47 protein-coding genes (1 of these 47 only partly in view) are annotated in these 57,671 nt (G+C 67.5%); 29 read left to right on the top strand and 18 right to left on the bottom strand.

What is annotated here, in order from left to right; genetic code table 11:
* A protein-coding gene (locus tag VGK20_03865) for a DUF3604 domain-containing protein (protein HEY2773172.1) crosses the window boundary here: on the top strand, nucleotides 1-1,211 show its 3' portion. It extends 1,003 nt beyond the left edge of the window; only the last 1,211 of its 2,214 coding nucleotides appear in the window; its start codon lies beyond the left edge, outside the window; it ends in the stop codon at nucleotides 1,209-1,211.
* On the opposite strand, the gene VGK20_03860 is transcribed toward VGK20_03865, so the two are convergent.
* Nucleotides 1,157-2,326 (bottom strand): fatty acid desaturase, encoded by a 1,170-nt coding sequence (locus VGK20_03860; protein HEY2773171.1) that lies wholly within the window; start codon nucleotides 2,324-2,326, stop codon nucleotides 1,157-1,159. The two genes, VGK20_03865 and VGK20_03860, sit on opposite strands and share 55 nt — an antisense overlap.
* A gap of 196 nt (nucleotides 2,327-2,522) precedes the next feature.
* On the opposite strand from VGK20_03860, the gene VGK20_03855 reads away from it, so the two are divergent.
* From VGK20_03855 to VGK20_03840, 4 genes are all read left to right on the top strand, one after another.
* Nucleotides 2,523-3,677: an inositol-3-phosphate synthase gene (locus VGK20_03855; protein HEY2773170.1), complete on the top strand. Its 1,155-nt coding sequence runs from the start codon at nucleotides 2,523-2,525 to the stop codon at nucleotides 3,675-3,677.
* Between the two features lie 208 nt (nucleotides 3,678-3,885).
* Nucleotides 3,886-4,407, top strand: coding sequence for a hypothetical protein (locus VGK20_03850; protein ID HEY2773169.1), 522 nt, complete (start codon nucleotides 3,886-3,888; stop codon nucleotides 4,405-4,407).
* Nucleotides 4,408-4,434: 27 nt separating this feature from the next.
* Complete coding sequence (locus tag VGK20_03845) at nucleotides 4,435-5,478, top strand: TlpA disulfide reductase family protein (protein ID HEY2773168.1); 1,044 nt, start codon at nucleotides 4,435-4,437, stop codon at nucleotides 5,476-5,478.
* 200 nt (nucleotides 5,479-5,678) lie between these two features.
* Nucleotides 5,679-6,044, top strand: a complete 366-nt coding sequence (locus VGK20_03840) for a hypothetical protein (GenBank protein HEY2773167.1) — start codon at nucleotides 5,679-5,681, stop codon at nucleotides 6,042-6,044.
* A 63-nt stretch (nucleotides 6,045-6,107) separates the two neighbouring features.
* On the opposite strand, the gene VGK20_03835 is transcribed toward VGK20_03840, so the two are convergent.
* On the bottom strand, nucleotides 6,108-6,647 hold the full coding sequence (locus VGK20_03835) for a hypothetical protein (protein HEY2773166.1): 540 nt from the start codon (nucleotides 6,645-6,647) through the stop codon (nucleotides 6,108-6,110).
* Between the two features lie 173 nt (nucleotides 6,648-6,820).
* On the opposite strand from VGK20_03835, the gene VGK20_03830 reads away from it, so the two are divergent.
* Nucleotides 6,821-7,507, top strand: a complete 687-nt coding sequence (locus VGK20_03830; GenBank protein HEY2773165.1) for a response regulator transcription factor — start codon at nucleotides 6,821-6,823, stop codon at nucleotides 7,505-7,507.
* Nucleotides 7,504-9,276 carry an ATP-binding protein gene (locus VGK20_03825; GenBank protein HEY2773164.1) on the top strand — a complete coding sequence of 591 codons (1,773 nt, stop codon included), beginning with the start codon at nucleotides 7,504-7,506 and terminating at the stop codon, nucleotides 9,274-9,276. Before VGK20_03830 ends, VGK20_03825 begins: the two co-directional genes overlap by 4 nt.
* 73 nt (nucleotides 9,277-9,349) lie before the next feature.
* Here VGK20_03825 and VGK20_03820 read toward each other — a convergent pair whose 3' ends face one another.
* From VGK20_03820 to VGK20_03810, 3 genes are read right to left on the bottom strand one after another with little or no spacing between them, the layout of a single operon-like run.
* On the bottom strand, nucleotides 9,350-10,681 hold the full coding sequence (locus VGK20_03820) for a TolC family protein (protein HEY2773163.1): 1,332 nt from the start codon (nucleotides 10,679-10,681) through the stop codon (nucleotides 9,350-9,352).
* Between the two features lie 2 nt (nucleotides 10,682-10,683).
* On the bottom strand, nucleotides 10,684-11,778 hold the full coding sequence (locus VGK20_03815; GenBank protein ID HEY2773162.1) for an efflux RND transporter periplasmic adaptor subunit: 1,095 nt from the start codon (nucleotides 11,776-11,778) through the stop codon (nucleotides 10,684-10,686).
* Nucleotides 11,775-14,942, bottom strand: coding sequence for an efflux RND transporter permease subunit (locus tag VGK20_03810; GenBank protein ID HEY2773161.1), 3,168 nt, complete (start codon nucleotides 14,940-14,942; stop codon nucleotides 11,775-11,777). Before VGK20_03810 ends, VGK20_03815 begins: the two co-directional genes overlap by 4 nt.
* Nucleotides 14,943-15,225: 283 nt before the next feature.
* Here VGK20_03810 and VGK20_03805 point away from each other — a divergent pair, with 283 nt between their 5' ends.
* The 6 genes from VGK20_03805 to phoU all read left to right on the top strand — a co-directional run bounded on the left by VGK20_03805 (nucleotide 15,226) and on the right by phoU (nucleotide 23,940).
* Nucleotides 15,226-16,494, top strand: coding sequence for a porin (locus VGK20_03805; GenBank protein ID HEY2773160.1), 1,269 nt, complete (start codon nucleotides 15,226-15,228; stop codon nucleotides 16,492-16,494).
* Between the two features lie 44 nt (nucleotides 16,495-16,538).
* On the top strand, nucleotides 16,539-17,513 hold the full coding sequence (locus VGK20_03800) for a phosphate ABC transporter substrate-binding protein (protein ID HEY2773159.1): 975 nt from the start codon (nucleotides 16,539-16,541) through the stop codon (nucleotides 17,511-17,513).
* A gap of 92 nt (nucleotides 17,514-17,605) precedes the next feature.
* Nucleotides 17,606-20,230, top strand: a complete 2,625-nt coding sequence (locus tag VGK20_03795) for an ABC transporter permease subunit (protein ID HEY2773158.1) — start codon at nucleotides 17,606-17,608, stop codon at nucleotides 20,228-20,230.
* A complete protein-coding gene (gene pstA / locus VGK20_03790; protein HEY2773157.1) occupies nucleotides 20,227-21,984 on the top strand; it encodes a phosphate ABC transporter permease PstA in 1,758 nt (585 codons plus the stop codon). Before VGK20_03795 ends, pstA begins: the two co-directional genes overlap by 4 nt.
* A 419-nt stretch (nucleotides 21,985-22,403) precedes the next feature.
* Nucleotides 22,404-23,219, top strand: coding sequence for a phosphate ABC transporter ATP-binding protein PstB (pstB, locus tag VGK20_03785; GenBank protein ID HEY2773156.1), 816 nt, complete (start codon nucleotides 22,404-22,406; stop codon nucleotides 23,217-23,219).
* 46 nt (nucleotides 23,220-23,265) lie between these two features.
* Nucleotides 23,266-23,940, top strand: a complete 675-nt coding sequence (gene phoU / locus VGK20_03780; GenBank protein ID HEY2773155.1) for a phosphate signaling complex protein PhoU — start codon at nucleotides 23,266-23,268, stop codon at nucleotides 23,938-23,940.
* A 49-nt stretch (nucleotides 23,941-23,989) separates the two neighbouring features.
* Here the strand turns inward: phoU and VGK20_03775 are convergent, their stop codons facing one another.
* Nucleotides 23,990-24,817, bottom strand: coding sequence for a DUF1295 domain-containing protein (locus tag VGK20_03775; GenBank protein ID HEY2773154.1), 828 nt, complete (start codon nucleotides 24,815-24,817; stop codon nucleotides 23,990-23,992).
* Nucleotides 24,818-25,187: 370 nt separating this feature from the next.
* Here VGK20_03775 and VGK20_03770 point away from each other — a divergent pair, with 370 nt between their 5' ends.
* The gene (locus tag VGK20_03770; GenBank protein ID HEY2773153.1) at nucleotides 25,188-25,796 is read left to right on the top strand and encodes a DUF523 domain-containing protein; all 609 of its coding nucleotides are present in this window, start codon (nucleotides 25,188-25,190) and stop codon (nucleotides 25,794-25,796) included.
* Here VGK20_03770 and VGK20_03765 read toward each other — a convergent pair.
* The gene (locus VGK20_03765; protein ID HEY2773152.1) at nucleotides 25,790-26,812 is read right to left on the bottom strand and encodes a TIGR01777 family oxidoreductase; all 1,023 of its coding nucleotides are present in this window, start codon (nucleotides 26,810-26,812) and stop codon (nucleotides 25,790-25,792) included. The two genes, VGK20_03770 and VGK20_03765, sit on opposite strands and share 7 nt — an antisense overlap.
* 216 nt (nucleotides 26,813-27,028) lie before the next feature.
* Here VGK20_03765 and VGK20_03760 point away from each other — a divergent pair, with 216 nt between their 5' ends.
* The 4 genes from VGK20_03760 to VGK20_03745 all read left to right on the top strand — a co-directional run bounded on the left by VGK20_03760 (nucleotide 27,029) and on the right by VGK20_03745 (nucleotide 30,716).
* Entirely contained in the window at nucleotides 27,029-27,955 is a 927-nt protein-coding gene (locus VGK20_03760; GenBank protein ID HEY2773151.1) for an acyltransferase, read from the top strand.
* Between the two features lie 100 nt (nucleotides 27,956-28,055).
* A complete protein-coding gene (locus tag VGK20_03755; GenBank protein ID HEY2773150.1) occupies nucleotides 28,056-28,496 on the top strand; it encodes a nuclear transport factor 2 family protein in 441 nt (146 codons plus the stop codon).
* Nucleotides 28,497-28,641: 145 nt separating this feature from the next.
* Nucleotides 28,642-28,998 carry a hypothetical protein gene (locus VGK20_03750; GenBank protein HEY2773149.1) on the top strand — a complete coding sequence of 119 codons (357 nt, stop codon included), beginning with the start codon at nucleotides 28,642-28,644 and terminating at the stop codon, nucleotides 28,996-28,998.
* Between the two features lie 74 nt (nucleotides 28,999-29,072).
* Nucleotides 29,073-30,716, top strand: coding sequence for a DUF1329 domain-containing protein (locus VGK20_03745; GenBank protein HEY2773148.1), 1,644 nt, complete (start codon nucleotides 29,073-29,075; stop codon nucleotides 30,714-30,716).
* Between the two features lie 51 nt (nucleotides 30,717-30,767).
* Here VGK20_03745 and VGK20_03740 read toward each other — a convergent pair whose 3' ends face one another.
* Together VGK20_03740 and VGK20_03735 are read right to left on the bottom strand one after the other, a co-directional pair.
* Complete coding sequence (locus tag VGK20_03740) at nucleotides 30,768-31,139, bottom strand: cyclic nucleotide-binding domain-containing protein (protein HEY2773147.1); 372 nt, start codon at nucleotides 31,137-31,139, stop codon at nucleotides 30,768-30,770.
* A gap of 111 nt (nucleotides 31,140-31,250) precedes the next feature.
* Nucleotides 31,251-31,847, bottom strand: coding sequence for a sulfite exporter TauE/SafE family protein (locus VGK20_03735; protein HEY2773146.1), 597 nt, complete (start codon nucleotides 31,845-31,847; stop codon nucleotides 31,251-31,253).
* Between VGK20_03735 and VGK20_03730 the strand changes: the two genes are divergently transcribed.
* Nucleotides 31,846-33,099, top strand: a complete 1,254-nt coding sequence (locus tag VGK20_03730) for a VOC family protein (protein ID HEY2773145.1) — start codon at nucleotides 31,846-31,848, stop codon at nucleotides 33,097-33,099. The genes VGK20_03735 and VGK20_03730 overlap by 2 nt on opposite strands.
* Here the strand turns inward: VGK20_03730 and VGK20_03725 are convergent.
* Complete coding sequence (locus tag VGK20_03725; GenBank protein ID HEY2773144.1) at nucleotides 33,086-34,027, bottom strand: Dyp-type peroxidase; 942 nt, start codon at nucleotides 34,025-34,027, stop codon at nucleotides 33,086-33,088. The genes VGK20_03730 and VGK20_03725 overlap by 14 nt on opposite strands.
* A gap of 18 nt (nucleotides 34,028-34,045) precedes the next feature.
* The gene (locus VGK20_03720) at nucleotides 34,046-35,728 is read right to left on the bottom strand and encodes a thiamine pyrophosphate-binding protein (protein ID HEY2773143.1); all 1,683 of its coding nucleotides are present in this window, start codon (nucleotides 35,726-35,728) and stop codon (nucleotides 34,046-34,048) included.
* A 143-nt stretch (nucleotides 35,729-35,871) separates the two neighbouring features.
* Between VGK20_03720 and VGK20_03715 the strand changes: the two genes are divergently transcribed.
* Together VGK20_03715 and fumC are read left to right on the top strand one after the other, a co-directional pair.
* Nucleotides 35,872-37,815, top strand: coding sequence for an aconitate hydratase (locus tag VGK20_03715; protein ID HEY2773142.1), 1,944 nt, complete (start codon nucleotides 35,872-35,874; stop codon nucleotides 37,813-37,815).
* On the top strand, nucleotides 37,812-39,230 hold the full coding sequence (fumC, locus tag VGK20_03710; GenBank protein HEY2773141.1) for a class II fumarate hydratase: 1,419 nt from the start codon (nucleotides 37,812-37,814) through the stop codon (nucleotides 39,228-39,230). Before VGK20_03715 ends, fumC begins: the two co-directional genes overlap by 4 nt.
* 124 nt (nucleotides 39,231-39,354) lie before the next feature.
* On the opposite strand, the gene VGK20_03705 is transcribed toward fumC, so the two are convergent.
* From VGK20_03705 to VGK20_03695, 3 genes are all read right to left on the bottom strand, one after another.
* The gene (locus VGK20_03705; GenBank protein ID HEY2773140.1) at nucleotides 39,355-41,856 is read right to left on the bottom strand and encodes a sodium-translocating pyrophosphatase; all 2,502 of its coding nucleotides are present in this window, start codon (nucleotides 41,854-41,856) and stop codon (nucleotides 39,355-39,357) included.
* A 166-nt stretch (nucleotides 41,857-42,022) separates the two neighbouring features.
* Nucleotides 42,023-42,718 (bottom strand): glutathione S-transferase N-terminal domain-containing protein, encoded by a 696-nt coding sequence (locus VGK20_03700; protein ID HEY2773139.1) that lies wholly within the window; start codon nucleotides 42,716-42,718, stop codon nucleotides 42,023-42,025.
* A 59-nt stretch (nucleotides 42,719-42,777) separates the two neighbouring features.
* Nucleotides 42,778-43,443 (bottom strand): metalloregulator ArsR/SmtB family transcription factor, encoded by a 666-nt coding sequence (locus tag VGK20_03695; GenBank protein HEY2773138.1) that lies wholly within the window; start codon nucleotides 43,441-43,443, stop codon nucleotides 42,778-42,780.
* A 107-nt stretch (nucleotides 43,444-43,550) separates the two neighbouring features.
* Between VGK20_03695 and VGK20_03690 the strand changes: the two genes are divergently transcribed.
* The 5 genes from VGK20_03690 to VGK20_03670 all read left to right on the top strand — a co-directional run bounded on the left by VGK20_03690 (nucleotide 43,551) and on the right by VGK20_03670 (nucleotide 50,705).
* Nucleotides 43,551-44,957 carry an MFS transporter gene (locus VGK20_03690; GenBank protein ID HEY2773137.1) on the top strand — a complete coding sequence of 469 codons (1,407 nt, stop codon included), beginning with the start codon at nucleotides 43,551-43,553 and terminating at the stop codon, nucleotides 44,955-44,957.
* Nucleotides 44,958-45,044: 87 nt separating this feature from the next.
* Entirely contained in the window at nucleotides 45,045-45,515 is a 471-nt protein-coding gene (locus VGK20_03685) for a peroxiredoxin (GenBank protein ID HEY2773136.1), read from the top strand.
* An 83-nt stretch (nucleotides 45,516-45,598) separates the two neighbouring features.
* Nucleotides 45,599-46,324 (top strand): molybdate ABC transporter permease subunit, encoded by a 726-nt coding sequence (gene modB, locus VGK20_03680; protein HEY2773135.1) that lies wholly within the window; start codon nucleotides 45,599-45,601, stop codon nucleotides 46,322-46,324.
* Complete coding sequence (locus VGK20_03675) at nucleotides 46,321-47,067, top strand: ATP-binding cassette domain-containing protein (protein ID HEY2773134.1); 747 nt, start codon at nucleotides 46,321-46,323, stop codon at nucleotides 47,065-47,067. The genes modB and VGK20_03675 overlap by 4 nt, the downstream gene beginning before the upstream one ends.
* Nucleotides 47,068-47,099: 32 nt before the next feature.
* Nucleotides 47,100-50,705: an FAD-dependent oxidoreductase gene (locus VGK20_03670; protein HEY2773133.1), complete on the top strand. Its 3,606-nt coding sequence runs from the start codon at nucleotides 47,100-47,102 to the stop codon at nucleotides 50,703-50,705.
* Between the two features lie 12 nt (nucleotides 50,706-50,717).
* Here VGK20_03670 and VGK20_03665 read toward each other — a convergent pair whose 3' ends face one another.
* Nucleotides 50,718-51,134 (bottom strand): PH domain-containing protein, encoded by a 417-nt coding sequence (locus VGK20_03665; GenBank protein HEY2773132.1) that lies wholly within the window; start codon nucleotides 51,132-51,134, stop codon nucleotides 50,718-50,720.
* A 174-nt stretch (nucleotides 51,135-51,308) separates the two neighbouring features.
* On the opposite strand from VGK20_03665, the gene VGK20_03660 reads away from it, so the two are divergent.
* Complete coding sequence (locus tag VGK20_03660) at nucleotides 51,309-52,040, top strand: 2OG-Fe(II) oxygenase (protein ID HEY2773131.1); 732 nt, start codon at nucleotides 51,309-51,311, stop codon at nucleotides 52,038-52,040.
* A 31-nt stretch (nucleotides 52,041-52,071) separates the two neighbouring features.
* Here VGK20_03660 and VGK20_03655 read toward each other — a convergent pair whose 3' ends face one another.
* Nucleotides 52,072-53,286, bottom strand: coding sequence for a glutathione S-transferase (locus VGK20_03655; protein HEY2773130.1), 1,215 nt, complete (start codon nucleotides 53,284-53,286; stop codon nucleotides 52,072-52,074).
* A gap of 170 nt (nucleotides 53,287-53,456) precedes the next feature.
* On the opposite strand from VGK20_03655, the gene VGK20_03650 reads away from it, so the two are divergent.
* Both VGK20_03650 and VGK20_03645 read left to right on the top strand, forming a co-directional pair.
* Nucleotides 53,457-54,905 (top strand): TolC family protein, encoded by a 1,449-nt coding sequence (locus VGK20_03650; GenBank protein HEY2773129.1) that lies wholly within the window; start codon nucleotides 53,457-53,459, stop codon nucleotides 54,903-54,905.
* Nucleotides 54,906-55,051: 146 nt separating this feature from the next.
* On the top strand, nucleotides 55,052-55,903 hold the full coding sequence (locus VGK20_03645; GenBank protein HEY2773128.1) for a hypothetical protein: 852 nt from the start codon (nucleotides 55,052-55,054) through the stop codon (nucleotides 55,901-55,903).
* A 67-nt stretch (nucleotides 55,904-55,970) separates the two neighbouring features.
* Here VGK20_03645 and arfB read toward each other — a convergent pair whose 3' ends face one another.
* Nucleotides 55,971-56,390, bottom strand: coding sequence for an alternative ribosome rescue aminoacyl-tRNA hydrolase ArfB (arfB, locus tag VGK20_03640; GenBank protein HEY2773127.1), 420 nt, complete (start codon nucleotides 56,388-56,390; stop codon nucleotides 55,971-55,973).
* Entirely contained in the window at nucleotides 56,387-57,577 is a 1,191-nt protein-coding gene (locus VGK20_03635; GenBank protein ID HEY2773126.1) for an aminotransferase class I/II-fold pyridoxal phosphate-dependent enzyme, read from the bottom strand. The genes arfB and VGK20_03635 overlap by 4 nt, the downstream gene beginning before the upstream one ends.
* Between the last annotated feature and the right edge of the window lie 94 nt (nucleotides 57,578-57,671).

Genomic DNA, 57,671 nt, shown 5'->3' with positions numbered 1-57,671 from the left:
CCGGGGAAATCATCCGTGCTCGCTGCGAGAATCCCGACTCGGCCGAATGCCGCGGGCGAGTCGAGGACGCGCGCCGCAACTACCTTGCCGCCGGTGCGTCGGGACGCCTGACGATCTCGGGTGCCGATGTCGCGGACTGGGGAGGCTGCGGCCAGTGCCTCGACTGCTTCGATCCTCCGTTCGAGCACCGTCCCGGAGGCTCGGTGCAGTACGCGCTGGCGCTGAGCGATTTCACCGACCCCGACCGCCTGCGCCGTTTCCAGTTCGGCTTCGTGGCATCGAGCGACGACCACACCGCCAGGCCCGGCACCGGCTACAAGGAGTTTCACCGCCAGCAGATGACGGAAGCCTTCGGGCCTCGCAGCGACTTCTGGCACGACTGGGTGCGGCCGCTCGGCGAGCCGCGCCCGAAATCGGAAGCGATCGATCCGAAGGTCAACCGCTTCCAGCGCTTCCAGATCCTCGACTACGAGCGCGGATCCTCGTTCTTTTACACCGGAGGCCTGGTGGCCGTGCACGCCGAGGGTCGCAACCGCCAGTCGATCTGGGATGCGCTCCAGCGCCGCGAAGTCTACGCGACCAGCGGCGAGCGCATCCTGTTGTGGTTCGACCTGGTGCGCGGCGCCAATTCCGTCGCACCGATGGGAGCGAGCGTCGCATGGTCGGGAACGCCGCATTTTCGCGTGCGCGCGGTCGGCAGCTTCGAGCAGAAGCCGGGCTGCCCCGACTATGCGGCGACCGGGCTCGGCGCCGACAGGATCGAGTCGCTGTGCGGCGGCGAGTGTTACAACCCCGGCGAACGCCGCCACGTCATCCGGCGCCTGGAGATCGTCCGCATCCGCCCGCAGGTGCGTCCCGGCGAGCCGATCGCCGGCCTCATCGAGGATCCGTGGAAGACGATTCCGTGCTCGGGCGAGTCGTCGGGCTGCGTCGGCGAGTTCGCCGACGACGACTTCGGGCCGGGCTCGCGCGACGCGCTGTACTACGTTCGCGCGATCCAGGAGCCGACGCCGGCGATCAATGCCGCTGGACTGCGCTGCAAGGCAGGCGACAAGGGGCCGTGCACGAGCGTCAACCCGTGCTACGGCGACTGGCGCACCCCTTTCGACGACGATTGCCTCGCGCCGAGCGAGGAGAGGGCGTGGTCGTCGCCGATCTACCTGGCCTGGAAGGCCGGTACGGCCGACAGCCGCTCGAGCAGCTCGCGGTAGAGCATCACCTGCTCGACCAGCTCCTCGATGCGGCGCGCGCGAGAGAGGCTGCGGCGGTCACGCGCACGCTTCCATCCGTCCATGCGCTCGCGCACGCGGCGGCGAAGCTCGAGAAGATCGGCCTGGGAAGCGGCGGCGGTCTCGTGCACGCGCGAGGCAAGCTCGGCGATGCGCGACTCGCTGCGGCGGGCCAGGCGCTCGAGCGACGACCTGGTTCCATCGAGGAGATTTGCGCGGGTGCGAGGGCAGCCGTCCCACGCCAGCAGTGCCTCGACGCGCCGGCGCCACATCGTCGCCGGCGCTACGCGCTTGAGGTCGTGGGCCATGCCGAGCTTGGACATCGTCCAGATCGCCCACTTGGTCGGATCCCAGTGGAAGGCGCGCACGCCGTTGCGATAGTCGTTCGGGAACGCGTGATGGTAGTTGTGCCAGCCCTCGCCGAACGTGAACAGCGCGAGAAAGCCGTTGTCGGCCGCCGTTACCTGAGGGTCGTACGGCCGCTGCTTTCCAGTGTGGGCCCACGAGTTGATGAACCACGTGGTGTGGTGCAGCGCGACGATGCGCACGGCGCCGACCAGCAGCAGGCCGCCCCAGCCGCACAGCGCGAACGGAATCACGAAGCTGACGAAGACGGCGATCGGCACGTACCAGCGATCCTGGAACATCACGAGGCGATCGTTCTTGAGGAACGGAGGGATGCGCGACATCTGCGTGCCGCTCTCGCGGCGCAGCAGCCATCCGATGTGCGAGTACCAGAATCCGCGGCGGCGATTGTAAGGATCGGCCTCGGTGTCGATGTGGGAGTGGTGCTGGATGTGGTCCACCGACCATTCCAGCGCCGAGCCCTGCCAGGCCGCCGAACCAATGACGAGCAGCATCGCCTCGGCGAACGGATGGGCCTTGAACGTGCGATGCGACAGCAGGCGGTGGTAGCCGATCGTGATCGACATCCCGCATCCGTAGAAATAGACCACCGCCATGATGATTTCGGACCAGGTCACACCGTAGTTCCACGCGTAGACCGGCCAGGCGAGCGCACCGAGCGAGGTGCCGACGATGAAAAGTACGGTAGGCCAGTTGATGGGGCGGCGGGCGGACGGGGCGGGGGTGCTCATTGGGCGGTGACTGTGCCACAGGCGCGCTGCCATCACTACAGAAAAACCGCGGATTTGGCCTCGGCCCGGTCCCCGGACGGCAGCGTGGTTGAAAAGCGGCGGGGGCAGACCCAGACTCGGTTCGCCGGTATGGCGCCATTTTGGCGGGGCTCGTGCCCGCCCTGATCCTTCCTCCCGTCCAGGAAGCGGAGGTCCGATGGGCTCGATCAAGATCGCGGTAGTCGGAGTCGGCAACTGCGCCAGCTCCCTGTTGCAGGGAATCCACTACTACGACGGGCGGGGCCCCGCCGACCGCGCAGGTTTGATGCACCACGACATCGGCGGCTATCGGGCCGGCGACATCCGGGTCGTTGCCGCCTTCGACATCGATCGCCGCAAGGTGGGATGCGACGTCTCCGAGGCGATTTTTGCCGCGCCCAACTGCACCGTCCGCTTCTGTCCCGAGGTCGCGCCCTGCGGCGTACACGTGCGCATGGGGCGAATTCTCGACGGTCTTCCGGCGCACATGGCCGAATGGCCCGACGCGCGCCGGTTCGTAGCCAGCGATGAGCCCGAGCCGGAACTTTCGGACGTCGTAAAAGAGCTCAAGCGCAGCGGCGCCGAGATCCTCGTCAACTACCTGCCGGTGGGATCGGAAGAGGCGACGCGCTTTTACGCGAGCGCGGCGCTCGAGGCCGGCTGCGCGCTGGTCAACAACATGCCCGTCTTCATCGCGAGCGACCCTGCATGGGCCCAGAAATTCGAAGATGCCGGTCTTCCGCTGATCGGCGACGACATCAAGGCCCAACTCGGGGCGACCATCACGCACCGCGCCCTCGTCGATCTTTTTGCCAGGCGCGGCGTGAGCATCGACCGCACCTACCAGCTCAACACCGGGGGCAATACCGACTTCCTCAACATGCTCGACCGCCGCCGCCTCGAGTCGAAGAAGATCTCGAAAACCGAGGCGGTGCAGTCGGTTGCCGCCGACCGGCTCGCCGACGACTGCATCCACATCGGCCCGAGCGACTACGTGCCGTGGCAGAACGACAACAAGGTGTGCTTCCTGCGCATCGAGGGCCGCCTGTTCGGCGACGTGCCGATGAACATCGAGCTGAGGCTCTCGGTCGAGGATTCGCCGAATTCGGCCGGGGTCGCCATCGATGCGATCCGCTGCTGCCGCCTGGCCCTGGACCGCGGCTGGTCCGGAGTGCTCGAAGGCCCGTCCGCGTTCTTCTGCAAGCATCCTCCCCGCCAGCATCCCGACGACGAAGCGTTCCGGCTGACCGAAGCCTTCATCGCCGGCACCGCGGGCGAGCAGGATGCGGCCGAGCCGTCGCCGTCGCCGCGTCTTCGCGCCGCCAAGCTCTGACTCGCTGCCGGTTTCCCGCGCAGCCGACCGCGCCGGATAGCCGACGCCGCCCACCGCAGCGCGGCATGCCGGCCCCGCTGCCGTCGCACCACCGGGCGCGCTCGCACTGCCGGCGCCCGGGGCTGTGGTCAAAGCGCGGCAAACCCGCTACAAAAACCTGCAAGGCGCACGGCGGCAGAGGGAAGGCCGGCGTGCGCCGGGGGAATCGATGAGGACGCGTCCACCCAGCACCACCCATGAACTGGCGGTGATCGCGCTCGACTTTCGTCGCGCGATCGAGAAGTCCCGCCTGCGTCGCCATGCCAAGATCATGGCGCGCTTTCCCGTGGGCTGCTGCAAGCACAGCTCCCAGCTGCTGGCGCGCTACCTCGTCACCGACCTTCACGTTCCGCTGGTCACGTTCGTCCACGGCGAGCGCGGAGGTGGCCCGAACGGCGATCCGTGGCAGTCCCACGTATGGCTGCGCGTCGGCCAGCACACGGTCGACATCACGGCAGACCAGTACAACGAAGTCGACGTGCCGGTGGTCGTCAGCGTCGGCAGCGGCTGGCACTCGATGTGGCAGAAGCAGCGCCAGCTCACGTACGGCGAGATGATGCATCTGGACTTCTGGGAGCGCCTGAGGTTCCGTCGCATGTACAATGCCGTGCTGAAAGGAATGCAGCGCGACCGCGAGCCGCGGGTTTTCTATCCGCTGCGCAATGGGGGGCCGCCGGGCGAGCCGGCCTGACGCCCCGATGGAAAGGGAGAAACGCGCATGAGCTTCACGCTGATCGATGAAAACCGGCGCTGCGAAGTCGACGCCGTGGTCGAAGGCGGCCACGTGACGCTCGCCGCGCCCGACCTCGAGCGCGCAACGGGCTGGGCGCTCAAGAGCGAAGGACTTTGCCAGGGCGGCATCTGTGTTCCGGTCGCGCCTTCTTCCGGCCTCGTACGCGACGGACGCGTCGACCTCGCGGCGTTCGCATCGCTTCTCGGCAGGCCGCTCGCGATGGACGTCGACGCGCGCGCTGCTGCGCTCGGCGACTCCGCGCACGACCGAAGCACCGCGATGCGCACCGGCATGGCTCCCGATTTCACGCTGCCGGATCTGAGCGGCCGCATGCACAGCCTGGGCGACTGGCGGGGGCGCAAAGCCCTGCTCATCGCCTGGGCGTCCTGGTGAGGGTGCCGCGAAGAGCTGTCGGTCTGGCAGCAACTGCAGGAAGAGCTCGGTAACGAAAAGTTCACGGTGATCACGGTCGCGCTCGACCGTTCGCCCGAAGACGCACGCCCTTACATCGAAAGGGCCGCGCCGACGCACCCGTCGCTCATCGACAGCGAGCACGTCGTCGCGCACCGCTACGGCATCATCAACATTTCGACGGTCATCTGGATCGACGAGGCAGGACGCATCGTGCGTCCTGCGGCGATCGAGTACGGCAGCAACCTGTTCAAGGATTTCCACGGCAAGGATGCGGGGCCTCACCTCGATGCCGTGCGCCGCTGGGTACGCAGCGGAGAGCTGCCGATGCCGCCCGCCGAGGTCGCTGCCGCGCAGGTGGTTCCCACCGAAGACGAGCAGCTCGCTCGCGCCGAGTTCGCGCTCGCGTGGCACCTGTTCCAGCGAGGCGACCTGGAACTCGCCGAAAAGCACTTCGTGCGCGCAGGCGAGTTGTCACCGCTCGACTGGACGATCCGTCGCGGCTCGATGCCGATCCGGGGCCTGGACCCGATGGGACCGGACTTCTTCGAGCTCTACCGCGAGTGGATGCAGGCCGGCAGCCCCGACTATGCGTCGCTGGCCCGCATGCGCTCCTGAGTCTCGCGGCCCGCTCGACTCCGGGTGCTGCCTGTCCTACCCGTAGCATTGTGCTGCCGCGGCGGCGTCGTCGCCGACGCGCAGGCGCGAAGCGCAAGCTGGCGAGCGCGAGAGCGCGAAGCGCAGATTGGCGAGCGCGAGAGCGCGAAGCGCAAGTTGGCGAGCGCGCAAGCGCGAAGCGCAAGAAGGAGAGCAGACCCGTGGCCGATACCATCAAGCTCGATGACCTCAAGGTCGATGCCGACAATCTCTATCGGGAGGAGGTCTTCTCGGATCTGCGCGTCGCTACCGTGCGTCGCCTGACGCCGGTGCGCGCCGACGGCAGCGACGATCCCGGCCGCCCGACGATGTTCTCGGTGGAAACGCAGATCCTGACGCCGCAGGGCCTCGTGCCGGTTCACGCACCGGTCGAGGCGAAGACGCTGGCCGAAGCGATCGAGAAGTTCCCCGCCGCGATCCAGGCCGGCCTCGACCGAATGATCGAGGAAGCGCGTGAGCTGCGCCGTCAGTCTGCCAATCGCATCGTGACTCCGCAGGAAGTCACGGGAGGCAAGATCATCTACTGAGTTTGCTGCGTCGGTCGCACGACCGCTGCAGCCTTGCGAGCGCGTACGGGCGGAGGTCGGCCTTCAGTGCCCGCAGTCCGTGTGGGCTGCGCCGCTCGAATCGATCGTCGCTTCCGCGCTCGCTGCGCGGTCCGCGGGAAACCCCGCCATCACGCCGCCGCCCGGCTGCGCGACCTGCTCCGGTCTTGCAGCGGCCGCGCGCGCGGGTGCGCTGCCGGCAGGCTCTTCGCCGCTGGCAGGCTCGGTAAGCTGGCCGGTAGCCGGATCGACCACCGCGACCTGATGTGCCTGGCCCTTGGCGGCGTCGCTCGCCGCCTTCGCGTCCGCATTCGGCGCGGCTGCCGCGGCGCCCGCCTGCGGCTTGTCGCTGGCAGCGCTCGCACCGGCACACTGGCAGGAGCCCGGATGATCGGGGTCCCCGCCGCAACCGGCAGCCATGTCATGGTGATCGGCGACCGGCTGGGCCGTTGCGGCGGCGGCGTGGGCCGCCCCGCAGCTGCACGCGTTCGCCTCGTCGTCGCAGGCCGATGCCGGCAGGGCTCGCACTGCGAGCGCCGCGGCGAGCAGGGCGACCGGGAGCATGCGATGGTGCCAAGCGTTCATTGCGCGAACCTCCGTCGTCCGAAAACGTGAGAACGATGTTAGAACCGACCGCGCGCGGGTGCGAACTGCGCTCCGCGCGGTGGGGACGGCCTGTTCCATCTAACCGAAAACTCACACAAAAGACTTCTGTGAATCCTTTGCAAGCTTCTTCTTGTGTGAGACAAGAATCGCATATGTCAAGAGAGACGATTGTTGTCGTCGAAGATGAAGACGACATCGCAGAGTTGATCCGTTACAACCTCGAAGCCGAGAAGTTCCAAGTCCAGGTAGCCTCTACCGGAGAGAAAGGCCTCGAAGCGGCCAGGCGCAGCCAGCCGGACCTTCTCCTTCTCGATCTCATGCTGCCGGGCATGAATGGACTCGAAGTCTGTCGCGCCCTCAAGTCCGACCGCACCACTGCCCAGATTCCGATCATCATGGTCACCGCCCGGGGGGAGGAGACCGACGTCGTCGCCGGCCTCGAGCTGGGGGCGGCCGACTACGTGACCAAGCCTTTCGGCATCAAGGTGCTGCTTGCGCGGGTGCACGCGGTGCTGCGGCGCCGCACCACCAGCCTTCCGGCCGAAGAAGAGCCGCTGCGAGTCCACGAGATCGAGATCCACCCCGGTCGCCACGAAGTGCGCGCCGACGGCAACGAGGTCGCGCTCACCAATACGGAGTTCCGCATCCTGCACTTCCTGGCGAGGCGGCCGGGCTGGGTGTTCACGCGCTACCAGATCGTCGACGGGATCCGCGGCGAGAACTACCCGGTCACCGAGCGCGCCGTCGACGTCCAGATCGTCGCGCTGCGGCGCAAGCTCGGCGGCTTCGGCGGCCTGATCGAAACAGTCCGCGGAGTCGGATATCGATTCAGGGAATGATGGGCCGCTCGCCTCTGGCCTGGCAGGTGGCCCTGCCGCTGTGCGCGCTGGTGGCAGCGGGCCTTGCCTTCATCTGCTGGGAGGCCTCGTCGCTGACGATCGCGACGCACGCGGCAGACGTCCGCGCCAGGCTCGCCTCCGGCGCCGCCCTTGTCGAGGACGTCGTCGGTGACCGCCTCGCCGGCGCAAACCGCCAGGCGCTCGATCCCGTCGTCAAGCAGCTCGGCAAGAGCGCGTCGCTGCGCGTAACGCTGATCGCGCCGGACGGGAACATCCTCGGCGAGTCCGACGACGACCCGGCGGTGATGGACAACCACTCGCAGCGTCCCGAAGTCGTCGCCGCCATCGCCGAGGGCACGGGGACGTCGGTGCGCCACAGCGACACGCTTTCCACTGAAATGATGTACTGGGCGCGCGCAGTGCGCCGCGACGGCAAGCTCGTCGGCGTCGTGCGCACCGGCATCGCGCTCGACGCGGTGGATGCCGCCAACTCGAGCCTGCAGCACCGCCTTCTGCTTGTCGCCGCGACAGTTGCGCTGGCGATGGCGGCGTTCGTGTTCTGGATCATCCGCAGCCTGGCGATTCCGCTTACTACCCTGGAGAGTCTTGCCGGCAACCACGCAGGTGGCGGCCAGGCTTCGGCGTTACCCGAAGCACCTGCCGAGATCCGTCGGGTAGGCGAGGCGATCCGTCGCATGGGCGCCGAGCTGGACAGCCGCATCGCCTCCTTGGTCGCCGAGCGCAACGAGCAGGAAGCGGTGCTGTCGAGCATGGTCGAAGGCGTGCTCGCGATCGACGTGCGCGAGCGCGTCATGGCGCTCAACGCGGCGGGTGCCCGCCTGCTCGAGATCGACATGCGCACGGCCGTGGGCCGCACGATCCACGAGGTGGCGCGCAGTCCCGACCTTCAGCGTGTCGTCGCCGAGGCGCTGCGCGCCGACACCGTCGTCGAGCGCGACGTGGCGCTGCGCGGCGACCAGTCGCGCTTCATCCAGGCCCACGGCGCCCCGGTGCGCGACGCGGGCGGCCGCCGCATCGGCGCGGTGATCGTGCTCCACGACGTCACCCAGCTTCGCCGCCTGGAAACCGTGCGTCGCGACTTCGTCGCCAACGTCTCTCACGAGCTGAAGACCCCGGTCACGTCGATCAAGGGTTTTCTCGATACCCTGCTCGCCGGCGCGATGAACGACGCGGGCAACGCCAAGCGGTTCCTCGAGATCGCTTCGCGCCAGGCCGACCGCCTCGGCGCGATCATCGAGGACCTGCTCGTGCTGTCGCGCATCGACCAGGAGTCGGAAAACCAGATGATCGAGAGGAGCCCGACCAGCCTGGACTCCGTCGTGCGCGGCGCCGTCGACGTCTGCCGTGCCAAGGCCGACCTCAAGGGCGTGCACGTCGAGGTTCGCTGCGACCACAGCGTCCAGGCGCGCATCAACGGCGCGCTGGTCGAGCAGGCGCTCGTCAACCTGATCGACAACGCGATCAAGTATTCGGACGAAGGCAGCCTCATCGAGGTAGAGGCCGCCGCCGACGACGGCTCGGCGCTGCTGCGCGTGCGCGACCACGGTGCCGGAATCGACGCGGAGCACCTGCCGCGCCTGTTCGAGCGCTTCTACCGCGTCGACAAGGCGCGCAGCCGCTCCCTCGGAGGCACCGGGCTCGGGCTGGCGATCGTCAAGCACATCGTCCAGGCCCAGGGCGGGAGCGTCGAAGTCCAGAGCAGGCCCGGCAGCGGCAGCATGTTCACGCTGAAGTTCCCTGTGGCGTGACGAGCGCCGCGTGTCCTCGGTCGCCGACGAGACATCGCGGAGAGGGTCCATCGCTACCGCACGGATCCAGCGGTCACGGCGGAGGAGAGCCGCCGAGCGCCCTCAACAGCGAGTACTGGACGCGATTCCAGTCGATCACGGTCAAAAGATAGTCGGCATTGGCCCGAGTCTGTTCCTGCTCGGCCTGGATGTTCTCGAGGACGACGTCGACGCCGAACTCGCGCCGCTGGCGCGACAGCGAGAGGCTCTGCCTGGCCGTCTCGAGCGCTCCCTTGCTCGTCTCCAGTCGACGGGCCAGCACGACGCTGCGGGCGTGGCCCTCGACGACCTCACGAGTGATGCGGTCGCGCAGCCGCTCTTCTTCGAGCTCGGAGCGGTGGAGCTCTGCCGCGGCGGAATCGATGCGCGACCAGTCGAGAAGCCCGCCCGGGCCGAGGCGCCAGTGCAGGCCCGCGAGGTAATCGCTGTATCCGCCGCTCGAATGGTTGCCGCTGTCGGGCCCGCCGCCGGTGCCGCCGAAACCGATCTCCCCTCCGATCGATGGGATCAGCGGTCCGTAGACGGCGCCGTTCTTCGCTTCCCGCGCGGCCGCGACGAGGGCCTCGCTCCTGCCGATTTCGGCCCGGCCGGCAAGCGCGGTTGCCACCAGCGCGTCGACCGGCTTGTCGGCGGCGACGAGCGAGACCGGCGCGAGGTCGGCGCGCTGGGCGACCAGTGGCGTTGCACCGAGACGCAGCGTTTCGGCCAGCCGTGCGGAAGCGGCCTGGCCCTGTTCCTGGGCGCGCTCGACCTCCAGGCGGTTCTTCTCGGTTTCGACCCTGGCGCGAAGCTGCTCGCTGCGCGACGATAGCCCGACGTCCACGGCGCGCGAGACCTGCGTTTCATAGTCCGCCGAGATGCGCTCGGCTTCGGTGAAGACTTCGATGCGCGCGGCGGCGGCGAGCAGGTCGAAGTATTCGAGCGCGGCCGTAAGCAGTGCGTCCTGCCTCTCGGCGTCGAGCGCGTGGCCGGCCGCATCGGCGGTGCGGCGCGCCGCCCGCGACGCGAACAGCGCGTCGCCGAGATCGACCTGGGCGTGGACGATGCCGCCGGCGTCCCACTGCTGCTTGTCCACGTCCGGCAGGATGTCGCCCTGGACGTCGGCCAGCGAGCCGTCGTGCCGGCGGTAGCTCGCGCCGGTGGTCAGCCACGGGAAGAAGCGCGTGTGCACGCGCGAAACCTCCGCTTCGGCGATCCTTTGTTCCGCGCGCGCGATCTCGACGTCGATGCTGCGGGCTCCGGCCAGCCGCAGCACCGTCGGCAGGTCCAGCAGCTTCGGAGCTTCCTCGGCGCGGACGGGAACTTCGCTCGCCAGGATCAGGCTGAGGAGGGCGAATGCGCCGCAAAAGATGATCGAAGGGCGCATCGTCACTTCGATTCTGCCGCCTGTACGACCTGTCCGTCGGAAAGAGGTGGCTTGCCGGAAATCGCCAGCCGCACCGACTCGTCGATCCCGCCGGCGATTTCGACGCGGCGATCGTCGGCGAACCCCGTGCGGACCGCCGTCTTGCGAACCCGGTTTCCGTCGCCGACGACGAAAGCGAACGTGCCCGCCTTCTCGGTGACGACTGCGGCCGCAGGCACGAGCAGTGCGTTCTCGTGCGTCTGCACGCCCAGCGTGACGTGCGCGAGCATGCCGGGCCGGAGCGCCTGGCGGGGATTGTCGACGTCGACCTCGGCGGTCATCGTCCTGGTGTCGCGGTCCAGGGCCCAGCTGATGCGGGTAACCGGCTGATTGATCGGATCGCCGGGCACTTCGTCGACGCGTATCGAGGTCGGCGTCCCCGGCTGCACCCACGACGCTTCGGTTTCGGGCACGGCAATCTCCACACGGATGCGGCCGAGGTCCACGATCGTCACGAGCGCCGCAGTCGAGGCCGCCGCTGCCGCCGTCGCGGCGGGAACGAAAGCGCCGACGTCGACGAAGCGCTCGGTGACGACTCCGTCGAACGGAGCACGAATGGTCGCGAACCCGAGCAGCGTTTCGGCACGGGCCAGCGTCGCGGTGGCCACCTGGCGTTCGGCTGTGGCTTTGTCGACGTTCTCTGCGACGACGAGGTCGGGAGCTTTTTCGTGGGCGCGATCGACTCGCGACGAGAGCGTCGTGGCCAGGGTCAGGTCGGCTTTGGCCTTGGCGACGTCGGCGACCAGCTCGGGAGCTTCGAGGTCGACGAGCACCTGGTCGGTGGTGACACGGTCGCCGCGATCGACGGAGATGGTCTTTACGTAGCCTGCGATCTTCGCGTGCAGCGTCACCTGCTGCCATGCCGCGAGCTCGCCGGGAAGCGTGATGCTTCGCGTGACCGGGCCGCGCGACGGCGAGACGACCTGCACCGAGGCGACGGCGGCCCCCTGCGCAGTCGCTGCGCCCGTCGTCCCGCGACCGCAGCCACCCGCGAGCGCCCAGACGGCGATGCCGGTTGCCGCCAGAGCGATGCGGGCGCGAGCCTGCCGCGCGATCATCGCGCCTCCTTTGCAGCGGCGCTGTCGAAGTGGGTGCTTTCTGGGTCGTCGGGATCCAGTGATGGCGACGTCGTCGCAGCGCCGCGGCGAACGACGGCGAAGACGCAGGGCACCGCGAACAACGTCGAGAGGGTCGCCAGCAGCAGGCCGCCGAGCACGGCGCGACCGAGGGCGGCCGACTGCGCGCCGCCCTGGCCAATGCCGAACGCCATCGGCAGCATTCCGGCCGACATTGCCAGGCTCGTCATCAGGATCGGACGCAGCCGGTCGCGCGCGGCTTCCTGCGCCGCCATGCGCGAGTCTCCGTTCTTGCGACGGTTCCTCTCTGCGAACGTGACGAGCAGGATCGCGTTGGCAACGGCAACTCCGACCGACATGATCGCACCGACGGCCGATTCGATGTTGAGCGTGCCCCCGGTCACTTTCAGCGCGACGGCGACGCCGGCCAGCGCCGCCGGCACTGCTGCCAGCACGACGAGAGCCGAGAGGAAGGACTGGAAGTTCGCGCCGAGCACGAGCAGGATCGCCACCGTCGCTGCCGCCAGGCCGAGCGCGAACGCGCGCGAAAGCTCGTCGAGGATCGGCGCCTGGCCGCGAAGCGTCACCGTCGTCTTCGGTGGAGGGGCGCCCGCGCCGGAAAGCACGCCCGCAAGCTGGCGGGAGACGGAGCCGAGGTCGGCACCTTCGATGTTCGCCGTCAGGCTGATCGTTCTCACCATGTTGTAGCGCTCGTAGGTTTCCACGGCAGCGGACGGATGCACGTCGGCCACGCTGCGCAGCAGGGTCTGGACGTCGCCTATACGACCGACCGGGATGTTGCGCAGGTCTTCCATCGACGTAGTCCGGCTCTGCGGTACCTGGACCTGGATGTTGTAGCTGACGCCAGAGGCAGGATCTGACCAGAAGTTGGCGACGGTGAAACGGCTCGACGCGGTCGCCGCGACCAGCGAGCGCGTGACTTCGTCGATGTGGACTCCGAGGAGGCCGGCTCTCTCGCGGTCGACCTGCACTTCGATCGTCGGGTAGTCGAGGGCCTGGGCGAAGTGGACGTCGCGAAGCGATGACACCGAGGCCAGGCCGTCGCGAATCCTGCCTGCGAAAGCCTTGTCGACGTCCAGATCGGGGCCGCTGACGGCGATTTCGACGGGGGTGTTCGCACCGAAGCTCATCACGCGGCTGACGATGTCGCTCGGCTCGAACGAGAAGCTGACGGCCGGCAGCTCCTCGGCGAAGACGGAGCGCAGTTTTTCCTGGAGGGGCCAGGTCGCGAATCCGTCGGCGAACTGCACTGCGAGCCACCCTTCCTCGGGTCCCGCGTTCCACAGGTGGATCAGATTGACCGGATAGTTGGCGGAGTGGACACCGACCAGCCCGATCGACAGGCGCACGTTGCCGGCACCGGCGGTCGAAGCGATGAGGTCGAGCACCTTTTTCGCGATCTCCTCGGTGCGCTCCACACGGGTACCCGACGGCGCGCGAAAGCGGATCGCGAGCTGTCCGACGTCGGCCGGCGGAAAGATTTCGCTGCCGAGACTGGAGCCGACCAGGACGGCCACGGCGAAAGCGGCGGCAAGATACACGCCCGCCGTCAGTGCGGGGCGTCCGAGCAGCCGGGACAGCACTGCGACGAAGCGTTGCTGGAGCCGATGAAACCACGGCTGGTCGCTGGCCCGCGCCGCGTGCGTTGACGACAGCAGCCATACGGCGAGGACCGGCACCAGCGTGCTCGAAAGCAGGTAGGACGCGACCATCGAGAACGCGACGGCCAGCGCCATCGGCACGAACAGCGCGCGCGCTGCGCCCGTCATGAAGAACGCCGGAAGGAACACCGCGACGATGCAGAGCATCGCCAGCAGGCGCGGAAGCACGGTCTCGGCCGTCGCGTCCAGGGCCGCGCGCGCCGTCGCCGCTCCCCGGTCCAGGTGGGCATGGATGTTCTCGATCGTGACGGTCGCCTCGTCGACGAGGATTCCGACCGAAAGCGCGAGCCCCCCGAGCGTCATCAGGTTGATGCTCTGCCCGCAGGCGGCCAGGCCGAAACAGGACGCCAGCAGGGCCAGCGGGATGTTGACGACGACGACGAGGGCGCTCGCCCAGTCGCTGAGGAACACGAGGATCGCCACGCCGGTGAGCACGGCGCCGAGCAGGCCCTCGCGCGTGAGGTCACCGATCGCGCCGCGAACGACGGGAGACTGGTCGAACTCGTAGCTGACGCGGACATCGTCGGGCAGCGCCGCCTGGAAGCGGGGAATGGCGCCTTTGACGAGGTCGACGACCGACAGCGTGGACGCATCCGCCCGCTTGGTGACCGGGATGTAGACGGTGCGGTGCCCGTTGGCCAGCGCGTACGACGTGACGATGTCGGTCGAGTCGGCGACGGTGGCGACGTCGCGAAGGTAGACGGCCCTGCCGGCCACCGTCCGGACCGGCAGTGCGTCCAGGTCGTGGATGTTTCGCACCACGGCATTGACCGGAACGATCGGGTAGCTGTCGCCGATCGCGACATTGCCCGACGGGCTGACCACGTTTGCACGGGTGATCGCCGTGACGATGTCCTCCGGCGACAGGTCGTAGGCGTGCAGGCGGTCCGGGTCGACGTTGACGACGACGGTACGCGCGCTTCCGCCGAACGGCGGCGGCGCGGACACCCCGGGCAGCGTCGCGAACATGGGCCGGACGATGTTCAGCGCAGCGTCCTGCATCTGCCCGAGCGTTCGCCCCGGGTTGTCGCTCGAGAACACGAGGTAGCCGACCGGAACGCTGCCTGCGTCGAAGCGCATGACGAACGGCGGCACGGTCCCCGGAGGCATGAACGCGCGCGCGCGGTTCACATAGGCGACCGTCTCCGACATCGCCTGCGACATGTCGGTCCCCGGGTGGAACTGCAGCTTCATCAGCGCGGCGCCCTGGATCGACTTCGACTCCACGTGCTCGATCCCGGTGATGTAGAGGAAGTGGTACTCGTAGAAGTACGTCAGCGAGCCTTCCATCTGGGCAGGGTCCATCCCGCCGTACGGCTGGGCGACGTAGATGGTGGGCACCCCGAGGGGAGGAAAGACGTCGCGCGGCATCCCGACCAGCGCGAACGCCGCGCTTCCGACGACGGCGAGGACGATCGCGAGAATCGTCAGCGGGCGGCGAAGCGCGAATCGGGTCAGATTCATCGACGAGGGGCCAGGTTGGGTTCCGGTATGCCAGATCCCCGCGGGCCGTCCAATGATCAACGCCCGGCGATCCCGCGTCCTTGGGTTGCCGACCGGATGCCCGGACGACCGGGCCCGCATTTGGCGAAAATCACGCCAGTACCTGTGCGTTCGCGGCTGCCGCCGCGCCCCCTAACGGATTGCTAACATTCCTCACACAGACACTTAACGGCATCGATGCAGGTTCTTCATCGGGAATTTGGGGGAACACCAATTCCCGGATGAACAAAAAAGGAGACAATTCATGGTTAAGCAGATCAGGAGGGCTGCAGCCGCGTCAGGGCTCGTCGCGGCTGGCCTTCTTCTCGCATCGGCCCCCGCCTTTGCCGCCGATTCGACGACGCCCGACCAGCCTGCCGTAGCGACCCCGACCCCTCCCACTCCGCCCCCCTCCGAACAGTCGATTTACGACAAGATCTGGAGCTACGCGACGCTCTACAACAACAAGGAAAATCCCTGGATCGAGAATTTCAAGATCGTCGGGCGCGAGCAGCTCGACGTCTACTACTTCCGCGCCGACCAGACCTTCGACCAGTCGCAGAAAGACTCCGAAGAGGACTTCGTCGACCGGCGCACCCGCATCGGCTTCCAGTCGCTCCTGTTCGGCAACCAGATCGAAGTGCACACCGAGGTGGACCTCAACCTCGAGCCGCACGGGCAGACCTACAACAAGTTCACCGACGCCTACGTCAAGTACATGCCCTACAAGTGGCTGAACATCACGGTGGGCAAGCAGAGCGCCAAGTTCACGCTCGACGGCTCGATCAGCTCGACGCAGCTCGTGACCATCGACCGCAGCAACCTGGCCAACAACTTCTGGTTCACCGAGGAGTACATCCCGGGCGTCACCGCCAGCGGCGACTACCAGAACTGGCAGTACTATGCCGGCTGGTTCTCGGCCGGCGTGACGACGCGTGAATTCGGCAAGTTCAACGCCGGCAGCTTCGGGATCCTGAGCGGGGGCTATAACTTCGCGAGCCTGGTGGGCGTCGACAAGGCGCTGCTGCGCCTCGACTACATGCACCAGGACAACGACGTCGACTTCGCCTACAAAAACTCGAACCTCAACAACTTCACGAACAAGAACCGTGACGTCGGCTCACTCAACTTCCAGGGCGAGATGGGCCGCTGGGGCTTCATGGAGGACGTGTCGTTCAGCCGCGGCGCGGCCGGCCAGTCCAACATGGAAGGCCTGCAGCTCCAGCCGAGCGTGAAGTTCTGCGACACGTGGCAGGGCGTGCTGCGCTACACGTTCATCCACAGCGACGACCCGAACGGGATCAAGTTCGCGCGCTACGAGAACGTGATCATCAACCAGGAGGCGGCGGCGCGCACCATCGGCAAGACCGGCAACGAGTACAACGAGATCTACGCCGGCATCAACAAGTACTTCTACGGCCACAAGCTCAAATGGCAGAACGGCATCCAGTACACCGCGATGGACGACAAGGCCCACGACGGCGGCAAGTACGGCGGCTGGGGCGTGACGTCCGGCCTGCGCGTGTCCTGGTGAACCCTGCGACGAAAACGCAGACACGCAACGCTGGAGGACAATCCATGAAAGTCATTTCTTCCCTGATCGCGAGCGCCACCCTGGTGGCGTTCGCGATGCCGGCCCTGGCCGACGACGTCAAGGTCGACCCGAAGATCGCCGAGTACACGGCCACCAAGGGCGTGTCCGGCACGATCAAGAGCGTCGGCTCCGACACGATGAACAACGAGATGACGCTGTGGGCGGAGGGCTTCAAGACCCTGTACCCGAACGTCCAGATCGAGATCGAGGGCAAGGGCTCGTCGACGGCGCCGCCGGCGCTGGTGGCCGGCAGCGCCCAGTTCGGCCCGATGAGCCGGCCGATGAAGGACGAGGAGATTGCGGCGTTCCGCACCGCGTTCGGCTACGCGCCGACCGTGGTGGCCACCAGCATCGATTCGCTCGCGGTCTTCGTCAACAAGGACAACCCGATCAAGAGCCTGACGTTCGAGCAGATCGACGGCGTCTTCTCGAAGACGCATGCCTCCGGCGGCAAGGACATCGTCACGTGGGGCGACCTCGGACTTACCGGCGAATGGAAAGACAAGCCGATCAGCCTCTACGGCCGCAACTCGGCGTCGGGCACCTACGGCTTCTTCAAGGAGCACGCGCTCTCCAAGGGCGACTTCAAGGACACCGTCAAGGAGCAGCCGGGAAGCGCCACCGTGGTGCAGGCCGTCGCCAGCGACAAGTACGGCATCGGCTACAGCGGCATTGGTTACAAGACGGCCGACGTCAAGGCCGTGCCGCTGACGAAGTCGGCCGATTCTCCGGCGGTCGAGGCGACGCTGGAGAACGCGTACAGCGGAAAATACCCGCTTGCGCGTTTCCTTTTCATCACGCTGAACAAGAAGCCCGGGGAAGCGCTCGATCCTCTTCGCGGCGAGTTCCTCAAGTACGTGCTGAGCAAGCAGGGCCAGGAAGTCGTCATCAAGGACGGCTACTACCCGCTCACCGCCACGCTGAGGGACCAGCAGCTGAAGGCTGCGGACCTGCACTGACGCCGGCCGACGAAAAACAGACGGCCCGGTTGGCCGCCGAAAGCGGGGTCAGGCACCTTTGCGGTGACTGACCCCGCAGGTTTCCGGAAAGCATGGCAACAGCCAATCCTCCTGATTTTGCCGCAGGCGCCGCGCCGGCCACGCGCACGGCGAGGACTCGGCGCAGGCGCACGACGCGCGCCTCGGTCAAGTGGATCGACCGCATCGCGCGCAACGTCATCCGCATCGGCGGCATCGGCACCATCGTCGCGATCTCCACCGTCTTCCTTTTTCTCGTGTGGGTCGTATGGCCGTTGCTGAGGCCCGAGTCGCTGTCGTCCCCGAAGCTGCTGGCGTCCGGACCCGATCCGGTGCTGGCCGCCGGCCTCGACGACACGCTTTCGACGCTGTGGACGTGGAGCGGCAACGGATTCGTCACGCTGGCCGCCGGCGACGGCTCGCGCCTCGGCGAGCAGAAGCTCTTCGACCAGGCTCCGACCGCGTATTCCTTTCCCGTGCGTTCGTCCCAGGCGCTGTTCGCATTTGCCGACGGAACCGCCCGCTTCGTGCACATCGCGGGCGCCAACGAGTACCGCGACGCAGACGCGATGCCCGCCGAGCTGCGCTCTCGCGCGACCGGCGAGCGTTTTCTCTTCGAAGGCAAGGTCACCGAGCGGGTCAGCGCGGACCAGTTCGCGCTGCGCAGCGTCGCGTACACCGCGGATGATCCGGTTACGGTGACGAGCGGCACCGCAATCCGCGCGATCGACCTTTCGATCACATCGAACGGCCCGGCATTCGCGTCGGTCGATGATGCCGGAACGCTGCGCGTCAGCCATGTCACCACGTCCGAAAACTTCATGACGGGGGCGAACGAAACTTCCGCCGAGTCGGGTTTCCTCAAACTCGACGCGGTGGCCTCGCGCGGCCTGCCGCGCTGGGTGATGCTGCGCGGGCTCGGCGACAATGCACTGGCAGTGTGGGAGGACGGCCACGCCGTGCGCGTGGACGCGCGCAACCTGACGCATCTCAAGGTCGCCGAAGAGCTCGACCTGCTGCCGATTGCGGGCACTGCCGCCGCGGCCGAGGCCGCCGTATCCGCCAAAGTCACCGCGGTCGGGTTCCTCAACGGCAAGAACACCCTGCTCGTCGGTGACAGCGCCGGCGGCCTGCACGCGTGGTTCCGCATTCCGGCCCCGCAGATGATCACCGGCGACGGCGCCCACTTCATTCTCGCGCACGAGCTGGCGCGCGGCAGCGCCGCCGTTACTGCGCTGGCTCCGTCACCGCGCACCAGGCTCGCGGCGGTCGGCTACGCCGACGGCACCCTTCGCGTCACGCACGTGACGAGCGACCGCATCGTTGCGACGAGCGACACGGGCCACGGCCGCGCGATCTCCACGCTGGCCATCGCTGCCGACGATTCGCAGGTGCTTGCATGGGACGGCGCGCTCGACTCGTTCGCGCTCGACGCTCCGCATCCCGAAGTTTCGGTGCACTCGCTGTTCGGAAAAATCTTCTACGAAGGTTACCCGGTTCCTGCGCACGTCTGGCAGTCCTCGAGCGGCACCGACGACTTCGAGCCGAAGTTCGGCCTGTTGCCGCTGGTATTCGGCACCATCAAGGCGACGTTCTACTCGATGATGTTCGGCATGCCGATCGCACTGATGGCGGCGATCTACACGAGCGAGTTCCTGAGGCCCGAGGTCAAGGCGGCCGTCAAGCCGACGATCGAGATGATGGCGAGCCTGCCGAGCGTCGTGCTCGGATTCCTCGCGGCGCTGGTGCTGGCACCGGTCATCGAGCGCTGCGTGACGGAAGTTCTGACGGGCATTTTCGTGATCCCGTTCGTGCTCGTGGGCGCGGCCCAGTTCTGGCAGTTCTTGCCGGGCGGCCGCCGCTCCAGTTTGCAGGGCAGCCGGCTGCTGCTGGCGGCCTCGGCGATCTTTGCCGGTGTTTCGGCTTCGACGTTCGCCGCGCCGCTGGTCGAGAGGGCACTGTTCGACGGCGACGTGCACCGCTGGCTCGACGGTGGCTCCGGAAGTGCAACCGGAGGCTTCCTGTTGATCACGCTGCCGGTCAGCGTGCTGCTGACGAGCTTCGCAGCGGCGCGACTGGAGCCGCGCGTACTGGTCGGCCACGGCTCGGCGCCGCTGCGTTCGCTCCTTTCGTTCGTCGCCGGCGCCGTTGCCGCCGTCGTGCTCGCACTTGTCAGCGCGTCGATGCTCGCCGCGGCCGGCTTCGACCTTCGCGGCTTGCTCCTCGGCACCTACGTGCAGCGCAACGCGCTGGTGGTCGGCTTCGTGATGGCGTTCGCGATCATCCCGATCATCTACACGATCGCCGAGGACGCCCTTTCGAGCATTCCGGAAAACCTGCGCGCGGGATCCCTCGCCCTCGGCGCGACGCCATGGCAGACCACCATGCGCATCGTAATTCCAACCGCGATGAGCGGCCTGTTCTCGGCGATGATGATCGGGCTCGGACGCGCGGTCGGCGAGACGATGATCGTGCTGATGGCGGCCGGCAACACGCCGGTGCTCGACTGGAACGTCTTCAACGGCTTCCGCACGCTGTCGGCCAACATCGCCGTCGAGCTTCCCGAAGCGGTGCGGGGCGGCACGCACTACCGCACGCTGTTCCTCGCGGCGCTCGCGCTGTTCCTGATGACATTCGTGCTCAATACCGCGGCCGAGCTCGTGAGGCTGCGCTTCCGCCACCGGGCGAGCCAGCTATGAGCCTGGCTGCCGGAAGCGGTTACGCTGGCGGCGCCGCCACGACGCCGCGTCGACGCCGTACAGGCGGCGCGACGACTCTTCGCGCGTTCGGCGAGCCGCTGCTGTGGCTCACGTCCGGCGGCCTGGCGATCTCGCTGATGATGATTTTCGGGCTGCTCGTCCTCGTGTTCGCGCAGGGCCTCGACACGTTCTGGCCGGTGCCGGTGACGAGGATCGAGACCGCCGACGGCAAGGTCTCGATGGGCGAAGTGACGCGCATCGACAGCTACGTTCCCGACGATGCGATCTTCGCTGCGCTGCCTGACGGCATTCGCGACAAGGCGCGTGCGCAGGTTGCCGCAACGGGAGGCCGTGCAACGCGCCGCCTCGTGCGCATCGGCAATTTCGAGCTTACCGGCGAGCATTTCCGCTGGATCGACGATTTCGCCGTGACTTCCGAGCAGGCTCCGGCGTGGGCAATGGTCGTCGAGAGGCGCGAGTGGGGTCGCTTCTACGGCGAGCTGGCCTCGTTCACGGTCGACGGCAACGTCGTCGCGACGACGCCCGGGGAGATCCTCGCGAAGCTCGCGCCGGCGACTTCGGAGGCGGCTGCGCGCTGGCAGCAGCGACGCACGCTCGAAGTGGACGAGATCGGACGCCTCAACCGCGACCTCGAGCAGTCGCGACTGGCGGTGCGCAGCGTCGACCGCCGCTACGGACGCCGCTCGCCGGAGCACGACGCCGCGGCCGCAGCCTCGACCGCGCTCGAGGAGAAGACCTCGTCCGAGTTCGCCGACATCCATGCGAAGATCGCGGCTCTCAATGCCGAGAGCGCGCGGTATGCGCTGGTTCTGCGCACCGGCGACGGCAAGGAACAGAAGCTCGCGCTCGCGACGATCGTGCGCGCCTATCCGGCCAACCAGTTGACGGGGCTCTCGCGCATCGGCGTCTACGCGTCGCGCTGGTGGGAGTTCCTCACCGACGTCCCGCGCGAAGCCAACAGTGAAGGCGGCGTATTTCCCGCGATTTTCGGCACCGTCGCGATGACGCTGCTGATGTCGCTGCTCGTGACGCCGTTCGGCGTGCTCGCGGCGCTGTACCTGCGCGAGTATGCGCGCGGCGGACTGGTCGTCAGCGCGGTGCGCATCGCCATCAACAACCTGGCCGGAGTGCCGAGCATCGTCTTCGGCGTCTTCGGGCTCGGGTTTTTCTGTTACATCGTCGGCGCAGGCATCGACCAGGTATTCTTCCCCGACAAGCTGCCGACGCCCACGTTCGGCACGGGCGGCATCCTGTGGGCTTCGCTCACGCTCGCTCTGCTGACGCTGCCGGTGGTCATCGTCGCGACCGAAGAAGCGCTGGCGGCGGTGCCGAACTCGATGCGCGAAGGCTCCTACGCCTGCGGCGCGTCCAAGTGGCAGACGATCCGGCGCATCGTGCTGCCGCGTGCATTGCCGGGAATCCTGACCGGCATGATCCTGGCGATCGCGCGCGGGGCCGGAGAAGTGGCGCCGCTGATGCTCGTCGGCGCGGTCAAGCTGGCTCCCGAGCTGCCGGTCGACGGCGTCGCGCCGTTCGTGCACCTGCAGAGGAGCTTCATGCACCTCGGCTTCCACATCTACGACGTCGGTTTCCAGAGCCAGAACAGCGAAGCGGCCAAACCGATGGTCTACACGACGACGCTGCTGCTGATCGTCCTCATTGCCTCATTGAACCTGGCGACGATCTGGCTGAGGGCCAGGCTTCGCCGCCGCTTCGTCGCGAGCCAGTTCTGATGGCTGTCGCTGCTGGACAGTTTGGTGGTGGAGTCGCGAGCACGTCGCCCGCCTCGTCCGGTGACGCATGCGTCTGCCGAATCGCGAGCGAAGCCGAGCGCCCGATCGCGAGCGAAGCCGAGCGCCGGATGCCAAGCGCAGCCGAGCGCCCGACACCAAGCGCAGCCGAGCGCCCGATGCCAAGCGCCGCCGAGGGCCCGACACCAAGCCCGGACGAGCGGCCGACAGCGCTCGCGACGCAGGCGCGGATGGCAGGTGCAGGGGAAACCATGATAACCAGCCGCGTGGCCGCCGCGCAGCAGGGTCCTCCCGGGCCGGGAACGGGCAATGCCGCGGTGCCGGCAAGCGGCACGTCGCACGCGGCTTCCGAGCCGGTGCGCGGATCGCTCGCGGACCTGGTTCGCGCCGAGGAAACCCGTCTGCACGACGCGGTTCCCGGACACGAAGGTCCGACCGAAGTTCACCGTTCTCTCGAGGGGGAAGAGGCTGCCGTCTCGATCGAGCGTTTCTCGCTCTGGTACGGCCAGGCCCAGGCCCTGTTCGACGTGTCGATGATCGTTCCCGCCGGCAAGGTCACGGCACTCATCGGTCCGTCCGGTTGCGGGAAATCCACGCTGCTGCGCTCGGTCAACCGCCTGAACGATCTCGTCGAAGGAGTGCGGATCCGCGGCGACATGAAGCTCGGCGGCCGCTCGGTCTACGAGTCGTCGGTCGACGTGATCGAGCTGCGCAAGCGCATGGGAATGGTGTTCCAGAAGCCGAACCCGTTTCCGATGAGCATCTACGAGAACGTCGTGTATCCGCTGCGCATCGACGGCGAGAGGGAAAAGCGCGTGCTCGACGAGGTCTGCGAACGCAGTCTTCGAAGCGCTGCTCTGTGGGACGAGGCCAAGGACCGGCTCACTGCCAGCGCCCTCGGGCTTTCGGGTGGCCAGCAGCAGCGCCTCTGCATCGCGCGTGCGATCGCCGCCGACCCCGAAGTGCTGCTGATGGACGAGCCGTGCTCGGCGCTCGACCCGATCGCCACCTCGCGCATCGAAGACCTCATCGCCGAGCTGCGCGGCGAGTACACGATCCTGATCGTCACGCACAACATGCAGCAGGCGTCGCGCACCAGCGATTTCACGGCGTTCATGTACCTCGGCCGGCTCGTCGAGTACGGAGGAACGCTGGAAATGTTCAGCCGCCCGCACCGCAAGGCCACCGAAGCGTACATTTCGGGCCGGTTCGGCTGAACCGAAGGCCGTCGACACGCCAACTGGAACACTGGCGGAGAAGAGGATGCCGAAGCACCTGGACCACGAGATCGGGAACCTGAAGAAGCAGATCCTGTCGCTGGCAGCCTGCGTCGAGGAGGCGGTCGCCAAGAGCGTCGCCGCGATCAACGCCCGCGATGCGGACCTGGGCCAGCAGGTGATCGATTTCGACACGCACATCGACGCGCTCGAGGTCGAGGTCGAGGAAGAGTGCATGAAGGTGCTCGCTCTGCACCAGCCCGTGGCACAGGACCTGCGCTTCATCGTCGCGTGCATCCGCCTGAACAGCGACCTGGAACGGATCGGCGACCTCGCCGTCAACATCGGCGAGAGGGCGGTGTTCCTCGCCAGCGTCGCCGAAGTGACCGAGAAGCCTCTCGACGTCGGTTCGATGGCGCGGCTGGTGCGCTCGATGCTGTCGGATGCGCTCGATTCGCTGGTGAACCTCGACCCGGTGCTGGCGCGCAGGGTATGCGCAATGGACGACGCGGCCGACGACATGCACCGCGACACGTTCCGGCGCGTCGAGGAGGCGGTGGTGCGCCATCCGTCGGAATTCGCGACGCTGACGCACTACCTGTCGGTGTCGCGCTACCTCGAGCGCATCGCGGACCACGCGACGAACATCGCCGAGGACGTCATCTACATGGTCGAAGGCGACATCGTGCGCCATCGCGGGACGCCGCAACTCGACGTCTGAGCGGCCTGCGTCGTCGCGGCAATCTGCCCGGATGGCCGGCGCAGCTGCGTCAGCCGCGCCGCGTTGCCGCGCGCGCCGGCGCGCTGCGCGGGTCGCGGCCCTGCCGTGAGGGCCGTGGCGGCATCGGGACAAAAGCGCTGGTGCTCTGCACGTAGTCGTCGTAGCCGGGTCGGCTGCGGCGCAGCTTGCGCTCGAGCATCGCGACGCCGGAGACGCGAAGCAGCAGCAGCGTCATCACTGCCGGGCCGATCGCCGTCCACCAACCGCCGACCGACAGCGCGATCAGCCACAGTCCCCACCACAGCAGCGCGTCGCCGAAGTAGTTGGGATGCCGCGAGTAGCGCCAAAGGCCGGTCTTCATCACCCGGCCCTGGTTGCGGGGATTGCCCCGGAAGCTCGCGAGCTGCACGTCGGCGACGCTCTCGATCAGGAAGCCGGCTGCCCACACGATCGCACCGAGATAGTCGGTGTACGTAAGGTGCAACGGATGCACCGAGGCGACGGCCACCTGCACCGGCAGCGAGACCACCCACGCCAGGAACCCCTGCAGCAGGAACACCGTGCCGAGGCTGGCAAGAGGGAAGCTCGAGCCCCACTGGCGCCGCATTGCCCGGTAGCGGTAGTCCTCTGCTTCGCCGAGGTTGCGCGCGGTGATGTACACCGAGAGGCGAACGCCCCACAGCGCCGTCAGGAGCAGGACGAGATGGGCGCGTTTGGGAAAGCCGTCGGTTGCGGCCGAGACGTACGAGGCGATGACGATGAACGCGATGCCCCAGAATCGATCGACGATGCTGGCGTCGCGCACCACCAGGCTGACGACCCACAGCATCGAGAACAACACGAGGACGGCAACCAGGCTCCAGGCAAGAAACGTCACTGCGGTCCTCCTTGCGTCCCCCGTCCTCGAATCCTGCGATTCGTCCTGCCGGCGCCGCCGAGTCGTTATCGGGCTCTCGTTGCTGCCAGGGCAGCAACGAACACGCGCCAGCTTGCGTCGACTTTAGCATGCGCGCAGCGGGGCGCACCGTGCGGCGGCAGAATCTCCGGCGTTTTCCCCCGAGAATGAGCCGTCCTGCGCGCGAATTGCGGCCCCGGGCACGGATTCACTCTCTTACGCAGCGCGCAGCGCGCGCGCAGAAAAAATTCCCCGGAAAAATCCGTACTGTCGCGGATCTACGCGCGACGCTTCGGGTTGCGGCAGCGCAGGCGGGCTTCGGTGGCGCGCGGGCAGGTGGTATGGGCGGAGCGTGGGCAGCCGCGACACGTCGCTGGAAGGCCGTGCGGACTCGGCTGTTTCGGTCGAGTCGGCGACAGCGTCCGGCGCCGCGTCGCGAATTCGCATCGGTGTATCGTCGTGCCTTGCCGGGCAGCCGGTGCGCTACGACGGCGGGCACAAGCTCGATCGCAGCGTTGCGCAGCTGTTGGCTGCGCAGTTCGAGCTCGTGCCCGTCTGTCCGGAAGTCGAAGCGGGGATGGGCGTGCCGCGAGAGCCGGTGCAGCTCGTCCGCGGCGGCGACGACGTGGTTCGCATGCTCGGCGTTCGTTCGCGGATCGATCACACGGACGCGATGCAGCAGTTCGCGCGCGCGCGGGTCGCCGGGCTCGCGCGCAGCGGGATCTGCGGGTACGTGCTGAAGACGGGGTCGCCGTCGTGCGGGGCGAGGGAGGTGCCGGTATCGTCCGCCGCGGGGACGGCCTCCGCGGCGAGCGGGTTGTTCGCGGCAGAGCTGCTGCGCGCGATGCCCGAGCTTCCGGTGGTGGAGGAGGATCGGTTGGCGGACGAAGCGGCGCTCGATGCGTTCGCGCGGCGTGTCCGCGAGTGCGCCAGGAAGCGCAGCTGCCAGCGCCGTTACTGAAAATCCCGCAAATCGAGCCCCAGCATGTCCGTGAGCGCCACGCGAAGCTCCGGATCCCGGAACACGAACCCCGACCCCGCCAGCTTGACCGGAACGGCCCGCGTCGATGCGAGCAGCATTTCGTCTGCCATCTCCCCGAGCAGCAGCCTGAGCGCAAACGCAGGCACCGGGAACACCGCCCACCGCCTGAGCACGATCGCCAGCGAGCGCGTCAGCGCGGCATTGGTCACCGGCAATGGAGACGTCATGTTGACCGGCCCGTCGAGGCTTCGCGTCGCGATGCAGTGAAGAATCGCAGCAACCAGGTCGTCGAGCGAAATCCAGCTCATGTACTGGCGCCCGCTTCCGAGCTGGCCGCCGAGCCCGAACCGGAACGGCAGCATCATGCGAGGCAGCGCGCCGGCGTGAGGCGAAAGAACGACTCCGAGTCGCGCGTTGACGACGCGAATGCCCGCAGCGCGCGCGCTCTGCGTCGCGGCCTCCCACTGGCGGCAGACTTCGGCGAGGAAGCCGCGGCCAGGTCCTGCGCTCTCGTCGAGCTCGAGGTCGCCGCGGTCGCCGTAGTAGCCGACCGCCGACGCGCAGATCAGCACCGCCGGAGGACGTTCGAGCGCGGCCACGGTGGCGCACAAAAGGCTGGTGCTCTTTGTCCTGCTCGCGAGGATGCGCCGGCGGGTGGATGCGGACCAGCGACCGGCAGCGATGTTCTCGCCTGCCAGGTGGACGACGGCGTCGACGCCGTCGAGACAGCGCGGATCGAGGAGGCCCGAATCGGGATCCCAGCGGATTTCGTCGTCGCGCCCCGAAGGGCGCCGCAGGATGCGCAGCACGCGATGGCCACCGATGCCGAGGAAGGCGACCAGCTCGGTGCCGACCATGCCGTTGGCGCCGGTGACGGCGATGCGCGACGGCGGGAGCGACGCATGGGCGTGCACCGCGAGATCCTCACGTTCGCGATGCTTGCGCCAGGTGCGGTTGCGGCCGGGCTCGACCCGGATCTTCGTCGCGACGCTCATTGCGGCGGCCGCTTTTCGTCTCCTGTTACGCGACTGCGTACGCGGCCGTGATCCGCCGCCGATCGCTGTGATCGGACCTTCGACGCGCGGCGCGGTGCGCCGGCACCGGGCACGGCGCGGCGCGCGAAGCAGATGCGTGCTGCTCGATCGATTTGCTTTGCCCGAGCCGGAACGTATTTCTCCGCCTCGTCCTCTTCCGGAGCTTGCCAGGATCCCATGCCCCGTCTCCTTCCTCGATCCGTCGTCGGCCTGTTGCTGCTCGCCGGCATCACGACAAGCACCATTGTCCACGGCTTTCCGATCTTCGCGCTGGCGGTCGTCAAGTTCGCCGTTCCCAACCAGAAGTGGCGCCACTGGTGGACCACGCCGCTCGTGTTCGTCGCCGAGACCTGGATCCGTATCAACAACGCGATGATTTCGCTCGCGCTGCCGACGCGCTTCGACTTCCGCGGCCTCGACGACCCTCGCCTGCGCCGCGACGGCCGCTACCTCGTCGCGAGCAACCACCAGACGTGGAGCGACATCCTCATCCTGCAGCGCCTGCTGATCCGCGACATTCCTTTCCTGCGCTTCTTCATCAAGGCCGAGCTGATCTACCTGCCGGTGCTCGGCTTCGCGTGGTGGGCCCTCGACATGCCGTTCATGAAACGCTACTCGCCCGCGTTCCTCGAGAAGAACCCTCACTTGCGCGGCCAGGATCTCGAGACGACGCGGCGCGCCTGCGACCGCTTCCGCGTCGGCCCCGTCTCGATCATGAACTTCGTCGAGGGCACGCGTTTTTCTCCGGAGAAGCGCGACAAGTACGGCTCGCCGTACCGGCACCTTCTCAAGCCGAAGGCCGGCGGCATGGCCGCGGTGCTCGACGCATTTTCGGGAGACCTCGACACGCTCGTCGACGTGACGATCGCGTACAGCAAGCCGGGAGTCGACTTCTGGGATTTCCTGACCGGCCGCGTAGCGCGCATCGTCGCCGAAGTCCGCGTCGAGGAGATTCCCGAGGACGTTCGCCGCGGCGACTACAGCAACGACGATGTCTACCGCGAGCGCGTGCAGGCGTGGGTGCGCGAGCTGTGGGAGAGGAAGGACGCACGCGTCGAAGCGCTGATGGCCGAAGCGCAGGCGCTGGGCTCACGCGCGAGCTAGTTGCAGGCTGGGCGGGGAGCCACCGGTGCGCCCGGTCGGCGATCGATATCTTCGATGAACGCCGGTGGACTCGACTGCGGCGCGGCGCAATGCTTCCGTCATGCCGCAACCCGACCTTCGCCGTCTCGCCGACCGTCTCGAAATCGAAGACCTGCTCGTGCGTTACAGCACGGCGCTGGACACGAAGAACTACGACCTGCTCGACGACGTCTTCACGCCCGACGGCATCGGCGACTACACCGCGGGCGGCGGCTTCAAGGGTACGGTCCCCGAGCTCAAGCAGTGGCTCACGGTTGCGCTCGGCATCTTCACCGTAGTCCAGCACCTGGTCACCAATGTTGCCGTCGAAATCTCCGGCGACGAGGCGACGAGCACTTGCTACCTGTTCAACCCTCTCGGCTATCCGGCCGGCGAGGGGCTCGAGACAATGCGCGCCGGTGGGATCTACCGTGATCGCCTCGTTCGCACGGCCGCCGGCTGGCGCATCCGTGAGCGCGTGCTGACGATGCTCTACCTCGAAGGCAAGATGCCGGGCGCCTGACAGGCTGCGCGGCAATTCCCTCAAGTGAGGGGGCGTCGTGCGCTTTCAAACTTGATTCGCCCCCGCTGGTCGATTACTTCGATTCGCGCGGAACAGAACGTGCACGGTCGCAGGCCAGGCAGCCTGTGCACCCTGGGGGAAATCCATGAGAGGTCTTCTTGCGATGATTTTCGTCGGCGCTGCCGTCTTGGCTGCGCACGACGCGACTGCGGACAGCCGGGATCGTGTCCTCATGATCCTCAACCACACTCGCTCCGAGATGCGCGAGCTCTATACGAGCCCGGCCGGTCAGCCGGCGTGGGGCGCGGATCAGCTCGGCAGCATGAGCATCGCGGTCGGCGGCAACGTGAAGGTCAACCTGCACAACACTGCCGACGCCTGCGTATTCGACGTGATGATGGTGTTCGCGGATGGCGAGAAAGTGGTCCGCCGCGAGAACGTCTGCGGCTCGGGCACGCTCGTCGTGACCGAACACCGCGAGCCGGAGCTCCCGTCGACCTGACGCCGAAATCTGGCGCGGTCGTTGCATAGGCCGAGAGGCATCAACCTGCGCCCGCGCGGCGCCCAGGGGGTTTCTTGGACAAGGGGAGAAGCGTCGCGGCCGTCGTCGCCGCGGCGGCGTTCGTTGCAGGCACTGCGTGCCTGGTCGCTGCTGAGGAGTCGATCCACCATCCGACGGCAGCCGACGAGCCCGCAGTCGGAAATCCGCAAGACTACGAGGTCTTGAGAAAGCTGCTCGGCCTGGCCAGTCCGGAGCCGGAGCAGCCACCGGTCGCGATGCCGGTCGTTTCGCAGCCCGCGCCCGCCTTCGCGGGGCCCGCTGCGGCCGTGCAAAACCTGCAGGAACGGTCGGCAACGGCGCCGGCCGTGCGCAAAGCCGTCGTCAGGATCCAGCCGCCGAAGCCTGCGCCGCACCGGGAGCCGCCGGCCGCACCCGCGGCCGTGGCGGCCGCGCCTGCGCGCGCGTTGCAGCCCGAGCCGGAGCCCGTGCGTCTTGCGGCCGCCGCGCCCGCCGCCACGCCCGCCGATGATCTGCCGGCGACGGGAACCGTCCTTCGCGCGTCCGACATCGAGCGCTACCAGAGCCTGTTCGGCCCGTCGGTGCAGTGGGCGATGCTGCGCGGCGCCACGATCCGCGTCGGTCCCCACAAGCCGATCCCGATGGAGGACGCGCGTGCGGCGGCCACGCAGAAGTACCACGACCAGGTCGAGCTCACGTCCGACCGCCGCGACATGCGTAACTACGTCGCCGGCCTTCCGTTTCCTCTCGTCGACGACAAGGACCGCGACGCCGGCATCAAGATGATTTTCAACCAGCAGGCGCGCCTGGTCGTCGACGACATGGACGCGCGCAAGATGGGCTGCGAGATCGGCTCCCTGTCCAAGCACCGCGGTTTCGAGCTCGAGCGCACCTTCCAGATCGAGCACTGGAGGCGCCTCTACTATCTCGGGCGCATGTACCACGCGCCGGTCCCGACGATGCCGAGCCAGGACGGCATCCGCTACCGCGAGCTGCAGTACCCGCTGATCGAGCCCTTCGACCTGAAGGGCGGCGGCTGGGACTTCATCCGCTACTCCGACATCGGTCGCCTCGACGACGGCTGGATCTACTATCCGATCACGCGCCGCGTGCGGCGCCTGAGCACGGCGCAAAGATCGCAAGGCATCTTCGGCCAGGACATGGACCTCGACAGCTATACCGGCTACGCGGGCAATCCCGCGTGGATGCAGTGGCGCGTCGTCGGCCACAAGACGATGCTCGCGCCGATGCATTCCGACCACGTGCCGGTCAACTGGCAGGCTCCGCCGGCCGATTTCGAAGCCGACGAGCCGTGGGAACCGCGCGAAGTCTACGTGCTCGAAGGACGATCGCTGCTTCCCGAATACGCGTTCGCACGCCGAGTGATCTACCTCGACCGCGAGAGCTGGCTCGTCACGTACTCGGAAATCTACGACGACCGGGGAAAACTCTGGAAAGCGCTGCACCAGACCTGGGGTTTCGGAAGCAAAGTCCGGGAAGATGCGGGGGGCCGCACCTTCGAGGAATTCTACCTGCCCGGTTATTCGATGATCGACATGCAGATCGATCACGTCACGCGCTGCGAGCTTCCGCTACGCACCGCGGTCGGCGACAAAGGCTGGTACTACAACTACGGAGACGCCGAAGGCACGACGGAGAAAGCGTTCGACATCGCCGGCTTCCTCGGCGAGACGCACTAGCAGGCTGCGGGGCAGCGGTCGCAATCTGCGGGGTTTGCGCCGCGAAGAGGGTTATTCTGCCCGCGCTGCTGCGAACAACCGGCGGCGGTGCCTTTCGGTCAGGATCTGCATCACCTGCACGGCAAAGAACGGCGTCTGCTGCACGAGGTAGAGAAAGCGGCGCTGGTTGATCGGCATCGCTCGAACCGCGGTGCGCGCCAGCGCGGTCGCGCTGCGCTGGGCTCCGTCGATCACTGCCATCTCTCCGACGATGCCGCCCGCGTCGGTGGAATCGATCACGCGGTTGCCGAGCAGGATGTCCACCTCTCCGGAGACGACGACGTACATGAAGTCGCCGGCGTCTCCCTCGCTGAAGATCACGTCGCCCGGCGCGAAGTCCACGCAACCGTCGTCATTGGCATCGAAGAGATGAATCTTCGTCACTCGTGCACCTCCAGCACGCGAGCGTGTCAGGGATCTGTGAGGATTGCGTTAGCGCGCCAGTGGCCGGTCGAGAGCAGCGCGAAATTGCGTGTGCGCAGCTCGGCGTAAGAATTACAGCCAGCCCATGCGCCGGCAGGCACCGATCATCAGGTAGACCCCGAGCCCGCTGATGAACGATCCGAACGCGAGCCGCAGCTGCGGCCCTTCCATCGCGTTGGCGATGACGGCACCGACCCAGCTTCCCGCGATCATCCCGGCGGCGAGCACGAGCGCGGCGTGCAGGTCGACGTTGCCGTGGCGCCAGTACTCGATGGTCGCCGCGATCCCGATCGGCGGCAGCAGCACGGCCAGGCTCGTGCCCGTGGCCTTGTGCTGGGAGAACCCTGCCCAGTAGACGAGCGCCGGCACCAGCAGAACTCCGCCGCCGATACCGAAGAGGCCGGCGGAGATGCCGGCGAGAATTCCGATCAGCAGGAATCCAAGCGGTGACGTCATGGGGTCATTCTGCCACCGACGCGGCGCCCGGTCGCGCGAAAATGCGCGAATCTCGCGGGCGGGTGATCCCCCCGGGGGCCGGTAACCTCGTGTTTGTGAAGGACATCGTAGTATGGTCGTTGAATCCTTCGCGGTTCCGCAGCCGGGCGCGATGCAGGGGCTGAGGGCCGCAGCGTAAGCTGGGCGGGAACGCTGCCCGCCGGGAATGACCATGACGGCAACGGGACCAAAGAACATGCGGCCGGCCCGTGGCCTGGCGCTCTCCATGGCAGCAGCGCTGGCCAACTCCATCGCAGCGGCGCTGGCCCTCTCCATCGCAGCGGCGCTGGCCCTCTCCATCGCAGCGACGCTGCTCGTTGCGGTGGCGGTACTGCCGTCGCCTGCCGCCGAACCCGACGTGTCCTCTTCCCCGTTGCCACGGCTGCGAGTGCGCTCGGTCGACTCGATCGCCCTCAACGTCGCCGATGCCGCTGGCTCCACGCGTTTTTACCGCGACGTGCTGGGGTTCGAGGTCCGCTCGGAAGAGGACCTGGCCGGCCGCGACTGGCAGCCCGCCGCAGCGCTTTGGCCCGAGGCCCGCCTGCACGTCGTGCACCTGCAGCTCGGCCAGGAACGACTCGACCTTGCCCGGTGGCTCGACCCTCGTGGCGCCGCGATTGCGGCCGACACGCGCGCCAATGATGCGTGGTCGGGCCACGTCGCAATCGTCGTTCGCGACATGGCGACGGCGGTCGCAAGGCTCGCCGTGGCCGGAGCGCGTGCTGTTTCGTCTTCTCCCCAGGTCATTCCGGAGTGGAACCCGACGTCCGGCGGCATCGTCGCCTACTCGTTCCTCGATCCGGACGGTCACGCGCTCGAGCTCGTGCACTTCCCGGAGGGCAAAGGCGACGCGCGCTGGCAGCGGCCGGGCAAGGATCTTTTCCAGGGAATCGACCACGTCGCGATCGTGGCGGCCGATACCGAGCGCAGCCTTGCGTTCTGGGTCGACGGCCTCGGCCTTGCGCTCGCCGGCCACAGCAACGACTACGGGATCGAGCAGGCGCGGCTGACGGGCATTGCTTCTGCGCACGTGCGCGTCTCGGCGCTTCGGGCCCAGTCCGGGCCAGCCATCGAGCTCGTCGAGTTCCTCGCTCCCGCCGGCGGGCGTCCGCGGCCGGCAACCGTGATGCCGGACGACCTCGTCTCCACCAGCATCGTCGTTGGTGTCGACGGCGATACTCCTTCGCGCGAGCTTGCCGATCCCGACGGCCATCTGCTGGCCACGCGGCACTGCGATCTGCGCGCGCTGGCTGCGCGCACGCAGCACTCTTCGCAACGCGGATCCGGGCGAGCCGGTGACGTCAAGAGCGAGCCGGCCCGCGCTGCTGCCGCCGATACCTGTCACTCGATGACGATCGTCGATCGCGACGGGCTTTCCGCGTGCAGCTCGGAAGAGCCGCTGTGGCAGGTCCTCAGCGTGCGCTGAGGTCGGACGCGACGAGCGCGACCTTGCCGCCGACGACCGGCGGACACCAGTAGTACGCTCCAGTGATCGGCTGCGTGAACGAGAACAGGCTGTCGACGATGCCGTCGTCGAGCCCTGCCATGCGGCGAAGCTGCATCTCGAAGGCATCGAGCGTCCTGCCGAACGCGATGAACATCAGTCCGGCGCGCATCCCGTCGGTCCACGGCATCGAGCGCCGCACGACGAAGGCCACGGGCTCGAAGTCTTCCTGCGCGGTGCGCTTGACGTGCGCGGATTCGGGCGCGTCCTTGAGCTCGTCGTTGGTCACGCGCTCGCGGCCGATCGCGTTGTCCTGCTCGGTCTTCGACATCCGCGCCAGTTGCGCGAAGTCGTGCACCCACTGCTGCACGGCGACGAAGCTGGAACCTTCGGGTGCACACGAATCACCGGCAGCGACGATCGCCGCCGCAGTGGCATCCTCCGCCTTGGGATTTTCCGTGCCGTCTTCGTAGCCGCTGAGGTCGCGGCCCGTGTCGTGGACGAAACCGTCGACGCAGGATTCGAGCGCGAAGGCCGGCGCGAGCGTCGCGGCGATCCGGCGGCTGCGGTGCAGCAGCTCGCCGCGGTCCTCGCCGCGCAGCCAGATCCACAGCGCCCGAGGCGCCGACGGCACGTCGACCTTGGCACCGGCAAGCACCGGAAACGTGCGCAGCCCCGGCACGTGGATGCCGAGCAGCCCGACCAGCGAAATCCCGAGCCCGACGACGCAGAAAGTACCGTCGATGCGCGCATCGCCGGCGGCCAGCGCGCGAAGAGCGGATTCGGCGCCGTCGCGGCCGGTGCCGCCGACGAGCGAGAACTCGAGCCAGCGGGCAGCCGGCGATTGCGGCATCAGGATCGCGGCCTGGGGATTGCGGCGCAGCATCGACGCGTGACTGCTAGCGCGCACGCTCTGCGATCGCGAGCGTCAGTCCGGCTTTTTGGCGCTCTTGCTGGCCGCAGCCGCCGCCACGCGCTCGCCGAGCCGTTGCGTGAGCCGTTCGAGCGCGTACGACCGGTCGGTGCGCGCCAGGTGCACGTGCACGATCGTGAACGACCCGCGGTTTGCCCTGGCCATCACCAGTGCTTCTTCGAGGTCCGTCTCGGTGAAGACTTCGCAGCCATGGCCGCAGCCGAGCAGATCGGGCATGCGGTGATAGGCCCAGTCGTGAATGTCGTTGTACGGGCCTTCATGGATGAAGCGCTCGGTCGTATAGCCGCCGTTGTTCAGCACGAACACGATCGGATCGAGGCCGAGCCTGGCTGCCGTCGAAAGCTCCTGCCCGGTCATCTGGAAGGCGCCGTCGCCGACGAGGATGATCGCACGCGCACTGCGGTCGTGCACCTGCACGCCGATGCCGGCGGGAACGGCGAATCCCATCGACGTGTAGTAGGCCGGGCTCAGGAAATCGGTGCGCTGTCGGATCACGAGGTCGGCAGCTCCGAACAGCGAGTCGCCGATGTCGGCGATGACGACGTCGCCGGCTTCGAGGAACGAGTTGAGCCTTTCGAACAGGCGTCGCACCGAGGCCGGCGCGCCCGCGCGCGACTCGAACGGCGGGCCCGCCAGCACGGAGGCGGCGCTGGTCGGCGCGATGGGCTCGCGGTCGCCGAGCTTGGTGCGCGCCAGGCCGCGCACGAAGTCGTCGAGCGCGACTTCTTCATAGTGGTGGCGGCGGATCGAGGCCTTCTCCGAGTTGACGTTGATGGTACGGTCGATGTCGAGATTGGCGGTGTAGATGCCGAGATTGATATCGGTCATGAAGGCACCGAGGATCAGCACGCAGTCGGCTTCCTCGACGGCGCGGCGCACTTCCTCGCGGCCGATCGCGCCTTCGTAGACGCCGAGGTACTGCGGGTGCATTTCGGAAATCACCGACTTGCCGAGGATCGTCGCGGCAACCGGGAAGCCGCTGCGTTCGACGAGATCCACCAGAGCCTCCTGCAGACCGAAGCGATGGATCTCGACGCCGGCGAGGATCACCGGATGCCGCGCTCGTCTCAGCATTGCCGCCGTCTCGGCCAGGCACTCGCGAAGAGCATCGACATTGCTCGTGGCCGACGGGAACGTCAGGGGACCCGGTGCTGCGCACGGCGCATCGACCATGTCGCGCGGGATCTCGAGGAACACCGGCCGCTTGTGGCGCACGCACGCCGCCAGGCACGCGTCGATGTCGTTCGGCGCCGAGCGGGCGTCTTCCAGGGATACCGCTGCGACGGTGACTTTCTCGTAGATCTGCCTCTGGGTCTGGAAGTCGCGCACCTTGTGGTGCAGCAGCGGCGAACGCTCGCGCTCGCGAAGCCCCGGTGCGCCGCTGATCACCACCAGGGGCGATTTTTCGGCGTAAGCCCCCGCGACCGAGTTGAGCGCATTCAGGCCGCCGACGCAGTAAGTGACGCAGAGCGCGCCGAGCCCGCCGACGCGCGCATACGCGTCGGCCGCAAAACCGGCGCCGGCCTCGGTGCAGGTGCCGACGATCTCGATGGGACTGGCGACCAGCAGGTCGTAGAAGCCGAGCACGTAATCTCCGGGAATTCCGAAGACGTGGCGCAGGCCCATCTGCCCGAGACGCCGGACGAGATAGCTTCCAATCGTGCTCGCGTCGTCCATTTCCTTCCGCGTTCCTTCTGCGTCTCTCGTGCTGCGGCGACGCGCTTGCGCACGAGGCGGCAACGACCACATCTTACACTCCCGCCTCGCCAATAACTCGCCCGTGAATTCGTCCAAATGTGCATCCCCGGGCGGGTTGAGCCGTGGCGCAGAATCTCGCAGAAAAGCTGATTGCCTCTCATCTTGCCGGCGGAGCCATGCAGGCCGGCAGCGAGATCGCGCTTCGCATCGACCAGGTGCTGCAACAGGATGCGACCGGGACCCTGGTCATGCTGGAGATCGAGGCGCTCGGCCTCCAGCGTTCGTGCTGCGAGGTCGCCGTCCAGTACGTCGATCACAACCTGCTGCAGACCGACTCGAAGAACATGGACGACCACCTGTTTCTCCAGTCGGCCGCGGCGCGTTTCGGATACTGGTTCAGTCCTCCGGGCAACGGCATCAGCCACGTCGTGCACATGGAACGGTTCGGCCGTCCCGGAAAAAGCCTGCTCGGCTCCGACAGCCATACCTGCGCCGGCGGTGCTCTCGGGATGCTCGCGATCGGCACCGGTGGCATCGACGTCGCGCTCGCGTCGGCAGGCGAGCCGTACTTCGTCACGATGCCGAAGATCCTCGGCATCGAACTGCGCGGCGAGCTCGCGCCGTGGGTCAGCGCGAAGAACGTGATCCTGGAGTTGCTGCGGCGTTTCGGCGTCTCCGGTGGCCGCGGGTTCATCGTCGAGTACTTCGGCGAAGGCCTGGGCGACCTCAGTGCGTGGGATCGCCACGTCATCGCGAACATGGGCGCCGAGCTCGGCGCGACGTCATCGGTGTTTCCGTCCGACGACGTCACTCGCCGTTTCCTCGCAAGCCAGGGTCGCGAGGCTGACTGGACCGCGCTCGTCGCGGACGACGGCGCCCGCTACGATCGCGTCGAGCAGATCGATCTTGGTGCCATCGAACCGCTGGTCGCGCTGCCGGGAAGCCCGGGCGACGTCGTGCCGGTGCGCGAAGTGGCCGGACTTCCGGTTTCGCAGGTGGTGGTCGGATCTTCGGCAAATCCGGGACTGCGCGATTTCCGCATCGTCGCGCACATTCTCAATGGAGGAGTCGTCGCGCCGGGAGTTTCGCTCGACGTCAATCCTTCGTCGCGCCAGGTGCTGCTCGACATGTCGGCGAGCGGCACCCTCGGGCACCTTGTCGCCGCAGGCGCGCGGATTCACCAGACCGGCTGCATGGGCTGCATCGGCATGGGCCAGGCGCCGGCCACCGGCGCCGCGAGCCTTCGCACGATGCCGCGAAATTTCCCGGGAAGGTCGGGTACGCCGGGCGACCAGGTGTACCTGTGCAGCCCCGAGACGGCGGCGGCTTCGGCGCTGACCGGTCGCATCACGGATCCGCGCGAGCTGGCACGCCGGTGCAGTCTCACCGTGCCATGCTGGGCGGAGCCTGCGCGCGCTCGCCTGGACGGCAGGATGTTGCTCGCACCGAACGGCGCGGCAGTCGAGCTGCGGCGCGGTCCCAACATCAAGCCGCTGCCGACGCTCGATGCGCTGCCGGATCGACTCGAGATCCCGGTGCTGCTCAAGATGGGCGACGACGTCTCGACGGACGAGATCCTGCGTGCCGGCGGCGAAGCGCTGCCGCTGCGCTCGAACATCCCGGCCATCAGCAAGTTCGTCTATTCGGCGATCGATCCGGATTTCCACGAGCGCGCGCGAGAGAGTCGCGAGCAGTTCGGCGGTTTCTGCGTCGTTGCCGGTGAGAACTTCGCGCAGGGCTCCAGCCGCGAGCACGCTGCGCTGGCGCCGCGCTATCTCGGCCAGCGGTTCGTTATGGCCAGGTCGTACGCACGCATCGGACGCCAGAACCTCATCAACTTCGGAATCGTGCCTTTCGAGCTGTGCTGCGGGGACGACTGGTGGAGGCTCGAGCAGCGAGACGTGGTCGTCATCGAAGGGCTGCACGCAGCACTTCGCGATCAGACGGGGGTCGTCGCATCGGTGCCATCGAAGGGGCTGCAAGTTGCGCTCGGCCTGCCCGTGACCGAGCGCCAGGCTCGCATCCTTCTTGCCGGCGGCCTTATCAACGACGTCAGGAACCGATGAGCGGCGACGGCAACAGCGCTGGCACCGCGGCGCAGATCGCGACGCGCATCGAAACCGATACTTTCGGCTCCGTCGCGGTTGCGGCCGGCAAGTACTGGGGTGCCCAGACCCAGCGCGCACTCGAGCACTTCGCGATCGGCAGCCAGACGCTGCCTTGCGTGCTGGTGCGCGCGCTCGGGATCGTCAAGCGCTGCGCGGCCCTCGTCAACGCCGAGCTCGGCCTTCTCGATCTTCGGCTGGCGGATGCGATCGTGCGCGCGGCCGACGAAGTGATCACCGGGCAGCTCGATGCGCATTTTCCGCTGCCCGTCTGGCAGAGCGGCTCGGGGACCCAGTCGAACATGAACGTGAACGAGGTGCTGGCCAACCGTTCCAGCGAGATCCTCGGCGGCTCTCTCGGCGAGCACCGCCTCGTGCATCCGAACGACCACTGCAACCTCGGACAGTCGTCCAATGACGTCTTCCCGACGGCGATGCACGTGGCCGCCGTCGAGGAGCTGCAGCGACGGCTCGAGCCTGCGCTGGATCATCTTCGCGTGTCGCTCGAACACAAATCGCAGGTGTACGCGGGCCTGGTCAAGATCGGCCGGACCCATCTCCAGGACGCGGTGCCTCTGACGTTGGGGCAGGAGCTGTCGGGTTACGCGGCCCAGCTCGCCACCGCGTGCGATCGCCTGCACGACACGACGAAAAGACTGTATCCCGTCGCGCAAGGCGGCACCGCCGTCGGTACCGGCCTCAACACGCACGCGCAGTTCGCGACGCGCTTTGCCGCCGAGCTCGCGCGCTACACGGGCCTGCCTTTCGTCTCGGCGCCGAACAAGTTCGAAGCGCTCGCTTCCCACGACACGTTCGTCGAGCTTTCCGGCGTCCTCGGCTCCATTGCGGCCGGCTTGAACAAGTTCGCCGGCGACCTGCGCCTGCTCGGCTCGGGTCCGCGCTGCGGAATCGGCGAGCTTCGCCTGCCCGAAAACGAACCCGGTTCCTCGATCATGCCGGGCAAAGTCAATCCGTCGCAGTGCGAGGCGATGATGATGGTCTGCGCCCAGGTCATGGGAAACCAGGTGACGGTGGCGTTCGCGGGTGCCCAGGGCCAGCTCGAGCTGAACACGTTCAAGCCGGTGATCGCCTGCAACGTGCTGCAGTCGATCGAGCTGCTGGGTGATGCAGCGCACAGCCTGACCGTGCACTGCATCGATGGTCTGGAGGCAGACGAGGCACGCATCGCGGAGCTCGTGGAGCGCTCGCTGATGCTCGTCACTGCGCTCGTCCCGCGTCTCGGCTACGACCGCGCCGCTGCGATCGCGCGTGCGGCGCTCGCGAACGGCACGACTCTTCGCGACGAAGCCGTCGGCCGCGGTGATGTGACCGCCGAAGAATTCGACCGGATCGTTCGTCCTGCCGGGCTGGTCTGAACCAGCGCCGGCGTCCTCAGAGATGCGAGATTGCCGTGCGTCCGTTCGGTGGCCGACGGCCAAAAAAAGGCGGCCGGGGTTCGCCCCCGGCCGCCTTCGCAGAGTCGGCAGCTAAGGCCGAGACCTACTTCTCGATCCGCATCCCGTAGAACGAGCGGTGGACGAAGAACGCCGAGGTCAGGAAGAACAGCGCCGCCAGCAGCATCGTCAGTCCCGGGTTCGTGCGGCCCAGCTCGACCGCCAGCTCGACGGCCAGCAGCCCGAACAGCGTCGTGAACTTGATGACGGGGTTGAGCGCGACGCTGGAGGTGTCCTTGAACGGATCGCCGACGGTGTCGCCGACGACGCACGCGTCGTGCAGGGGAGTGCCCTTCATCTTCAGGTCCACCTCGACGACTTTCTTCGCGTTGTCCCAGGCGCCGCCGGCGTTGGCCATGAAAATGGCCTGGTACAGCCCGAAGATCGCGATCGAGATCAGGTAGCCGATGAAGAAGAACGGTTCGACGCACGCGAACGACAGCGTCGCGAAGAAGATCGCCAGGAAGATGTTGAACATGCCCTTCTGCGCGTAGATCGTGCAGATCTCGACGACGCGGCGGCTGTCGGCCACCGACGCCTTGGTCGTGTCCAGCTTGATGTTGTCCTTGATGAACTCGACGGCGCGGTAGGCACCGACCGCGACCGCCTGCATCGACGCGCCGGTGAACCAGTAGATCATCGCGCCTCCCGTGATGAGGCCGAGCAGGAAGGGCGCGTGAAGGATCGAAATCTTCGCGATGTCCGCGGACGAGGTCAGGCCGCCGGTCAGCACGAAAATGATCGAGAAGATCATCGTCGTCGCGCCGACCACGGCGGTGCCGATGAGCACCGGCTTGGCGGTCGCCTTGAAGGTGTTGCCGGCGCCGTCGTTCTCTTCGAGGAAAAGCTTGCCCTTCTCGAAGTTCGGCATGAAGCCGAAGTCGCGCTTCAGCTCGGCCTCGATGCCGGGGATGCTTTCGATCTGCGACAGTTCGTAGACCGACTGCGCGTTGTCGGTGACCGGTCCGTAGCTGTCGACGGCGATCGTGACCGGGCCCATGCCGAGGAAGCCGAAGGCGACCAGGCCGAACGCGAAGATCGGTGACGGATCGAGCGGACTGCCCGGAACCGGGAACAGCTTGATCAGGCCCATGGTGCTGACGCCGTACGCCAGGCCCATCAGGCCGACGATGACGATGCCCATCCAGTAGCCGCTGAAGTTCCCGGCAACCAGGCCGCTGATGATGTTCAGCGACGCTCCGCCTTCGCGCGAGCTCTGCACCACTTCGGCGACGTGCGCCGAGTTGGTCGACGTGAAGACCTTGACGACCTCGGGAATGACGGCGCCGGCCAGCGTCCCGCAGCTGATGATGCTGGCGAGCTTCCACCACAGCGTCGCATCGACGTGGCCGCCGATCTGGATGTCGCTCATCAGCGCGTAGGAGACGCCGTAGGTCAGCACGATCGACACGATCGATGTCAGCCAGACCAGGAAGGTCAGCGGCTGCTCGTAGTCCATGTGGTCGGCGTCGCCGAAGCGGTTCCTCGCGAGGACGCCGTTGACCATGTACGAAACCCAGCTCGCGCCGACCATCATGATGCGCATCGAGAAGATCCAGACCAGCAGCTGGACCTGGATGCGCGAGGCCTCGGCTGCCGGGTGGCCGCCGGTGGCGAGCAGGATGAAGGTGATCAGTGCGACGCCGGTGACGCCGTAGGTCTCGAAGCCGTCGGCCGACGGGCCGACCGAGTCGCCCGCGTTGTCGCCCGTGCAGTCGGCGATGACGCCCGGGTTTCTCGCGTCGTCTTCCTTGATCTTCAGCACGATCTTCATCAGGTCGGCACCGATGTCGGCGATCTTCGTGAAGATGCCGCCGGCGATACGAAGCGCCGAGGCGCCGAGCGATTCGCCGATCGCGAAACCGATGAAGCAGGGGCCGGCGAAGTCCCCGGGGATGAAGAGCAGGATCGCCAGCATGATCAGCAGCTCGACCGAGATCAGCACGAGGCCGATCGACATGCCGGCGCGCAGCGGAATCTCGTAGGTGGGGAAGGGCTTGCCACCGAGACTCGCGAACGCGGTGCGCGAGTTCGCGAACGTGTTGACGCGGATGCCGAACCAGGCGACCCCGTAGCTGCCGCCGATGCCGACGAAGCTGAACAGCAGGATGACGAGGACGCGCAGCGGCGTCATCGAGGCGTCCTTCACGAGGAAGCCGAAATACAGCACGATGACCGCGCCGATGAAGACCTCGAGGATCAGGATGAACTTGCCCTGCGTGATCAGGTACTGCTTGCAGGTCTCGTAGATCAGGTCCGAGATCTCGAGCATCGACTTGTGGACCGGCAGCCCGCGCAGGGTGCGGTATTCGGAGAGCCCGAACAGCAGGCCGAGGGCGGCGACGACCAGTCCCCAGGTCAGGATCGCGGCGCCCGAGGTGCCTCCGCCGAAAAACATCGGCTGGGTAAACGGCGGGAGCTTGAGACTGGCTTCACTGGCCAGCGCCGGGTGGGCAAGGCCGCAGGCGGCAAGGACGATGGCGGCGGCGAACAGGGCTTTGCCCCACGAAACCGCGCGCCCTTTGAGGGTGCGTACCGTTACGTTCATTTCTTGAAAGGTCCTCTCCGAGGATGTGGTTACGGGATGGAAACCCACCTTTTATAGCAGGCCGACGCGACGAGTCGAACGCCCCGGCCGAGGGACGGCGGCCGGCCGAGGGAGGGGCCGAGGCCGGTCACGAGACCGGCGAGGCAGGCGGTTATCAGGGCCGCGGTCAGTCCGCCGCGTAGGTCTGGTCGAGGTACGCGCAGATTTCGGCCGACTCGAACATCTCGCGCCCCGTGTTCGGGTCGACGAGGTACGGCACCATCATTTTTCCCGAGCGGGCGACGAACGCTTCGCGCTTGCTGCTGCCCTTGGCGACGTTGTGCAGCACGTACGGGATCTCGAGCTCGCAAAGGCGCTCGCGCACCAGGCGGCAGTACGGCGAGGCTTCGAAGCTCCACAGCTCCAGCGGTTTTTCGGCAGTGCGCGTCCCGCGGTAGATGCGGCCGGCGGTAAGACGGGCGGCCGACGCGATACCCGACGTGACGTCGCGCAGCACCGGTGTCGACAGCGTCCACGGCACGTGACCGTTACCGTAAGTCTTGAACAGGTACTCGACGATGTCGTCGGACTCGTACATCTCGACGCCGGTATTCGGATCGAGGAACCACGGGAACTGGCTCCTTCCTCCGCGCCGGATCGACTCGGGACGGAAACGCGGCCCGTTTTTCGGGCACGGGTAGATCATCGCGTCGAGGTCGAGGATCGACAGGGCTTCGCGCACCTTGCGGCAGAACGGGCACGCCTCGAACTCGAAGACCTCGAGAAGCTTGTCCGGCCTCGCGCCGACTCCCGCAGTCTCCATGCCGGCGCCTGCGCGCACGATGCTCGCAGCGAACGAAGTCGCGAGGTCGTAGGCTCTCATGGTGTTCTCCTGTGTTTTCCGCGCTTCGCGCCCGGCTGTTCCACGTTCGCGCTTCGCGCTCAGTTGGTCGGCGCCGCTGCTGCCGCGATGCGATATGCGCAGCGGCGCGCGCCTGCAAGGATGTGCTCGTCGCGCGAGACCACCACATCGGGGCCGAGAAGCTGCGAGAACATCGCGAGCTCGTCGCGGCACAAGCCCTGGCACGCGGCGGCGGCGGCGCAGATCGGGCAGTGGTTCTCGGCCAGCACCCAGCTGCCGTCCTCGCTGCGCGAGCACTCGGCCATGTAACCATCCTCACAGCGAAGCGTCGCAAGTGCGGAGATTCGCTGGTCCAGCGGTGCGCCGCGGTCGGGCATGCGCCGCCGGTACGACTCGGCCTGCTGGCGGCTGCGCTCGCCGACGAGGCGGTCGAGGCCTTCGGCTCCGAACGTGGCGCGCACCGCCGACAGAAGATCGACGGTAAGCTCGCCGTGGGTATCGGGAAATCGAGCGGATGCCTTCGATGTCAGCGACCAGATGCGAACCGGCCGGCCGACTTTGCGTCTTTCGTCGGCAAACTGGATCAGGCCCTCGGCATCAAGAGCCTGAAGATGCTGGCGCACCGCCATCGTCGTGACGCCGAGCACCCCGGCCAGCTCGCGGGCTGCCTGGGGTCCGCGGGTCTTCAGAAGGTAAAGGACGCGGTCGCGTGCCCTTCCCGTGTCCTCTGGTCGACGCGGCGCCACGGCGCCACGCTATAAGAAGATGCCAGACAATAAGCAAGATATTTCTTGACTTAATTTAGAAAGCCGATACTTTCTAAATCGTCCGCACGCTCGCGAGGAGGGAACCTTTGAAGCCGGGAGCCGCAGTCTGGGACCGCGCCCACCGCGCTCTGACGATCGGTCTTCTGCTGACGATCTCGGTCACGGCGTTCGAAGCGATGGCGGTGGCGACGATCATGCCGGCCGTCGCAGCCGGTCTCGGCGCGGGCGACGTCGCTTCGAGCCTCGGCTGGTACGGCTGGGTGTTCAGCGGCTTCATGCTCGCCAACCTCGTCGCGATTCCTGCATCCGGCTCGATGTCCGATCGCGGCGACCCGCTGATGCCGTTCGTGATCGGCAGCGTGCTGTTCGTCGCCGGGCTCCTTGTTGCCGGCGTCGCGCCGTCGATGCCTTGCCTCGTCGCCGCTCGCATCGCGCAAGGCTTCGGCGCGGGCGCGCTGTCTTCGATCGCCTACGTCGGCATCGCGCGCGGCTACGAGCCGGCAGACCAGCCGCGCATGCTCGCACTGTTCGCGAGCGCGTGGGTGATTCCCGGTCTTCTCGGGCCCGGTGCAGCCGCGCTTTTGGCGAGCGTCGCCGGCTGGCGCTCGGTGTTCCTGCTGCTCGTGCCGGTGACGCTCGCTTCTTCGTACGTTGCGGCGCGCGGGCTGCGAAGCCTGTCGGCGCGGGACGCGGCCGAGCAGGGCGGCGCCACATCGACGCGCGACGCCGTGCAACTTGCTGCGGGAGCCGCGCTGGCGCTTCTTGCGACGAATTCGGGTTCGGCGGCGTTCGTCGCAGCAGGTGTCGCAGTCGGAGCCGCTGTTGCGGTTCCTGCGCTGCGACGGCTGTTTCCGCAAGGAACGCTCGTCGCCGCACGCGGGGCACCTGCCGCGCTCGCCGCCAAGACGCTGGTGACGTTCGCGTTCTTCGGTTGCGAAGCGTTCGTGCCGTTGTCGCTGACGATGGTGCGAGGCGAGCCGATCCACATCGCGGGTCTCGCGCTGACGGTGGGAACACTGTCGTGGACGACGGGAACGTGGATCCAGGAACGCCTCGTCGGAAAAGTGGAGCTTGCCGTGCTGGCGGCCACGGGACTGGCGCTGACGGCGCTCGCGATCTGCGGCGCAAGCTGGGTGCTCGTCGCGTCGTCACCGGCCGCCGTCGCCGTCGCGAGCTGGATGACGGCCGGCCTCGGCATCGGCATTGCGTATCCTGCCACCACGCTCGTTGTGTTCGAGCGCACCAGAGGACAGGAAGGGCAGGACGGCTCGGCGGCCGCGTCGCTGCAACTCGCCAATGTGCTCGGCATTGCGCTCGGCACGGGAACGGCCGGCGCCGTGCTCGCGATTGCAGCCGCCGGCGGCGTCTCGACATCGGTGGCCATCGCGACCAGCGATGCACTGATGCTCACCGGCGCGCTTGCGGGGCTGGTGGCCGCGCTGCGAAGCGGACCGCAGGCAGTTGCCGCCCCCGTCGCGGCCGGCGCCCTGTGAGGGCGCCGAGCCGATTGCACTGCCCGCCTCCATCCGACAAGAGTGCGCGACCAGGCGCGCATAGCAGCAGCAGCAAAGGAACCCGCAATGATCGAAGCCGGCAAGAAAGCTCCCGCGTTCACGCTGAAGGACCAGGACGGCAAGGTCCGCAAGCTCTCCGAGTTCGCAGGCCGCTGGGTCGTGCTCTACTTCTATCCGAAGGACGACACTCCCGGCTGCACCACCGAGGCTTGCGAGTTCACGACGGGACTCAAGAAGTTCGAAGGACTCGGCGCCACCGTGCTCGGCTGCAGCGCCGACAGCCCTGAGACGCACAGCAAGTTCATCGCGAAGTACAAGCTCAAGATCCCGCTGCTCTCGGACCCGACGCACGCGGTGATGGAGAAGTACGGCGCCTGGGGTGAGAAGAACATGTACGGCAAGATCACGACCGGCGTGATCCGCTCCACCGTCCTCATCGATCCGGCGGGCAAAGTCGCCCAGCACTGGGCGCGCGTCAAAGCGGCCGGCCACGCCGAGCAGGTGCGCAAGGCCCTGGACGCGCGGAAGGCCGCGTGACGGTGGCAATTTCGCAATGAGCAGGCGCGTTGCCTCGTCGTTCCAGGTCGAGGGGCGACCTTTCGGCGAGAGCTGGTGACGCGGTGACGGCGGCCGGCTGGCTGACCGCCGACGAGTGGTCGGCCGTGCGACTGAGCATCGTCGTCGCACTGGTGGCCACCGCCGCAAGCCTGCCATTCGGCATCGCGCTCGGTCATCTGCTGGCGCGCCGCCGTTTTCGCGGCAAGAGCCTCGTCGAGACGCTGATCAGCCTTCCGCTCGTGCTGCCTCCGGTCGTCACCGGCTACCTGCTGTTGGTGACGTTCGGCAGCCAGGGCTTTGTCGGACGCTTCCTCCAGGACCGGCTCGGCATCCGCATCGTGTTCACGTGGAAGGCCGCCGCGCTGGCTTCGGCGGTGATGGCGTTTCCGCTGATGGTACGTGCGATGCGCGTCGCGTTCGCCGATGTCGACGCGCGCCTCGAGCAGGTTGCGCGCACCCTCGGTGCGAGCCGTTTCGATGCGTTTTGCACCGTGACGCTGCCGCTGGCCCGGCGCGGCATCATCGCCGGCGCGGTGCTCGCGTTCGCACGCTCGATCGGCGAGTTCGGCGCGACGATGATGATCGCCGGCAGCATTCCCGGCCAGACCCAGACGATCCCGCTGTACGTCTACAGCGCCGTGCAGTCCCCCGGCGGAATGGAGCACGGCGCGCGCCTGGTCGTCGTTTCGATCCTCATCGCAGCCGGTGCCCTCGTGGTGTCCGAGCTTTTCGACCGTCGCGTCGGCTGGCAGCCGGCGCGCAGCGAAACCGCGAGCGAAAGGGAATGAGCCTACTCTTCGAGTGCAGGCACCGCTACGCAAGCGGCTTCGTGCTCGATGCGAGCTTCGAGGCCGGTGCCGGTGTCACGGCACTCGTCGGGCCTTCGGGCAGCGGAAAGACGACGACGCTGGATCTCATCGCGGGACTGCTGCGCCCCTCGTTCGGCCGCATCGTGCTCGACGGCGACGTGCTTCTCGATACCGCGCGCGGCGTCATCGTGGCACCCGAGGCGCGCCGCATCGGCGTCGTGTTCCAGGAACACCTGCTGTTCCCGCATCTTTCGGTGCGGGAGAACCTCGCGTACGGACGGCGCCGCAGCGCCGCGCCGACGGTGGAACTCGCGCGCGTCGTCGAAATCCTCGAGATCGGTCCCCTGCTCGATCGCAGGCCCGAGTCGCTGAGCGGAGGCGAGCGCCGTCGCGTCGCGCTCGGGCGCGCCATGCTGCGCGGCCCGCGCCTATTGCTGATGGACGAGCCTCTGGTCGCGCTCGATGCGGAGCTGAAACAGCGCATCCTCGCGCACCTCGAAGCGCTGCTCGAGGAGTGGAACATCCCGACCATTCTCGTCAGCCACGACCGCGGCGACGTCGAGCGTCTCGCAAGCTGCGTCGTCGCGCTCGACGGCGGCAGGGTGACGGACAGAGTGGCCGGCGACGTGGCGGGCAACGTGGCGGGCGACGTGGCGGGCGACGTGGCGGGCGACGTGGCGGGAAGGATCGCACCGCTTTCCTCCGTCAAGGTTTCGCCGTAAACGCAGCCTTTCGATCCGGGGGGCTCGCGGCGGTGAACGAACAAAACGGAAGCTCTTCGCAGGACCCCGCGCTCAGGCTCGCTTTCGGTCTATCGTTCGCGGACCTTTACGACCGCGACGGCCTGGTGCGCCTGGATGCCGAGTTCCTCGTGCGTCTGGCGATGAAAGACCAGCCGCTGGCCGCACGCCTCGTGCTGGCGCGCGGCAATCCGCGGCTGCTCTCGTCCAAAGAAGAATCCGAGCTGATCCTCGCGGCGGCTCCGCACCTCGACGCTTTCCTTGCCGAGCTGTTCGGCATCCAGGGCGAGCTTGCGACGCTCGAGCAGCGTCACCGCGATCTCATTCCTCTGTTCGAGACCAAGCGCAGCTTCGTGCAGCGAAAGCCGGTCAGTGCAGTTCCTGCCGCCGAAGCGGCTGCGTACGACGGCGATGCGTTGACCGGCGAAATCACGGCTCTGGTTGGGCAGGCACCGGGCGAAGACATCGTCGCGTTCGAGATCGCGTTTGCCGGCGCGGTGAAGCGGTGGCTGGCCGAGCATGCGTCGCGCGCCGCCGAGCTGGACGTCGCCAGGCACTACGCTGCGTGGGCGCTGCACACGAAAAACGGCATCGCCCGTCACAGGGAAGGCGTGCTCTTCGGCCTTCCGAAAAAAAGCGATCCGATGAACCTGCTGCAGCACGCGGTTCGCTCGGAGCACGAAGGCGTCGTGTCTTTTCGAATCGATGCCGGACACCTTCGCCGCCGCCACGGATTCAACCTGACCGACCAGGGCACGGATCTGGTCGGAGCGCTCGACCAGGCCAACTACTGCATTTGGTGCCATAACCAGGGCAAGGACTCCTGCTCCAAAGGCCTGCAGGAGAAGGCGGCGCCCGGTCAGGCGAACGGCGCCTTCCGCAGATCGTCGTTCGGCGTAAACCTGGCCGGTTGCCCGCTGTCGGAGAAGATCTCCGAATTCCACACCGCCAAGGTCGAGGGTCATGCGATCGGCGCGCTGGCGATCATCGTCGTCGACAATCCGATGTGCGCCGTGACGGGCCATCGCATCTGCAACGACTGCATGAAGTCGTGCGTCTACCAGAAGCAGGATCCCGTCGACATTCCGCAGGCCGAAACGCGAACTTTGAAGGACGTGCTCGCGCTGCCGTGGGGATTCGAGATCTACTCGCTGCTGACGCGCTGGAATCCGCTGAACCTGGCGCGGCCGTTCCCCAAGGCCGACACCGGCCGCAAAGTCCTCGTCGTCGGGCTCGGTCCGGCAGGCTTCGGCCTTTCGCACCAGTTGCTGCAGGACGGCCACACCGTCGTCGCGATCGACGGCCTCAAGATCGAGCCGCTGCCCGAAGACGTCTGCGGCGTTGCGCTCGACGGCGGCCATCGTCCGTTCGCGCCGATTCGCGACGTCTCCTGTCTTGCCGAGCAGCTCGGCGACCGCGTGATGGCAGGTTTCGGCGGAGTGGCCGAGTACGGCATCACGGTGCGCTGGGACAAGAACTTCCTGAAGATCATCCGGCTTCTGCTCGAGAGGCGCGCTTCGTTCTCGATGCTCGGCGGCGTGCGCTTCGGCAGCACGCTGACGCTCGAGGAGGCGATGAAGTTCGGCTTCGACCACGTCGCCGTGTGCGTCGGCGCCGGCAAGCCGACGGTGCTCGACATTCCGAACGGGCTCGCGCGCGGCGTGCGCGCGGCTTCCGATTTCCTGATGGCGTTGCAGCTCACCGGTGCGGCCCGGCCCGAGTCGATCGCGAACATGCAACTTCGCCTTCCGGTCGTCGTCGTCGGCGGCGGGCTGACGGCCGTCGATACGGCAACCGAGTCGCTCGCGTACTACGTCGTCCAGGTCGAAAAATTTGCGCAACGCTACGAGACGCTGACATCCGAGCTGGGCACCGGACAGGTGCGTGAATACTGGGACGCGGCCGACAAGGAAGTCGCCGCCGAATTCCTCGCGCACGCGGCGGCGATCCGCGCCGAGCGCGAAAGGGCGGCCGCAGCCGGCCAAGAGCCGCGCCTGGTCGAGCTCCTGCAATCGTGGGGAGGCGCGACGATCGCGTACCGCCGCCGCCTCGTCGACAGCCCCTCGTACACGCTCAACCACGAGGAAGTCGAGAAGGCCCTTGAGGAAGGCGCCGTCTTCACCGAGTGCCTGAGCCCCGTGGCAATCGAGATCGACGGCAATCGCTCGGTGGAGGCGATCCGCTTTACCAGGCGGACCCTCGGCGACGACGGTAAATGGGCTGCCGGCAGCGAAGTGACACTTCCTGCGCGCACCGTCTTCGTCGCGGCCGGCACCCAGCCGAACACGGTTCTTGCGCGCGAGGACGACTCGAACTTCGTGCTCGACGGCAAGTATTTCCAGGCCTGCGACGAGAACGGCAACCCGGTGCAGCCGTCGTTCTCGATCAGCAAGCCCGAGCGCGCCGACGTGCTGCTGACGCGTCTGGCCGACGGCCGCTTCGTCAGCTTCTTCGGTGACGTGCACCCGTCGTTCTTCGGCAACGTCGTCAAGGCCCTCGGCTCGGCCAAGCAGGGGTACCTGGCAGTTTCGCGCGTGCTCGCGCGGCGCAAGCCGTGCTCTCGCGAGACGGCGCGCGGCTTCTTCGCGCGCCTGTGGTACGAATTCCGTCCGACCGTCGAGCGCGTCGAACGGCTCACGCCGACGATCATCGAAGTGATGGTGCGGGCGCCCGCGGCCGCGCGCCGCTTCCGTCCCGGCCAGTTCTACCGGCTGCAGAACTTCGAGACGCTCGCTCCCGAAGTCGGCGGCACCAAGCTGCAGATGGAAGGCCTCGCGCTCACCGGAGCGTGGGTGGACGCCGACAAGGGCCTCGTCTCGACGATCGCGCTGGAGATGGGCGGCTCCTCGAGCCTCTGCTCGCTGCTGCGCGAGGGCGAGCCCGTCGTGCTGATGGGCCCGACGGGCGCTCCGACGCACATCCCGACCGGGGAGACGGTGATCCTGGCCGGCGGCGGCCTCGGCAACGCCGTGCTCTTCTCGATTGGGCAGGCGATGCGGCGTGCCGGCTCCCGCGTCGTCTATTTCGCGGCGTACAAACAGATCGCCGACCGTTACAAGGTCGAGGACATCGAGGCGGCGGCCGACATCATCGTATGGTGCTGCGACGAAGCGCCGGGCTTTCGCATCACGCGGGCCGGTGACCGCACGTTTGTCGGCAACGTCGTGCAGGCGATGCTCGCATATGCGACCGGGGGCCTCGGCGACGTGCCGATCTCGCTGTCGGAGGCCGCGCACATCATCGCGATCGGCTCCGACCGCATGATGGCGGCCGTGGCCGAGTCGCGCCACACGATCCTCGCGCCGTACCTGAAGCCCGGCCACTGCGGCATCGGGTCGATCAACTCGCCGATGCAGTGCATGATGAAGGAAATCTGCGCGCAGTGCCTGCAGCCGCACCGCGACCCGGCGACCGGCAAGACGACGTACGTCTTCTCGTGCTTCAACCAGGACCAGGACCTGGACAAGGTGGACTTTACCGGCCTTCGCGACCGCCTCGGCCAGAACAGCCTTTCGGAGAAGATCACGACGCGCTGGATCCGCCGCTGCCTCGAGCGCGACGCAGCGCGCTGCCTCGAGCGCGACGCAGCGCGCTGCCTCGAGCGCGACGCAGCGCGCTGACGGCAGCTCGCGTCACTCGAGGCGCACGCCGCGCTCCTTCAGCTCATCGACGAAACGCCCGCGATAGAGCGGCGAGATCATGATCGAGCGACCGTCGTAGTCGATTCTCAACCGGTCCAGCGACAGCGCAGGGCTCGAAAGAGGATTGCGCGTCGGCGTCACGCGCCGGATCGATCGAAGCGCAATCGTCCAGCGAAACGGGCCGCTGCGGATGCGCAACTCCTCGTCGGTCAGCGTGTACCTCGTCGATACGATCAGCCACGATGGCAGGCCGAGCGCGAACGCGAGCGTGACGAGCACGACGACGAGCGCAGGCCAGCTCTCGGTCCTCAGCACCGGCAGGCAGGCGCCGCCGGCCATCAGTCCCGAGACGGCGAAGACTCCGATCAGCCAGGAGTCGATCTTCGAAGTATGGACCGAATCCTTCACGGATTTTCGGCAACCCATAAGGGGAGACGATCGGTCGCAGAAGGGAGAAGTTCGCACATGGCTGGAAATTCAGACGTTCGGGCGTCCCGGGGCATCGATCCCGCCGGGGCGCCGCAGGGTGCGCTGCGCCCTGCCGTCATGGAGTTGTCACCCGCTCTGGTGTATTTTTGATACATGGCACAGTTGCGCTTTCTGAACGAAGACCAGCTGCAGCGGTTCGATGCCGAGGCCTTCCTGGCGACCAAGCCGTACCCGTACTGGAACCCGCAAGGCTTCCTGACCGACGACGGGTACCGCATCCTTTGCGAGACGATGCCCGACGTCTCGAGGATGCGCGAATCCTTCGGCGTTCCTCGCAGCCACGGCCAGACCAGCCACGATCGCTACAGCCTCGAATACCGCGAAGACCTCGAGATCGCGCCCGCGTGGCACGAGTTCGTCGCCGAGCTTCGCGGCCTCGAATACCGCCGTTTCCTCAAGCAGGCATTCGCGGCGCGAGCGGTCTGGCCGAGCTTCCACTGGCACTACGCGCCGCGCGGAGCTTCGGTGTCGCCGCACTGCGACGCCAAGCGCAAGCTCGGATCGCATATTTTCTACCTCAACAACGAGGTCGACTGGAACGAGGAGTGGGGAGGGCAGACGCTGATCCTCGACGATCACGGCCGCATCCCGCGCGAGTCGGCGCCCGACTACAACGATTTCGATCTGGTCGCGCAAGCCAAGTCGGTGGGAAACCGCAGCCTGCTGTTCGCGCGGCGCGAGAAGTCCTGGCACGCCGTGCGCCCACTCTCCTGCCCCGAGGGCATGCTGAGGAAGGTCTTCATCGTCGTGCTCGAGGAGCCGGTTGCCGGCGCCACGCGCCGCGTGATCGACTTGTTCACCGGCAAGCGCTCGGCGGCCTACTGAGCCGTCCGGCGCCGCGCCGGCGGTCTTCCCTTCAGTGCCCGGCCGTACCGGCCTCGTGATGGTGCGGAGTCCCGAACATCTGCATCCTTGCCTTCTCGAGGAGGCCGATGTGTCGCGGCCTCCCATGCGGCAACGCGTCTCCTTCCGGATACCGATGATCGAGAATCCCGTCCTTCTCGAGCCACACGAGGCACCCGCTGCGCTGGAGCAGGTCGCGAACGTCGGCGCCGGCCTCTGCGGAGAGTCCGGCGAGCGCGCGCTGCAGCACGCTGCGCCGCCACGCCTGGAACGGTACGGCGGCAAGACCCGGATACGCCTTGCCGTCGATCGTCGCATCGAAGCTGCTGCGGCCGTCTGCAACCGCGCGGGCGTTGGCGTGGAGCACCGGAAGGTAGCGACGAGCGGCGCGCGCGAGCAGGGGCTCGAGATCGGCGGGGACGGCGGGATCGCTGCACCAGCGCGCAGCTTCCAGGCGCGATGCGCGCGAGTTCCACATCCTGGCGACCCATTCGTAGACGGCCGGAGCTCGCTCACGCATCAGCCTGGCGGGTGTCGGATCGATGCCGAAATGACGGAACATCGAGGCGAAGTAGCCGAAGTCGGCCAGGCTCGGCCGCGCGCCGAAAAGGTAGGGGCGCTTGCGGAAGATCGCGTCCAGGTCGGCAAGCTCGTCGAGGTAGTGGCGCTCGACGTCGCCGCGGTTGGTTGCGGTGATGCCTTCGCCGCCCATGTAGGCACGCTGCTGGCGGCGCCGCACGAACAGGCGCAGCACGAAAGGCGCAGTCAGCGGAAACCGGAGCCAGTCTTCGACGAACAGGCGCGCGTTGAGCAGCGCATCGCGCGAAAATGCCCAGCGGTAGTAGAGGGCCGGCCGCCACAGCCCTTCGTCGCCGTAGTCTTCGAGAAGACGGCACACGAATGCGGCGGCTTCGTCGTCGGGAAGCACACGGCCTTGCGGGTAGCGCGGCTCCATCCATTCGATCATCGCGGTACTGTCGCGCAGGAAAGTGCCGTCGGCGCATTCGAGCACCGGCACTTCGACCAGTCCGGTGTGCGGCGCGATGCGCGCCGTGAGCTCGCGCCAGCTGACGACGTGGCTGCGGTGCGGGATCTCCTTGAATGCGAGATAGGCCTGCATCTTTCCGCTGAAATACGACTGGTCGAAGACGTGAAGCGTGTACGGCTCGAGGGCTTGCGGCCGCTCCAGTTCGGTTCTTTGCTCGGTTGCTCGCTCGGTCCCTGGCATGGGGGTGTTCGAGCCGGTTCGATCGTCGAGGTCAACAGGGATGCGGGCACGTCGATGCAAAAGCGGCGAGCGCCAGCCGCCGCTGTTTCAATGGGCCGGCGAGCGCGAGCCGCCGCTGTTTCCAAGGGACGGCGAGCGCCAGCCGCCGCTCGCCTGAAGGAGCAGAGAGCGTGAGCCGCCGCTCTCCTTCTGCAGTCGCGGCCATCTTCGCCGCGATTTCGCTCGCAGGCGGCACCGGTTGCGCGCACTACGAGCCGCTGAAGCTGGATCCGGCCGAGTCGGCAACGGCGCTGGAGTCGCGCTCGCTCGCGTCGCCCGAGCTTCGCAGCTACCTCGAGACTGCGCTTGGACACGCGCTCGGCCAGTGGCCTTTGCCGAGCTGGGACCTCCAGACCCTGACGCTTGCGGCGTTTTTCTTCAGCCCCGATCTCGACGTCGCCCGTGCCCAGTGGGCCAGGGCGGAAGCGGGCAGGGTCACCGCTGCCGCAAGGCCGAATCCGAAACTCGTGTTTACGCCGGAGCGTGCCGAGCACTTGATGGGAAACCCTTCGCCGTGGGTCGCGACCGTCGCGCTGGACATTCCGATCGAGACCGCCGGCAAGCGCGGCTATCGCATCGAGCAGGCCCACGCGCTGTCGCAGGCTGCGCGGCTGGCCATCGGCAGCGCCGCGTGGAGAGTGCGCAGCAGGCTGCGCGACGCGCTGCTCGAACGCGAGGCCGCGATCGAAAAAAGCGGGCTTCTGTCCGAGCGCGTCGCGCTGCAGCGCAGCGTCGCCGACCTGTTCCAGAAACGCGTCGAAGCCGGCGCGGCATCCCGGATCGAAAGCGATCCGGCGCGCCTGGCAAGGGAACGCGCAGTGATCGAGGAAGCGCAGGGAAAGGTCGCGATCACGTCGGCGAGCGCAGCAGCGGCCGCTGCGATCGGCATCCCGCTCGATGCGCTCGACGATGCGCCGGTCTCCGTATCGCTCGACGCACCGCCGGGATCGAACCTGTCGGCGAAGCAGGCGCGGCGCCGTGCGATGCTCGAGCGGGGCGACGTTCGAGCGGCGCTGGCCGCTTTCGTCGCAAGCGAAAGCACGCTGCGGCTCGAGATTGCCAGGCAGTATCCCGACGTTCATCTCACCAACCAGTATTCGTACGACCAGGCCGACGAGAAATGGTCGATCGGATTCACGATCGACCTGCCGATCTTCGACCAGAACCAGGGACCCATCCTGGAGGCGAAAGCCGCAAGGAAGCAGATGCTTGCCGAATTCGACGCTGCCCAGCAGGGCGCGCTTTCCGACGTCGACTCCGCGTGGGCAAACGCCCAGGCAGCGCGCGACGGTGTCCAGGCTGCGCAGCGCGCCGCCGAGTCGGCCCGTAGCGTCCTCGATCGCGTGACACTCGCGGTCGACGCCGGCGCGATCGATCGAGTCGAAGCCGGCGCGGCAAGGATCGACGCCCTGGACGCCGGGATTGCGCGGATCGATGCGCGACTGGCGCAGGCCAGGGCCTACGGTGCACTCGAGGATGCGATGCAGCTGCCGTTCGGTGTCGACCTCGAGTCCGATCCGGTGCGCATCGCGGCGTCCGCCGGAGCCGTCGCCGCCGCGGCCCCCGCAGGTGCCAGGTGAATCGCGCACTTCCTGCATGGATCGGTGCCGCTGCGGGGTTGCTCGCAGTTTTCACCACGGGCTGCGATCGCACCCCGGCACCACCCGCGGAGGGCGCATCGAAGGCGCAGGCTCACGCCGAGCTTCGCCGCGAAGCGGACGGAAGCGTGACGATACGCCTGCACGACACGGATCCGTCGCATCTCAGCCTGCAGGTGCACGAGATTGCCTCCGCGTCGCTGGCGCCGCAGGTCGAGGCCTACGCGCGCGTGCTCGATCCGGCGCCGTACGTCGCGCTCGTCGCCGAGGAGCACACCGCCGAAGCGGCGTGGGACGCTGCATCGCGCGAGCTCGCGCGCTCGCGCCGCCTGGCCAGCGACCAGAACGTCTCGGCCCATGCGATCGAAACGGCGACGTCGGCCGAAGTCGCGGCGCGCTCGGCACTGGCCGACGTGCACGGGCGCCTGCTGCTCGGCTGGGGCACTGAGCTGGGCACTCGCCAGGACCGCGACGAGCTCGCGTCGGAACTCGTCGCCGGCAAGGCCGAGCTGATTCGCGTCGACGTGCCGTCGCATCGCATGCTCTCGGCGCGCGCCGTGCATCTCGCGTTCGTCGATGCGCCGAACGAGACCATCGCGGCCGAGCTCGTCGGCCCCGCGCCTGCGGTGGACGAGCAGCTTCAGGGGCAGGCTTTCCTTGCACTTGTGTCACCGAACACCGCGCGCCTTGCGCCGGGAGCGTTCCTGTCCGCTTTTCTCGAGATCGACGGAGAGCCGAAACCGGCCGCGCTCGTTCCGCGCGACGCGATCGTGCGCACCGACGGCGCGGCGTGGGTGTACGTCGAGGCAGGCAGCGCCGATACTTTTCACCGCGTGCGGATCAGTCTCGACCGCGCAAGCCTTTCGGGCTGGCTGACGACGACCGGCGTTGCCGCCGGCGACCGCGTCGTCACTTCGGGTGCCCAGCAACTGCTGTCCGAGGAACCCTCGGCAACGGGCTGGACCGAGACGAAATCCTGAGCGAAGGGCCCGCAAGGCTCGTCTGCGCTACGATTTTCGTAGCGCTACGAAAATCGTAGCGCCGAGCTCAATCGTCGCCGACGCGGCCTCGCAGGTTCTTCCTGGCGCCGTGCACACGCTTGTCGGAGAGGCGTCGCTCGCGCGCGGCACGTCCGGGCCGAGTCGGCCGGCGCCGCACGGGCGCGACAGCGACTTCGGCGAGCATCGCCTCGAGCTTGGCCAGGCAGTCCTCGAGGTTGCGCGGCTGGTCGCGATGGCGGTCGCTCGTGATGATGACGTCGCCCGCGTCGGAGACGCGCGACGCGAAACGCGCGAGGAAGCGCGCCTTGACGTCGCCGGGAATTCCCGGTGCGCGTCGCACGTTCCAGCGCACGACGGCCTTGGAGTTGGTCTTGTTGACGTTCTGCCCGCCGGGCCCGCTGCTGCGGACATAGGTGACGCCGAGCTCGGCTTCGCAGATGCCGATGCCCGGGGCGACGGCGATCACGCGAGGCTCCGGGTGCGAAGGCGCCGGCACGCCTCGTCCAGGTCTTCGTCGGTCTTGCCGAAGCAGAAGCGCAGCAGGTCGTGGCCGCGATCGCCCGTGAAGAACGCGTTGCCGGGAACGGCGGCCAGGTGCGTTCGATCGAGGAGGTGCATTGCGCGCTCCATCGCGGTTTTTCCCGGAAGAGAAGAGGAGTCGGCCAGCACGTAATAGGCGCCTTCAGGCACGTGCGGGGCCAGCCCGGCATCGGCAAGCGCCGCGCAGAGCCGGTCACGCTTTCGCTCGTGCTCGCGAGCCAGTCTCGTGCGGTAATCGGGACCGAGGGCGCCGAGGCCCGCGGCGGCCGCGACCTGCAGCGGAGTCGGCGCGCAGACGTAGACGAGGTCGTTGACCTGCGCGAAGGCCCGCGCCCAGCGCGCGTCGGCTGCGATCCAGCCAAGCCGCCAGCCGGTGATCGACAGCGTCTTCGACAGCGACGACATCGTGATCGTGCGGTCGCGAAGGCCCGGCAGGGAGGCGGGGCTGGCGTGATCGCGCCCGTCGTAGACGAAGTGCTCGTAGACTTCGTCGGTGAAGATCCACAGGTCGTGCTCCTCGGCGATGCGGCCGATCGCGGCCAGCTCGGCGCGCGAGAAGACCTTGCCGCAGGGATTGGACGGCGTGTTGACGACGATCGCGCGGGTGCGCGCACCGATCGACTGATGGAGCACCTGCTCGTCGAGCGTCCAGCCGCCACTTCCGCCGCCGCCGCTGCCGGGACCGGACGCTTCCAGTGCGACGAAGCGCGGAACGAGGCCGAGGGTTCTCAACGCGCTGACGTGGTAGCCGTAGAACGGCTCGAAAATGACCACTTCGTCGCCGGGCTCGAGCAGCGCGGTCGCGGCGATCTGGAACGCGCCGGTCGCGCCGATCGTCACGACGATTTCGCTCGCCGCATCGTATTCGATGCCGCCGGCCCGCATCTTGGCGGCCAGGGCCTCACGAAGCTCGTCGATGCCTTCGCAGCGGCTGTAGGTGTTGCGACCGGCGGCAATCGCAGGCGCGACGGCGGCGGCTACGGCGTCCGGAACCGGCGTGTCGCAGATGCCCTGCGCGAGGTTGATGCCGCCGACTTTCGCGCACTCGACCGTCATCGCGCGGATCGCCGACTGGGAGAGTCCCTCGATGTTGCGGTTCAGGCGCCGGCTCATGACGACGGGCGATGCGCTCGCGGCGCTGCCCGAGCGCGGCAGCATAGCACGCATCGGCTGCAGCTGGCCACGACGCAGGCGCCGCGGCGCCGCT

The organism is Candidatus Binatia bacterium, from assembly GCA_036493895.1.
In the GTDB taxonomy this organism is placed as follows: domain Bacteria; phylum Desulfobacterota; class Binatia; order UBA1149; family CAITLU01; genus DATNBU01.
This window is presented reverse-complemented; position numbering and strand designations above follow the sequence as displayed.

Coding starts and splice junctions, on each gene's coding strand:
- VGK20_03860 (HEY2773171.1), bottom strand. CDS start 2,326: ATGAGCACCCCCGCCCCGTCCGCCCGCCGCCCCATCAACTGGCCTACC.
- VGK20_03855 (HEY2773170.1), top strand. CDS start 2,523: ATGGGCTCGATCAAGATCGCGGTAGTCGGAGTCGGCAACTGCGCCAGC.
- VGK20_03850 (HEY2773169.1), top strand. CDS start 3,886: ATGAGGACGCGTCCACCCAGCACCACCCATGAACTGGCGGTGATCGCG.
- VGK20_03835 (HEY2773166.1), bottom strand. CDS start 6,647: ATGAACGCTTGGCACCATCGCATGCTCCCGGTCGCCCTGCTCGCCGCG.
- VGK20_03830 (HEY2773165.1), top strand. CDS start 6,821: ATGTCAAGAGAGACGATTGTTGTCGTCGAAGATGAAGACGACATCGCA.
- VGK20_03825 (HEY2773164.1), top strand. CDS start 7,504: ATGATGGGCCGCTCGCCTCTGGCCTGGCAGGTGGCCCTGCCGCTGTGC.
- VGK20_03820 (HEY2773163.1), bottom strand. CDS start 10,681: ATGCGCCCTTCGATCATCTTTTGCGGCGCATTCGCCCTCCTCAGCCTG.
- VGK20_03815 (HEY2773162.1), bottom strand. CDS start 11,778: ATGATCGCGCGGCAGGCTCGCGCCCGCATCGCTCTGGCGGCAACCGGC.
- VGK20_03810 (HEY2773161.1), bottom strand. CDS start 14,942: ATGAATCTGACCCGATTCGCGCTTCGCCGCCCGCTGACGATTCTCGCG.
- VGK20_03805 (HEY2773160.1), top strand. CDS start 15,226: ATGGTTAAGCAGATCAGGAGGGCTGCAGCCGCGTCAGGGCTCGTCGCG.
- VGK20_03800 (HEY2773159.1), top strand. CDS start 16,539: ATGAAAGTCATTTCTTCCCTGATCGCGAGCGCCACCCTGGTGGCGTTC.
- VGK20_03795 (HEY2773158.1), top strand. CDS start 17,606: ATGGCAACAGCCAATCCTCCTGATTTTGCCGCAGGCGCCGCGCCGGCC.
- pstA (HEY2773157.1), top strand. CDS start 20,227: ATGAGCCTGGCTGCCGGAAGCGGTTACGCTGGCGGCGCCGCCACGACG.
- phoU (HEY2773155.1), top strand. CDS start 23,266: ATGCCGAAGCACCTGGACCACGAGATCGGGAACCTGAAGAAGCAGATC.
- VGK20_03765 (HEY2773152.1), bottom strand. CDS start 26,812: ATGAGCGTCGCGACGAAGATCCGGGTCGAGCCCGGCCGCAACCGCACC.
- VGK20_03760 (HEY2773151.1), top strand. CDS start 27,029: ATGCCCCGTCTCCTTCCTCGATCCGTCGTCGGCCTGTTGCTGCTCGCC.
- VGK20_03755 (HEY2773150.1), top strand. CDS start 28,056: ATGCCGCAACCCGACCTTCGCCGTCTCGCCGACCGTCTCGAAATCGAA.
- VGK20_03750 (HEY2773149.1), top strand. CDS start 28,642: ATGAGAGGTCTTCTTGCGATGATTTTCGTCGGCGCTGCCGTCTTGGCT.
- VGK20_03730 (HEY2773145.1), top strand. CDS start 31,846: ATGACGGCAACGGGACCAAAGAACATGCGGCCGGCCCGTGGCCTGGCG.
- VGK20_03735 (HEY2773146.1), bottom strand. CDS start 31,847: ATGGTCATTCCCGGCGGGCAGCGTTCCCGCCCAGCTTACGCTGCGGCC.
- VGK20_03720 (HEY2773143.1), bottom strand. CDS start 35,728: ATGGACGACGCGAGCACGATTGGAAGCTATCTCGTCCGGCGTCTCGGG.
- fumC (HEY2773141.1), top strand. CDS start 37,812: ATGAGCGGCGACGGCAACAGCGCTGGCACCGCGGCGCAGATCGCGACG.
- VGK20_03705 (HEY2773140.1), bottom strand. CDS start 41,856: ATGAACGTAACGGTACGCACCCTCAAAGGGCGCGCGGTTTCGTGGGGC.
- VGK20_03700 (HEY2773139.1), bottom strand. CDS start 42,718: ATGAGAGCCTACGACCTCGCGACTTCGTTCGCTGCGAGCATCGTGCGC.
- VGK20_03685 (HEY2773136.1), top strand. CDS start 45,045: ATGATCGAAGCCGGCAAGAAAGCTCCCGCGTTCACGCTGAAGGACCAG.
- VGK20_03675 (HEY2773134.1), top strand. CDS start 46,321: ATGAGCCTACTCTTCGAGTGCAGGCACCGCTACGCAAGCGGCTTCGTG.
- VGK20_03660 (HEY2773131.1), top strand. CDS start 51,309: ATGGCACAGTTGCGCTTTCTGAACGAAGACCAGCTGCAGCGGTTCGAT.
- VGK20_03655 (HEY2773130.1), bottom strand. CDS start 53,286: ATGCCAGGGACCGAGCGAGCAACCGAGCAAAGAACCGAACTGGAGCGG.
- VGK20_03635 (HEY2773126.1), bottom strand. CDS start 57,577: ATGAGCCGGCGCCTGAACCGCAACATCGAGGGACTCTCCCAGTCGGCG.